Here is a 57,025-nt window from a genome sequence, read left to right as displayed (position 1 = left end):
GCCAAGCACGAGGTCTTCCGCGCCCTCGACAAGATCTGCAAGAGTGGGGCCGTCCTGGGCACCAACACGTCGGCCATCCCGATCACCCAGATCGCCGCGGTCACCGAGCGGCCCGAGTCGGTGGTCGGCATCCACTTCTTCTCCCCGGTGCCGATGATGAAGCTGGTGGAGCTGGTCCGCGGCTACCAGACGTCGGACGAGACGCTGGCCGAGGCCCGCTCCTACGCCGAGGAGGTCGGCAAGACCTGCGTCGAGGTGAAGCGCGACGTGGCCGGTTTCGTGTCCAACCGGCTGTTCTCGGCGCTGCTGGTCGAGGCCATCAAGCTGGTCGAGTGCGGCGTCGTCTCGGCGGCCGACCTCGACACCGTGATGAAGCTGGGCTTCGGCCACACCATGGGCCCGCTGGCCACCGTGGACCTGACCGGCCTGGACGTGATGCTGAACGCGGCCGGCAACATCTACCGGGACACCGCCGACGAGAAGTTCTTCCCGCCCGAGCTGCTGCAGCGCATGGTCTCGGCCGGTGACCTCGGTCGCAAGACCGGAAAAGGCTTCTACACGTACTGACCGGCGGTATTTTTCCCGGTATGACCAGGCTTGAGGGCGCTACCGGGACGCGGGCGGGCCCGACACCGGAAGATTTGCAGTGGGCCATGGGCGAGGCCAGCAAGGAGCTGGTCCCGGTCGCTCCCGGCTGGTTCCGGGCCTGGCCCACGGGAGAGGACAAGTGGTCGGTCATCAACGTCCGGGCCGCCACTCAACTGGTCGTCAACCACAGCCGCGAGGACGACCGCCACCCGACCAGCTGGACCGTCCGGGCCCACTACGGCGGGCACGCGATCGAGTTGCGGGTCGGGCCGTACGAGACCAAGGCCCAGGCCACGCTGGTCGCGCAGGCCATCCTCAAGCTGGCCTACCGGGAGAAGGCTCCGTAGCCGGCGGTCCAGCGGGTGGGGACTCAGCGGCTGGTGGCTCAGCGGCTGGTGGCTCAGCGGCTGGCGGCTCAGCGGTTGGCGGCTCAGTTGCTCGCGGCGAACGCCAGCGACATCAGGGTCGCGGCGATCATGCCGCCGAGCAGCGTCAGGCCGACGCCGCCGATGTCCAGCTTGGCCTCCAGCCGGCGGTGCGCGAACACGGCCGCCACTGGCACACCGGCCGACGGCGCCACCAGGAAGGCCAGCCAGCCCAGGCCCCGGATGACCGAGCCGCCCCACACACCCGTACTGCCGAATGTCACCAGGCCGGAGGCCAGCAGGCCGGTGAGCGCCGCGATCAGCGCGCCCACCAGCGGCAGCAGCGGCAGCGCCCGGCGCGGCAGCGCGCGCCGGGCGGCCGGACGCACCGTCACGTCGATGCGCTCGGCGGCCCGGGCCAGGATCACCCGGGGAGACTCGCGGACCACCGGGATGTCGGCGTCGTCGGCCGCGGCGGCGGCCGGATTGCTGGGGAGGGCGGCCTGCGGCAGCGCGTCCACCGGTGCCGGTTCCGGCATCTCGCCCAGCGAACGGACCCGCAGGCCCCGGGCCCGGCGCAGCTGGTCCCACAGGCGGGCGGCCTCGCGGTCCACGTCCAGCACCTGGGCGGCGGCGCTGCCGGCCCAGCGGTCGGCGGACAGCGCGTCGCCCTCGGCCCGGGCCAGCTCGCCGGCGGCCTGGTCGGCGCTCTCCTGGTAGGCCTGCTCGGCACCGGTCAGGCCGGTGTCGCGGCGGTGGGTGGCGTCGGCCAGGGCACTGACCATCAGCTGATAGTCGCGCCCGATCGGCTGGCGGTCACGTGTGGTCACTGTTCACCTCGTACGGGATGATCACTTCAGGGGTGCGGTGCACCGAGCGGTCGAAGAACAGGGCTCGCCGGGTGCGTGGGTACCAGACCGGGCCGCCGGGCTGGGGATAGAGCGGGGCCAGGTCGGCCCCCTGCACGTCGAGCGCCACCCAGGCGCCGATCGGGTCGAGCCGGGCGCCGGTGCCGCCCAGGCTGTCGCGCAGCCGGGCCACCGAACGCCACCAGCCCAGGACGTGCGTGCGCTGCTCGGGACCGTCCGCCAGCAGGCGGCGCAGGGTGCCCTGGTCGGCGCCGGCGTCCAGGGCGTAGCCGAGCACGTAGTGCGGGATGTCCAGGAACGGGAGTTCGGGCAGGCCGTCGTACCAGTCGGCGGACGGCAGCTCGGCGATCAGGCGGGCGGCGGCCCGGGTGGCGTCCGGGTCGAGGCAGACGATGCTGAAGTGCGCGGGGCCCTGGGCGGCCAGGGACAGCGCGGCGGCGGCCAGCACGTCGCAGGCCTCGTCGGGGCGGGTGCCGAGCACGGCGAGATTGCGGCCGGGCATCCGGCCCAGCCGCAGCCGGGCGGGACGGGCCGCGACGTCGATCCGCTCGCCCAGCACGGCGCCGGGTGACGAACCGACCGGGGCAGCGGCGTCCGGCACCGGGCCGGACGGACGGCACACGGCCGGCAGCCGGGGCACGGCGTCGCCGTCGAACAGGCGGGGTTCCTCGCAGCCGTCGGGGCGGGCGCGCCACAGCCGGTGCTGCAGGCTGCGCCAAACCGCGCGGTCGCCGGCGTCGGGCAGGCGGACGATCCGGTTGGCGCCGGCGGCACCGGCCTCGGCGTTCACCACCGCGTGGTGGCGGGCGATCACGGCGGCGGCCAGGTTGTTGTCGGCCAGGATGCGCCTCGCCTTGGGCAGGGCGATCCGGAGCGTGAACTGTCCGATCAGGCTGGAGCGGCCCCACAGCGCCTCGATGCCGGAGACGTCCTGCGAGGCGAGGATCAGGTGGATGCCCTGCGAGCGGCCGCGGCGGGCCAGGTCCTCGAGCAGGGTCACGGCCTCGTCGGCCACCGCGTCCCGGCCGGTCAGCAGCACCTGGAACTCGTCGATCACGGCGACGATCCGGGGCCACGTGCCGGTCGGGTCCTCGGTGCGCAGCTCGGCCAGCTTGGTGGCGTCGTGGCGCTTGGCCGCCTGGGCCCGGGTGCGTAGTTCCTCGCCCAGGTGACGGAGCATGGCCAGGCCGAACTCGCGGTCGCCGTTCACGTTGATGCCGGCCAGCCGCACCTGGGGCAGCCAGCTGGGGTCACGCGGGCCGGGCACGAACCGGGCGAACGACACGCCCTCCTTGAAGTCCAGCAGGTAGAGGGCCAGCTCGGCGGGGCCGTACCGGGTGCTGAGCGCGGCCAGCCAGGCGTAGATCAGGTTGGTCTTGCCGGAGCCGGACGGGCCGCCGATCAGCGCGTGCGGGGGGTCGTCGCCGAGCAGCACGTCGATCAGGGAGCCGTCGGTGCTGTCGCCGATCGGGGCGATCAGGCCGTGCGCCGACGACTCGGCCCACAGTTCGGCCGGCTCCAGGTCGGCGAGCCGGGCCGGGGGCGGGCCGGCGCGCATCCGCTCGGCGGTGGCCCGGCAGAACGCGGTGACCTGTTCGGTGGGCGGCGGGCCGTCCAGCCGGATCGGCAGGTCGCCGGTCATGTCGCAGGTGGCGGACTCGCCGCCGGCGGCGGTCAGCCGTACCACGGTCGGGTGCTCGGCCAGGGTGAGCCCCCGGACCACCAGATGTACGCCGCAGGTCACGCCGGTGCGGGCGATCCGGTCGAGCTGGGCGCGCTGGCTCGCGGTCATCTCGGCGGCGGTAGCGGCGTCGGCCAGCAGCACCACCACCCGCCACGGCTCGGGGCGCGGCCCGACACCGCCACGGGCGCCGGCCGCGGTCAGGTCGGCGAGCGACACGTACTCGCCGGCCAGCACCGTCTCGTTGACCCGGCAGATGTGCTCGACCAGGCTGTCCAGCAGGGCGCCGAGCCCGCCGGGGCCGACGAACGAGATGCCGAGCGGGGCGAACGGGGCCAGCGTGCCGCCGAGGTGCTCCGGGTCGTACACGGTGAGCTGCACGTCACCCGGCCGGGTGCTGCCGAGCGCGCGCAGCAGGAGGCCCATGATCACCCCGTCCACGGCCTCCGGCGGTCCGCTGAGCTCGAGGTGGGCCGCGTCCAGAAGCGGGACAAGGGCGGGTACGGCGGCGGCGTCCTCCAGGGCTAGCGTGCCGACCCGGAGCATGCCGGGCCGGAAACCGCGCTCGGGTTCGGTGGGCTGCCAGAGCCGCCACGGGGTGCCCGCCGCGCCGACCGCGCTCAGGGCCGCGAGCCGGCGCACGTTGGTCGCCAGCCGGGCGGATTCGTGCTGGTAGCGGCGCTGGATGTCGCGGCGGGCGGCATCCCGGGCCTCGGCCAGCTGGTGGAGACAGGTGGCGTACGCGTCGCGGACGAGCCGTCGCCGGTTCTGCGCCTCGCCGCGCGCCGCCTCGGCCGCCGCCAGGACCGCCCGGGCCGCACCGCGAGCCTCGGCCAGTTCCTGCCGGACGGCAGCGACCAGAGCGTTGCGGTGGCTACCCACGCGGTCCCCGAAATTTCACGATGGGGGATTTTACCGATTTTGCCCCGGGATAGTCGATTATGTGCTGCGTGTCGGTGTGCGCGCCCTGGTCAGCCAACGCGGGTCGGCGCCCATCAGCTCGTCCCACAGCCGGCGGGAGACGATCGCGGCCGCCTCGGACTGCCAGCGGCGCAGCGTCGGCCGCGACACGTTCCGGCGCATCCAGTCGACCGCCAGCCGGGCATCCCGCTCCAGGCCCTCGGTGCGCGGGCGTCGTTCGTACGGGTCAAGGCCGAGAATCACGCAGAAGTAGAGCGCGCTGTAGTGCCGCCACTCGTCGCTGGTGTCGAACTTGCCGGCCGGTCGCAGCCGGTCGACGCTCTCGGCCAGCACCGCCCGCAGTTCCAGCGCCCGGGCCAGCGGCTGCTCGGCGGCCAGCGCGCCGAGCCGCCGGTCGACCGCGGGCAGATCGGTGAGCGGGCTGCGCATCAGCCGGCCGAGGTTGTCGTAATTGTCCAGCGCCTGCCGGGTGAACCGGAGGAAGTCGTCCCGATCGGTGGTGATCAGCCGGTGCCGCTGCCGGTGCCGGGGCAGCGCGTCGGCGAGCAGCAGCAGCGCGGCCCGATCCTGGTGCAGGCGCTCGTCCGACCGGAACGCGACGGTGTCCAGGATCCGCCGCACCCGGCCGGCCAGCGCCAGCCCGGTCATCGCCGTCGCCACCACGCCGAACTGGAGCAGCAGCACGTCCCGGCGGTCCGGCACGGCGACGATGGTGAGCACGGCCGCGGCACCGATCGGCACGGTCACGGCGACCGCGGCGAGCACTGCGCGGATCAGGTGCGGGCGCAGGCGCTCGCCCACCTCGAGCGCGTCCGCGACCGCCACCAGGAAACCGAGCATCAGCAGGTCGACACCCATGGCGGCGAGCACCAGATCGGGCCCGCCGACGTCCACCGGCAGCAGCACCACGGCGAGGGCCACCGCGTACAGGACCGCCACCACGGTGAGCGCGAGCGGCAGCACCGGCGGCTGCACCTGGTCGCGGAACCGCCAGAGCAGCACCAGGCCGCCGAGCAGCGGGGCGAGCGCGACCAGCCGGCCGGCCGACGGCAGCGCGATCACCACGGCCAGGAAGACCACCGAGAGCACCAGCCAGCCGACGTCAATCTGACGGCGCTCCGGCAACGTGCGGGGGAGCAGGGCGACCGCGGTGCCGGCCCAGAACAGGGCCGGCACGCAGAACAGAATCTGGGCGGGTGCCGAGGCGGGTGCGATGGTCCAGGCCACAAGCCCGATCGCGTACGCGGCCAGGGCCGCCGCCGCCCGTGCCGAGCGCGCCCGGCACGGATCCCGGCCGATCAGGTAACAGGCGCCCCACCAAGCGAGGGCGAAAGCGGGAACGGCGATCGCGGGCACCCGAGAAGTCAAACAGACAGATGCCTGCTCCCGGAACCCGAGAGTTGGGCGCGTTCCCGCCGCCGGCGTCGTCGGCGGCGCACCACCTGCACCGTGGCCCACCCCAGCAGAGCCAGCCCCACCAGCACCAACACCGGAACGAGGAGGGCCAGCAGGGACATCGTTACGCTGCCGAGATCTTCCGCGGTACTGGCCACCGGTGCACCCGCGCCGGCCGTGCTGACGTTGACCACCGGCCGGGCGGCGGCCTTGACCCCGTGCACGAACAGCGCGATGACGACGCCGGCCGCGATCGGCACCCACTGGTGCGTGGTGAAGAACGCGCCCGGGTCGCTGACCGTGACGGTCTCGGCCGAGGAGCCGGCCCCGAAAGCGAGGCCGCCCGCGGTCGGCCGGACGAAGGTCTGCACGACGTCGTTGACGTGATCGACCACGGGGACCTTGTCGGCCACCACCTCGACGGCCAGCAGCACGGCGAGGATGGTGAGCACCCAGCCGTTGCTGAGCCACGACCAGCCGGCCGGCAGGTCGACCAGCTCGGTGTACCGGGCCAGGGCGCCCATGGTGAGCAGGGGGATGTAAGCGTTCAGCCCGGCCGATGCGGCCAGACCGGTACCGGTCAATGCTTCGAGCACACTTCCAGCATGGCAGCACCGTTCCACCAGGACGGCGCCCAGCAGGACAGCATGGGGCGAGTGCCGCCGTGGGCCGCGGGCGCCGGCGTCCGCTACTGTCGTGCGGTGCGCCTGGTCATCGCGAAGTGCTCCGTCGACTACGTCGGTCGTCTCTCCGCCCACCTGCCTCCCGCCACCCGGCTGCTGATGGTCAAGGCGGACGGCTCGGTCTCCATCCACGCCGACGACCGCGCCTACAAGCCGCTGAACTGGATGAGCCCGCCCTGCAAGCTCCAGGAGGCGCCGGGCGTCTGGAAGGTGGTGAACAAGGCCGGCGAGGAGCTCCGGATCACCCTCGAGGAGATCTTCCAGGACACCTCGTACGACTTGGGCGTCGACCCCGGCCTGGTGAAGGACGGCGTGGAGGCGCACCTGCAGGAGTTGCTGGCCGCGCACCCCGAGACGTTCGGCGAGGGCTGGACCCTGGTCCGCCGGGAGTACATGACCGCGATCGGCCCGGTCGACCTGCTGTGCCGGGACGCCGCCGGCGGCTCGGTCGCGGTCGAGATCAAGCGGCGCGGCGAGATCGACGGGGTGGAGCAGCTCACCCGGTACCTCGAGCTGATGAACCGGGACCCGCTGCTGGCGCCGGTGCAGGGCGTCTTCGCGGCCCAGGAGATCAAGCCGCAGGCCCGGGTGCTGGCCACCGACCGGGGCATCCGGTGCGTGGTGGTCGACTACGACAAGCTGCGCGGCATGGAGCGCAACGAGCTCACCCTGTTCTGAGATCGTTCCGGGTCATCGGGTCAGGTCGACGCGGTCGGTGGCGGTGCTGCCGGCCAGATAGGCGCGCGCGCCGATCACTCCGACCACGGCCTGCACCAGCACCGTGGTCCAGGTCAGCGGCGTGCCCTGGGCGACCTGCACGAGTGCCGGGAGGCCGAGCAGCAGCGCGTCCGGGCCGACCACGGCGTTCACCAGCGGGCCGGTCGAGATCGTGCCCATCGGGGTGTCCAGCGGCAGCATGTCGTTGCGGACGAAACCGACCCGGGCCCGGCGCACCGCCGCCACCGCGCCGACCGGGCCGAGTGCCAGACCCAGCGCCCACCACGGCCCCGGCGGCATCAGGTCGAGCACGGTCAGCACGGCCAGGGCCAGCGCCGACCAGAGCGCGGCCAGCACACCGGGCACCCACAGATGCTGGAGTACGGCCCGGCGCGAGCTCAGCCCGAGCAGGCGCAGCAGCACCGGGTTGCCGGCGTCGGTCTTGACGGTGCCGGTCGGAATGCCGGCCGCGAGCATCCCGCCGACCAGGACGGCGGCGCCGGTCAGCCAGCGCGGCGCGGCGCCGAGCAGCACCGGGAGGGCGGCGCCGAGGGCCAGCCAGAGCACCCGGCCGCGGCGCCTGGCGGTCAGCAGCAGGTCCTGCCCGACCAGCACCGGCAGGCGCGCGGGCAGCCGCATCGAGCGCAGCCGTCGACGGGACCAGTAGCGGCGCTCGATCATGTCGGTGAGGAACGAGGGCTCCATCCCGAACGCGGTGTCGAACAGGGTGCCGGCGGTTTTGGCGGCCTCCAGGATCCGCTCGTTCGGCGTGCGCGCGAGTCCGCGTACGGCCAGGGCAAACAGGAACCCGACGATCACCGCGACCGCACCCACCAGCGGAAGCAGCATCGCGGCGGTGGGCCACCCACCCGCCGCGATCGGATCGTCCCGGCTCGCGCCGGTCACCAGGCCGGCCAGCCCGAGAGCCAGCAGCAGGCCGGCCACGGCGTCGAGCCGCTCGCCCCACCGGCCGCCGGCCTGCGCGGCCAGCCCCACCAGCAGCAGCCCCACCCCGGCCAGCCCGGCACCGATGATCAGCAACGCGACCACCAGGCCGCCGGCCGTGCGCGGCGCGGTGTGCCCCACGATCCCGAGCCCGGCGGTCGCGCCGGCCGCCGCGGCCGCCAGCGCGGTAATTCGCAGCGACGGGAGCAGCAGTTGGCGTCGGCTCACCGGGGCAGGCAGCAGCCAGGACGCGGCGGGGCGGCTCAGCGCGAGCGGCCCGAACCGGCGTAACGCCAGGTAGAGGAGGCCGAACAGGACCGGGATCAGCGAGCCGCCGAGCAGCGGGGAAGCGTCCGGGGAAGTGGGCCAGAAAGTCGCGGCCAGTTGCCGGTGGACCATGGCGCCGACCACCAGCACCAGCAGGACGGCGAAGTAGATGCTGCCGGCGGTCTCGCCGCGGTCACGGTGCGCGGCCTGGCGGCGGCTGATCCAGCGCCGGACGGGAGCGAGCGGGACGGTCGTCACAGCGGGACCGTGCCGAGTGACTCCATCGAGGTGATCCGGGCACCCGAGGCGGCCGCGAACACGTCGTCGTGGCTGGCCATCAGCAGCGAACCGCCGCCGGCCACGTAGTCGGCGAGCAGCTTGGCGACCGACTCGCGGCCCTCGCGGTCGAGGCGCTGCTCGGGCTCGTCGAGGATGAGCAGCGAACTGGGCCGCAGCAGGGCCACCGCGAGAGTGAGGCGTTGCTTCTGGCCGGAGGAGAGCGACGGCGGGATGGCGTCGAGATGCCCGGCCAGGCCGAACGTCTCCAGCGCCTCGTCGACGCCGGCCTCGTCGGGATCCTGGCCGTGCGCGCGGCAGACCAGTTCGGCGTGCTCGCGGACGGTGAGACCGGGATACCAGGTGGGCGGCTCGACGGTGGTGACCACGGCCCGCCAGAACTCGGGGGAGGCGCCGGGCACCGCACCGAAGACCCGGATCTCGCCCTCGTCCGGCTGCTGGAGGCTGCTCACGCAGCGCAGCAGGGTGGACTTGCCGATGCCGTTCTCGCCGGTGACGCAGACCCCTTCGCCTGCCGCGACGGTGAGCGCGACGTCGACCAGGACCGGGTTCGAGCCGTAGCCGACGTGTAGCCCGGCGACCTCGACGGCGGGGTGATCTACCACCGCCTCAGCTTAAGGTCGGCCCTTGTACAGCAGGCGTACGGCCTTGACGATGGTGGCAATCTGGGCCGGGGTGCGCTCGAAGGTCATCGACGGCAGGACCGACGGGCCGCGGCGGACGGTGATCGCCTTGGGCCGGGCGAACTCGCGCAGGCCGTCCTCGCCGTGGATGCGGCCGAACCCGGAGTCGCCGACGCCGCCGAACGGCAGGTTGCCCATCCCCACGAAGGTGAGCGTGGAGTTGACCGCGACCATCCCGGCGCGCAGCCGGCGGGCGATCCGGATCGCGTTCTTCTTGCCGAAGACGGCGCCGCCCAGGCCGTACGGGGTGTCGTTGGCCAGCCGGATCGCCTCCTCGGCGTCTTTGACCCGGGTGATGGTCAGGGTGGGCCCGAACGTCTCCTCGCGGATCTCGGTCGAGTCGGCCGGCACGTCGACCAGCACGGTCGGTGCCACATAGGGCGGCTGCACCGCGTCGGCGCCGCCGAGCACCGCGGTGCCGCCCCTGGCCAGCGCATCGTCGATGTGCTCGCGGATGGTGTCGATCTGCCGGGGCATGGTGATCGGCCCGATCTCCTCGCCGGTACGCAGCTTGCCGGCCTTCGCGACGATCTCCTTGACCAGGGCGTCGTAGACGGGAGCCACCGCGTACACCCGTTCGATGCCGATGCAGGTTTGCCCCGCGTTGGTCATGCCGCCCCAGACGGCCGCCTCGGCGGCCGCGGGCACGTCGGCGTCCGCGTCGACGATCAGCGCGTCCTTGCCGCCCGCCTCGATCACGACCGGGACCAGGTTCTCCGCGCAGGCGGCCATCACCTTCTTGGCGGTGGCGGTGGAGCCGGTGAACGCCACCTTGCCGACCCCGGACCGGCACAGCGCCGCCCCGACGTCGCCGAAGCCGTGCACCGCCTGCAGCACCGGGTGCTCGGGCACCACCTCGGCGAACGTGTCGACCAGCCACTGGCCGACCACCGGGGTGTACTCGCTCGGCTTGAAGATGACGGCGTTGCCGGCGGCCAGCGCGCCGCTGATCGGGCCCACCGGCGTGACGATCGGGTAGTTCCACGGGCCGATCACGCCGACCACGCCGTACGGCTGATATTCCAGGTGCCCGGAGTGCTCGGCGAGCAGGAGGCGGGTGCGCGTCCGGCGCGGGCCGAGGACCTTGCGGGCGTGCCGGGCGGCCCAGTCCACGTGCTCGACGGCGGCGACGGTCTCCATCACGGCGTCCGCGGTCGGCTTGCCTGTCTCCCGGTGGGTCACCTCGGCCAACTCGTCGATCCGGCCGACGAGCAGCGACCGCCAGCGCAGCAGCCGGGCCTTGCGGCCGTCGTAGCCGAGCCCGAGCCACCAGGCGGCGGCCTCGCGGGCGCGCTCGACGGCCTGCGCGACCGCCTTCTCGTCGGCGACCGGCACCCGGCCGGCCTCCTCGCCGGTGGCCGGGTTGGTGGAGAGGAGCAGACCGTCTTCGATCTCCGGCACGCCGGGAACGCGAGTAGCCGTCATGTACCGGAGTCTAGGACCGAGGTTACCGGTGAGTCACTAAATTGGCTGCGCCGTACCCTGGAGAAGTGAGCCCGCGCCGCAACCGACCCCGCCGTCCCGAGGAGGCCAAAGACCTCACGGACGAGCGCGTGCGCAAGGGCATCGAGGGGGTCCAGCAGTGGCAGGACGGCGACTGGATGGTCCGCTCGATCTTCGGTGGGGCGGCCGCCAAGACGTACCGCTGCCCGGGTTGCATGCAGGACATCCGGCCCGGCGTGGCGCACGTGGTGGCGTGGCCCGCCGACGAACAGGGCGACCTCACCGACCGGCGACACTGGCACACCGGGTGCTGGCGGGCACGTGACCGGCGCGGCCCGGGAGTGGAGCGGTCGCGCAACGCTCCGCGCTATGGGTGAAGATCGTGGGTATGAGCATTACGAGCGGTGCCAATCCGATCCGTGCCAATCCGATCCGTGCCAACTCGATCCTGCCCGCCGCCCGCGAGGACATCGAGTTGCACACCGCCGACGGACTCACCCTGGTCGGTGAGCTGGCCCGGCCGCTCGACCGCGATCCGGTAGCCACGCTGGTCTGCCTGCACCCGCTGCCCACGCACGGCGGCATGATGGACAGTCACGTGTTCCGCAAGGCGGCGTGGCGGCTGCCGGCGCTGGCCGGGATCGCGGTGCTGCGCTTCAACACCCGCGGCACGTCCAGTGTGCGGGGCACCAGCGAGGGCGCGTTCGACGGCGCGGTGGGCGAGCGGTACGACGTGGCCGCGGCCATCGAGTACGCGGAGTTCGCCGACCTGCCGAACGTGTGGCTGCTCGGCTGGTCGTTCGGCACCGACCTGACGCTCATGCACGGCCTCGACCCGGCGATCGAGGGCGCTATCCTGCTGTCCCCGCCGCTGCGGTTCAGCCAGCCGGAACACCTGGCGGCGTGGGCCGGAAGCGGCAAGCCGGTGACCGCGATCATCCCGGAGTTCGACGACTACCTGCGACCGGCCGAGGCGGCCGAGCGGTTCGCAGCCGTCCCGCACGCCGAGGTGCTGCCGGTGGCGGGCGCCAAACATTTGTGGGTGGGCGACGCCGAGACGGTGCTCGACGAGGTGGTGCGGCGGGTGGCGCCGGACGTGCCGGTTCCGCTGCCGCAGACCTGGGACGGTCCGATGGAGAGCGGCGACATGAACGCGTACGCCGACCGGACCGTGGCCGCCTTCTCCGACGTACCCGTCCCCGCTCCTATCGCGTCTCCTGGCTCGGAACCAGAACCTCCCGCATGATCAGCTGTACTGCGGCCACCATGGGGATCGCCACCAGCGCACCGACCACACCGAACAGTGCGACGCCGAGCAGGGCCGCCACCACGGCGGCCACGTCGCTGACCTTCACCGAGCGACGCATCACGCTCGGATAGATCAGGTAGTTCTCAACCTGCTGATAGATGATGAAAAAGACGACGCAGACGATGCCGTTGGTGAGCGAGGACGCGAAGCCGACCAGGCTCACGATCACGGCGCCCAGGGTCGCGCCGATCTGCGGGATCAGGTCGCAGATGGCCACCACCACGGCCAGCGCGAACGGGTAGGCCAAGCCGAGGATGACGGCGAGCACCCAGGTGCTCACCCCGGCCAGCACGGCGATCGCCAGGGCGCCGACCATGTACGCGCCGACCTTGGTGAGGATCTCGTCGGTGAGCAGCCGCACCCGGGTGCGCCGGGAGGCCGGCACCAGCCGGTACGCCGACTCGCGTAGCCGGTCGAACGCCGCCATGAAGTAGATGGTCAGCACCAGCACGGTGAGCGTGTTGAAGATCGTCCCGAAGAGCAGCTTGGCCCCGCCCACCACGCCGCCGACCGCGTTGCCCACGGTGCCGGCGTTCAGCGCGCTGGTCACTTTTTCCATGATCTGGTAGCGCTCGACCAGGTCGTTGACGGTTTTGTTGCGCTGCAGATTCTGGATGTAATCGGGCACGTTCTGGATCAGCTCGTTGGTCTGGGTGACCAGCGGCGGAATCAGCGCCACGATGCCGCCGGCCAGCAGGCCCACCACGGTGAGCGCGACGATCGCGACGGCGGCGCCGCGCGGCACGCCCCAGCGACGCAGCCGGCTGGTCGCCGGGTTGAGGCCGATGGCCAGAAACCCGGCGATGAAGATCAGCACCAATATGGACGCCGCGTTCCGGATGCCCAGGAAGATCGTGTACGCCAGGATGGCGCCGAGCCCGCCGAGCAGACCCACCATGAACGGGTTGCGGCGGTTGAGCGGCGGCCCGGGCCGGCCGAAGCGCGACTCCTCCGTGTCCCCTTTCGTCCCCGCCGCCACCTCGTTTTCAAGTGGCGGCTGGTCGGCGGGTGGCTCGGCCTGCTCAGGCGCCTTCTGGTCGTCTGCGGTCACCGGGTGATTCCTCCCGCCGAGTGTTTCGGCGGGACGCTATCGCCGCCGGCCAGCAAACGCTACCCGGCTAGTCGGCGTCCGCGCCGACCCGGGTAGCGGGTGGCACGGTCACCTTTGCCGAGGCAGTGACCTTGCCGGGAGGCGCGGCGGGGACGCTCGGCTCGGCCGCGGCGTGCGCGCCCACCGGGCCACCGGCCACCGCCTTGTCGTTGGTGTCGGCCAGGTCGTCGTCGCCGGGGGAGGCGGCGGCCGCGAGCACCGCGGCGGCGGCCAGTTCGGCCACCCGCTTCGCTTCCTTTTGCACCTGGCGGCGGACGTCGGTGGCACGCCGCTCGGCGGCCTCGGCCGACCGTTTCGCCTCGGCGGCCCGGTTGAGCTCGGTCTCCAGGTCCTTTCGTGCCTCGGCGAGACGCTGCCGGACCTGGTCGGCCTCCTGCTCGCCGGCACTGGCCCGTTCCTGCGCGGCTGCGACCTGGCGCTCGGCCTTGGCGACCTTGGCCTGGGCGGCCTCGAGGTCGCGGCCGGCCTGGGTGATCTTTTCCTGCTGCGCGGCGATCTCCTTGCGGACCGCGGTGGCCTGGTCGTCGGAGCGGCGCAGCACCTCCTCGGCGTACTTGTCGGCCTCGCTGCGCAGGTCGGCGCATTGCTTCTCGACGCCCTCGCGCATCTGGGCCAGCTCCTGCGCGACGACCTGGCGGCGCTGTGCGAGTTCCTGCTCCACAGTGGCCCTGTGCTCGCCGTACTCGCGCTCGGCGGTCGCGCGCTGGGCGTTGACTTCCTGCTGGGCCTTTTCCCGCAGCGCCTTGATCTCCTGGTCGGCCTGCATGCGAGTGGACTGGACGTAGCCGTCGGCCTCGGCGCGGGCGCGCTGCGTCTCGCGGGCGGTCTTGTCGGCGAGTTGCTGGGCGTCGGCGCGGGCGCGGGCGGCCGCATTTTCCGCCTCGGCGCGCAGCTGCTCGGCGGCCTGCCGGGCGGCGGCGAGCGCCTTTTCGGACGCGGCCCGCTTGGCGGCGTCGGCCCGCTGCTCCTCGGCCCGGCGTGCGGCCAGGGCGATCTCGAAGTCGCGGATGCCGTCGTGGGCGTGTGCCTCGGCCTCGGCCCGGATCCGCTCGGCCTCGGCCAGCCGGGCCGCGATGTCGTCGGTGGCGGACGCCTTGATCGCCTCGGCCTGCTCCTCGGCGAGCGCGAGGATCTGCTCGACCCGCGGGCCCAGGTGCCGGAAGGACACCTCCGGTCCAATTCCGCCCTGCCGGCGTACCTGGGTGATCTCCTGCTGGAGCCGATCGATCTGCGCGCTCATCGCCTGGATCTGGGTGTACGCCTGTTCTCGTTCGGTGGCCAGCGCGGCGATCTCGTTCTCGGCGCGGGCTACGTACCGCTCGACCTGCTTCTTCTCGTAGCCGCGCAGGGCAGTCTCGAAGCTGGGTTCGGTGGCCGCGTCTCCGCCGAGACCGAAGATTTCACCGCCATGCGACATGCTGTCCATCCTCACATACGCATCGTCCCGCGAAGTACGGATACACACCGTCCTGGGCGGAGTATGCGTCTAGTTGTGATTTGTCTGAGCCGGCTGTGCCAACGCTAGGTTACGCGCGCAAAACGAGTCAGGCCGCACCGGAGAAACTCCGGCACGGCCTTCATCGATGTGCAACGACCGCCCGAACTACCGTTGCGCACCCACGAGGAGTACGCAACCGGAGTAGTCCGTGGCGAACGACTCAGGAATTCGTCTTGGCGGGCATCGCCTTGTCGGGGGAGCCGTTCTTCTCGGCCTCGGGGGCCCGCTGAACGGGCGCCTCGGCCTGCTTGGCGGCTGCCTCGGCCACCGCGGCTGCCTTGGCTGCGCCGCCGACGCCCGGCACCAGACCGGACAGGCCGGACAGCATCTGACCCAGCTGGTTGGTGACCGCGTCCTTCTGGCGGGTGAGGTCCTCGACCTGGCGCTTCGCCGCCTGGGTGGTCAGCTCGGCCTCGGTACGGGCCTCGCTGATCAAGCGCTGGGCCTCGGAGCGAGCCTCGGTCACCGTCTTTTCGGCGAGCGCGCGGGACTTTTCCGTGGTCTCAATCGCATTACGTTCGGACTCGACACGCCGCTGCTCGGCGCGGTGCTCGATCTCCTTGGCGCGGTCCTCGGCGGCACGGGCCCGCTCCTCGGCCTCGGCCACCATCTTCTGCGTGGCGCTGACCTGAGCGGCGTGCCGCTGCGACTCCTCGGACTCCGCCTTCTCGCGGCGCTCGGCGATCTCCAGCGCGAGGGCCTGGAGGTCCTTGTCGCGCTTGTCGCGAGCGTCGGTCAGCAGCTTGGTCGCCTCGGCGCGCTTCTCCTCGGCCTCGCGGGAGGACTTGGCCCGCAGCTGGGTGATCTCGCGCTCGGCGGTGGCGCGCAGCGACGCGACCTCGCGCTCGACCGTCGACTTGAGCTCGGCCACCTCGTGCGCGGTGACGGTGCGCAGCTGCTTGGTCTCGCGGTCGGCGTCGGACCGAAGGGTGTCGGCCTCACGGCGGGCCTGGACGCGGGCCTCCGCCGCTTCGCGCTCCGCGTGGGTGCGCACCTGGCCGGCCTCGCGCTCGGCAGTCGCCTTCATGGCGGCGGCCTCGGCACGCGCCTTGTCGGTGATCTCCCGGGCTTCGAGGCGGGCCGCGGAGAGGATGCCCTCGGACTCCCGCTTGGCCTCGCCGCGATGATCGTTCGCCTGTTCCTCGGCCAATCGCAGAATCTGCTCGACCCGGGTGCCCAGCCCGGAGAGCGTTGGCCTGTTGTTCTCCTCCAGCAGCTTGTTGCTGTCCGCGAGCTTCTGCTCCAGGGCATTAAGCCGCTGCTCTGCCTGGCGCAGCCGACGCTGCGCATCGTTCATCCGCTGCTCGGCCTCACCACGGGCCTGTTCGGATTGATTGAGCGCGGCTACCAGCCGGCCCAAGTGCGCGTCCACCTGGCCGCGGTCGTAGCCGCGGAGGACGACGGTGAAGTCGTGCTGTGAATTCGCACCGTCGAAGAATGCCAAGTTTTGATCCTGCTGCTGGGGCATTGGGCCATCCTGGCGAAGACGCCCCTGCCACGCAAGAGCGGAATGGCATCAGAAAAGACTCGTAGATCAGCTTTGAGCTGCCCGGAAGCGGAAGCGTCCGCCGTTCGGGCAGGGGACATCGGACTCCCGTGCGGCGGGCCGTCACCTGCAGTGTCCGGGGTTACGGCGATCGGCGCCGCGCGAGCGCCGTTCGATCCCCTGATCCTGCCAGGCCGAGCGCTCCGAGGACAGGATGATTCACTCGTAAGGCGGAGTAATCAGGCGGGCTCTACTAATTCCACCAGAACCCCGCCAGCGTCCTTGGGGTGCACGAAGTTGATCCGCGAGCCGGCGGTACCGCGTCGCGGGGTGTCGTAGAGCAACCGGAGACCACGGGCGCGCAACGCGGCGGCGGTCGCCTCGACGTCGGCCACGGTGTAGGCCAGTTGCTGAAGACCGGGGCCGCTGCGGTCGAGGAACTTCGCGATGGCCGAGTCGGGACGGGCCGGTGCCAGCAGTTGAAGGCGCGGGCCGGTGCCGTCGCCGACCGCGAGCATGGCCTCGCGTACGCCTTGATCCTCGTTCGTCTCTTCGTGCACAACGTGCATACCGAACATCTCGGCGTAGAACCTCAGCGCGTCGTCCAGGTCCGGGACCGCGACGCCGACATGATCGATACGCAAGAATTCGACCAGCGGGAATGTGACATTCTCGCCGCTGGGGTCCCTAGGTGAGTCCTCGGTCATCCTACTAGTCTTACCTAACCACCGTTAAGGCCGATGGCCGATCCCCACCGTGCCTCCTAGAGCGGTGCCTGCCAGCCCTCGCCCTACCAGCCCTTGCCCGTCCAAACCTCGGCCTCACCAACCTGGCCCACCAAACCCTGGCCCACCACACCCGGGCCCCACCCAACCCTGGCTACACCAACACTGACCGAAAGCGAAGACCGTGACCACCTCGGTAATCGTGAGCGGCGCCCGTACGCCCATGGGCCGCCTCCTCGGCAATCTCAAGAACGTCCCGGCCACCGCCCTGGGCGGGTACGCCATCGCGGCCGCCCTCGAGCGCGGCGGCGTCCGCCCCGATCAGGTCCAGTACGTGGTGATGGGTCAGGTGCTGCAGGCCGGCACCGGGCAGATCACCGCCCGGCAGGCGGCGGTCGCGGCGGGCATCCCGATGACCACGCCGGCCCTCACCGTCAACAAGGTGTGCCTGTCCGGCCTGGACGCGATCGCGCTGGCCGACCAGCTGATCCGGGCCGGCGAGTTCGAGATCGTGGTGGCCGGCGGCATGGAGTCGATGACCAACGCCCCGCACCTGATGATGAACCAGCGTCAGGGCACCAAGTTCGGCGACGTGCTGGTCCGCGACCACACCGCGTTCGACGGTCTGATGGACCCGTGGGACGGCGTCTCAATGGGTGAGTCCACCGAGAGCAGCGGCCGCAACCTGGGCATCAGCCGCGAGGAGCAGGACGAGTTCGCCGCACTCAGCCACCAGCGCGCCGCGGCCGCCCAGAAGTCCGGCGCCTTCGCGGAGGAGATCGTGCCGGTCAAGACGGGTCTGCGCGACGTCGACCCGATCGTCGACATCGACGAGGGTGTCCGGCCCGAGGCCACCGCCCTGTCGCTGGGCAAGCTGCGGCCCGCATTCGTCAAGGACGGCACCATCACCGCGGGCAGCGCCTCGCCGATCTCGGACGGCGCCGCCGCGGTCGTCGTGATGAGCCGGGCCAAGGCCGAGGAGCTGGGTCTGGTCTGGATCGCCGAGATCGTGGCGCACGGCAACGTGGCCGGTCCGGACAGCTCGCTGCAGTCCCAGCCGGCCCGGGCCATCCAGCATGCGCTCGGCAAGGCTGGCCTCACCGTCGCCGACCTCGACCTGATCGAGATGAACGAGGCGTTCGCCCAGGTGGTCATCCAGTCCATGCGCGAGCTGGACGTGCACACCGATCAGGTGAACGTCAACGGCGGGGCGATCGCCCTTGGCCACCCGATCGGCATGTCCGGTGCCCGTCTCGTGCTTACCCTGGCCCTGGAGCTCAAGCGGCGCGGCGGCGGCACCGGCGCGGCCGGGCTGTGCGGCGGCGGCGGACAGGGGGATGCGTTGGTGATCCGGGTACCGAAGGCATGAGCGCAGCGTGAACCACGACGTCCCCACGCTGGTCGGCCGGGCACGTGCGGGTGACCCCCGCTCGGTGGCCCGGCTGATCAGCCTGGTGGAGGACGGCGACCCGCGCCTGCCCGAGGTAGCCGCGGCCCTGGCGCCGTACGCGGGGCACGCCCAGGTGGTCGGGCTGACCGGCGCGCCCGGCGTGGGCAAGTCCACCACCACCAACGAGTTGGTCCGGCACCTGCGCGCGACCGGCAAGCGGGTGGGCGTGCTCGCGGTCGACCCGTCCAGCCCGTTCACCGGTGGCGCCATCCTCGGCGACCGGGTGCGAATGCAGGAGCACACCACCGACCAGGGCGTCTACATCCGGTCCATGTCGAGCCGCGGGCAGTTGGGCGGCCTCTCCGCCGCCACTCCCCAGGCCGTCCGCGTCCTCGAGGGCGCCGGCTGCGACGTGATCCTGGTGGAGACGGTCGGTGTCGGGCAGGCCGAGGTCGAGATCGCCTCGCTCGCCGACACCACGCTGGTGCTGCTCGCCCCCGGCATGGGCGACGCCATCCAGGCGGTCAAGGCGGGCGTCCTCGAGATCGCCGACGTCTTCGTGATCAACAAGGCCGACCGCCCCGGCGCGGACGCCACCTACCGCGACATCCAGGGCATGCTGGGGCTCGGCGAGCGGGCCCCGGGCGACTGGCGGCCGCAGGTGGTGCGGGCCACCGCGGTTCGCGGCGAGGGCATCGACGACGTGGTCGCCGCGATCGAGAAGCACCGCGGCTGGCTCGCCGACACCGGCAACCTCGTCGCCCGCCGCGAGCGCCGGGCCGCGGTCGAGGTCGAGGCGATCGCGCTGGGCGTGCTGCGGGCCCGGATCGGCAACCTGCGCGAGGGCACGGCGTTGCCCACCCTCGCCGCCCAGGTCGCGGCCGGTGAATCGGACCCCTATGCGGCGGCCGACGAGTTGCTCAAGGGACTGTGATCCCGCACTGCCCCGATCCTTACTGGCGCGATCTTCACTTCCGCGGGTGGAAGAGGTTGCGCCGGGGTCGTTGCTCCGGATCGATCCAGGCCGGCGGGATGAACTCGGGCAGCCGATCCGTGCCGAGCCGGGCCTGCCATCCACTCGCCGGGTCGTGCAGCTTGCGGTGGTGATGACCGCAGAGCAGCGCGAGATTGTCGAGGCAGGTCGTGCCGCCGTCGTACCAGGAACGCAGATGGTGGCCGTCGCACCAGCGGGCGGGCCGGTCGCAGTCGGGGAACGCACAGCCCTGGTCGCGCAGCACCAGCGCCCGCCGCAGTGAACCGGTGACCAGGCGGCGGCTGCGACCGGCGTCGAGGATCTGGCCCTGGCCGCCCATCACGAACGGCAGGATCCGGGCGTCACAGGCGTACCGGCGGACGGTCGCGGCCGAGACACGTTCGCCGTCGGCCAGGGTGCCGCCGCCCAACTCGCCGGTCAGCGGATCGAACGCGACCGTCACCGACACCTGGGGCGGTTCGCCGCCGTTCGCCGGCAGGTCGCGGTTGCGCAGGGCGAGCCGGCACACGTCGACCAGGGCGTCCGCCCGGCGCTGTCCGGGCAGCCGGTCGTCGTGCGGCCGGGGCATGCACAGCGGATCCAGCGCGGCATTGACGATCGCGGCGTCCTCGGTGGTGAGGATGCCGGAGACCCGGACCATGCCCGCGGCCGGGCGGGACAGCGAGAAGAACCTTTTCGCGTACGCGCGGGCCTCGCGCCGGCGCAGTGCCGCCTCCTCGACCCGCTCGGCCACCTCGGGAGCCACGTGGGCCAGGATCCGGTCGCCGACCTGGCGCAGCTGGCTTGCGGTCAGCCGCTCGGCCATCTCGGTCATCACGGTTTCGGCCTGCGCGGCGATCTGCTTGGCGTCCGGCGCGGACTCGTCGTCAGCGAGGTCGTCCGGGATGGCGTCGAGCGCCTCCGCGATGGCCACCCCCTGCCGGATGTCGAGGTGCCCGTCGAGGATCGCCTCCTCGAGTCCCGGCCGGCCGAGCAGCGTCTCGGCTCGTTCAGCCAGTTCCCGGGCCGGCGCCGGATCCATCAGCAACAGATCGCGCAGCCACCGCGCCGTGGTCCGGTGCCCCTGCGCCCCCGGTACCCCGTGTCGTTCGGCCTCGTGCACCAGCCGCACCTTGAGCAGTGCGGCCGTCTGTTCCAGACGGTGCACGGCGCGCAGCGAGTCGACCAGCTCGGTGTCGGGCAGCATCCAGAGAGGGACAGCCGCGAGTGTCGCGAGGTCCTCACCGAGCTTCCGCACACCACCAAGCACCCGGCCACATTAGAACACCCGTACGACAAAACCTCAGCCGAACTCCGCGAGGGTCGCGTCGATCATGGCCCGATCCCAGGCGAGCGAGCCGCTGTCCAGATCGGCGACGACGCCACGCAGCCAGGCGATCTCGGCGGCCAGCATGGCGGCGCGGTACTCGTCCTCGATCAGGAACAGCCGCGGCAGGCCGGGAGGTGCGTGGTCGTGGATGGTGGCGAGCCGGGCGGATTGCGCGTCGATCCGGCGACCGAGCAGGTCGCGTACCTCCATCGGGTTTAGGACGGCGAGGAAGGCGAGCGCGGCCGGAAACTCCGGGAACTCCCGGGCCGGCGCCGGCAACATGTCAGTGAGCCAGCGGCGCATCGTGGTGGCGCCCGCCTCGGTGATCTCGTAGACCGTCCGCTCCGGCCGGCCGGCCTCCCGGCTCGTGCTCGCCGGCCGCGCCAGCCCGTCTCGCACCAGACGATCGAGTGCCTGGTAGACGCTGTTGCGCTGGGCCACGTTGACCAACTGGTCCTGGCCCCTTTCCTTGATCATTTGCTGCATCCGGTACGGGTGCGCCGGCGCCTCCACGAGTAGCGCCAGCAGCACCATCGCCAGCGTCGACCGGCGCGGCTCTCCAGAGGTCACGGCCACAGACTACGGGGTTGACGGCTGTTAGTCATGCCATGGATAGTCAAAGTATGACTATAGCGGGAACCAAGATTGTCCTGATCGCCGGTGGTGGCATCGCCGGCACCGTCGCCGCCCTCGCGCTGCACCGCGCCGGCTGGCAGCCGCGCATCTTCGAGGCCCGCCCGGCCTCCGCCGACCTGCGTGGCGCCTTCCTGACCGTGGCCGTCAACGGCCTGGCCGCACTGCGCGCCATCGACCTGGATCCGGCGCGGTTGCTGGCCGCCGGCTACCCGACGCCGACCCTGACCATGAGCAACGGCGCCGGCCGGACGCTCGCCGTGCTCCCGCTGGGCGGCCCCACCGCCGACGGCACCACCACGACCACGATCCGGCGCGCCGACCTCTACCAGGCCCTGCGCGGCGAGGCGGCCTCCCGCGGCATTCCGATCGAGTACGGCCGAGCGCTGCACGACCTGGACGAACGGCCCGACGGCGTGACCGTCACGTTCGCCGACGGCTCCACCGCCGGCGGCGATCTGCTCGTCGGTGCCGACGGCCTGCACTCGCGTACCCGTCATGTCCTGAACCCCGGCGGCCCCGCGCCGACCTACCTGGGCCTGCTCAACGCCGGCGGCTTCACCACCGGCCCGGTCGCGGCGGCCGCCGGCGCGACCCCCGGCATGGTGTACATGGCGTTCGGGCGGCGCGCGTTCTTCGGCTGGTCGACGGCCCCGGACGGCACCGTCTGGTGGTTCGCCAACCCGCCCCGCCGCCGGCCGGTCGTCCCGGGCGAGTTCACCCCCGAGTCCTGGCGCGCCCATCTCCTGGAACTCTTCGCGGCGGACGCCCTGCCGGCCGCCGACATCATCCGCGCCACCCCCGCGGTGCTCGGCCCGTGGAACACCGACGACCTGCCGCGCGTGCCGACCTGGCGCACCGCCCGTACGGTCCTGCTCGGGGACGCGGCGCACGCGATGTCCCCGTCCTCGGGTCAGGGCGCGTCGATGGCCATGGAGGATGCCGCCACGCTGGGCCGCTGCCTGGCCGAGGAGCCGGACCTGGCCACCGCGCTGGGCAGGTACGAGCGTCGCCGGCGCGCCCGGGTGGAGAAGGTGGTAGCCCAGGGGCGCCGCAACGGCAGCGGAAAGACCGCCGGTCCGCTGGGTGCGGCCCTCCGCGACGCGATGTTCCCGCTGATCATGAAGCTGGTCTACGGCAAGGGAAACCCGCAGGCGTGGATCCTCGACCACCGGGTGTAGCAAATTACCCGCGCACCTTATCGATCGTTCAGTATTTGCCTCTAGGATGACGGCATGGATGCTGCCGACATCGCCGCCGGCCGGGAGCGCTGGCAGGCTCGCTACGACGCCGCCCGCAAGCGGGAAGCGGACTTCACCACGCTGTCCGGCGTCACCGTGGACCCGGTCTACGGCCCGCCGGCCGGGGTCGCGTACCCGGGCTTCGAGCGGATCGGCTGGCCCGGCGAGTTCCCGTACACCCGCGGTCTTTATCCGACCGGATATCGGGGACGCACCTGGACCATCCGGCAGTTCGCGGGCTTCGGCAACGCCCAGCAGACCAACGAGCGCTACAAGATGATCCTGGCGGCCGGTGGCGGCGGGCTGAGCGTCGCCTTCGACATGCCCACCCTGATGGGCCGCGACTCCGACGACCCGCAGTCGCTCGGCGAGGTGGGGCACTGCGGGGTGGCGATCGACTCGGCCGCCGACATGGACGTGCTGTTCGCGGGCATCGACCTGGAAAAGACCACCACCAGCATGACGATCTCCGGCCCGGCTGTGCCGATCTTCTGCATGTATCTGGTGGCGGCCGAGCGACAGGGCGCCGACCTGAGCCGGCTGGACGGCACCCTGCAGACCGACATCTTCAAGGAGTACATCGCGCAGAAGGAGTGGCTGTTCGAGCCGGAGCCGCATCTGCGGTTGATCGGCGACCTGATGGCGTACTGCGCAGAAGGGATTCCCAAGTACAAGCCGTTGAGCGTCTCGGGTTACCACATCCGGGAGGCCGGCTCGACCGCGGCGCAGGAACTGGCCTACACGCTGGCCGACGGTTTCGGGTATGTCGAACTGGGGCTGAGCCGCGGCCTCGACGTCGACCAGTTCGCGCCGGGACTGAGCTTCTTCTTCGACGCGCACATCGACTTCTTCGAGGAGATCGCCAAGTTCCGCGCCGCCCGCCGGATCTGGGCCCGTCACCTGCGCGACGACTACGGCGCCACCAGTGAGAAGGCGCTGTGGCTGAAGTTCCACACGCAGACCGCCGGGGTCAGCCTCACCGCCCAGCAGCCGGTCAACAACGTGGTCCGCACGGCCGTCGAGGCGCTGGCCGCGGTGCTCGGCGGCACCAACTCCCTGCACACCAACGCGCTCGACGAGACGCTCGCCCTGCCCACCGACGAGTCCGCCGAGATCGCCCTGCGCACCCAGCAGGTGCTGATGGAGGAGACCGGTGTGGTGAACGTGGCCGACCCGCTCGGCGGTTCCTGGTACCTCGAGCAGCTCACCGACCGGATCGAGGCCGAGGCCGAGGAGATCTTCGCCCGGATCCGCGACCTCGGTCACGACGGCAGCATCACGGCCGGCATCCTGCGCGGGATCGAGGACGGCTGGTTCACCGCCAATATCGCCGAGGCCGCCTTCGCCTACCAGCAGGCTCTGGAAAAGAACGAGAAGCGCATCGTCGGGGTCAACGCGCACACCGGCACGGTCGCCAAGGAACTGGAGATCCTCCGGGTCTCCCACGAGGTCGAGCTGGTGCAGCGGCGCGAGCTGGGTGCCAGGCGGGCTTCCCGTGATGCCGTACGGGTGAAGGCCGCGATCGACCAGCTGGTGGCCGCGGCCCGGACGACCGAGAACATGATCCCCGCGATGCTGGAGGCGGCCCGGGCCGAGGCCACGCTCGGGGAGATCTGTGACGCGCTGCGCGCCGAATGGGGCGTCTACCGGGAGCCGGCCCGCTTCTAGATAGCCGCAGAATCGCAAGCCGGCCGCGGGATGCCTGCAACCCGGTGTCGACCCGATGCTGACCCCGGTGCCGACCCCGGTGCGACTCCGGCGCTGACCCGATGGCGACGTGATACCGGCCGGATCTTGCGCAACCGGCCGGCGGGGTCGAGTATCGGCAGCACGTGCGGTTGTGACGTCCGATATCGGCCGCACCGCGGCACGGCGAACCGCCTTGTCAGCGTGCGAGACTAGGTAACCATGAGCGACCCACGGACCACTCCGTCGATCTTCACCCGCGGCGCGGTCGATCTCAGCGCGCTGCGTGCCCCGGCCGCGTCTCCGCAGACCGCACCGGCCCGCCCGGCCGGCGCCAGCCCGAACGGTGCCGCCCCCGACGGTGCGGCCCCCGGCGGCGCCCTCCCCGGCTCTGGGCAGCCTGGCTCTGGGCAGCCCGGCTCTGGGGGCGGCGAGCCCGAGACGATCATCGACGTCACCGAGGCCAACTTCCAGACGGCGGTGCTGGAACGTTCCCTGACCACGCCGGTCATCCTCGACTTCTGGGCCGACTGGTGCGAGCCGTGCAAGCAGCTCTCCCCGGTGCTCGAGCGGCTCGCGCAGGCCGGCGGCGGCAGCTGGGTGCTCGGCAAGATCGATGTGGACGCCAACCCGCGCCTCGCCCAGGCGCTGCGGGTGCAGGGCATTCCCATGGTGATCGCGGTGGTGGGTGGCCAGCTGGTCGAGGGCTTCACCGGAGTCCTCGCCGAACACCAGGTCAAGCAGTACGTGGACGCGGTGCTCAAGGCCGGCGGTGTGTCGACCGCCCCGGAGGCCGACCCGCGCCTCGACTCCGCCGACGACGCCCTGATGGAGGGCGACCTGGACGCCGCCGAGGTGGCCTACCGCAAGATCCTGGCCGAGTCGCCGAACGACGCCGCGGCCGAATCCGGCCTGGCCCAGGTCGATCTCTACCGTCGCGTCTCCGGCGCCGACCCGTCGACCGCGCTGGCCAAGGCCGACGCGGCCCCCGACGACCTGGACGCCCAGCGGCTGGCGGCCGACGTCGAGGTGCTCAGCGGCGCGGCCGACAAGGCGTACGCCCGCCTGGTGGGTCTGGTCAAGCGCACGTCCGGCGACGATCGTGATGCCGTACGCAAACACCTGCTGTCATTGTTCAGCGTGGCCGGCCCCGACGATCCCGCGGTAGCCGCCGCGCGACGCGCACTGGCCAGCGCTCTCTTCTAGGCGGGAGGCTCCGTGCGCCGTATCGCAGTCCTCGACGCACCGTCCAATCTCGGTCTGCGCCCGCCGACCGCGACCTCGGTGCCGGGCTGCGCCAAGGCGCCCGGAGCCCTCCGCGACCACGGCCTGCTGACCAGGCTCGGCGCCCGCGACGCGGGCTGCCTGACCCCACCGAGGTACGACGCCGGCGACTGGCGCCCCGGCGACGGAGTGGCCCATGCGGCCCAGATCGCCGCCTACTCGAGACGCCTGGCCGACCGCATCGGCGCCATCCTGGACGCTGGCGAGTTCCCGGTGATCCTCGGCGGCGACTGCTCCATCCTGCTCGGCTCCGGCCTGGCCATGCACCGTCTCGGCGAGTCCGTGGGCGGCCGCATCGGCCTGGTCTTCGTCGACGGCCACTCCGACTTCCGCCACCCCGGCAACGCGTCGTACGTGGGCGCGGCCGCCGGCGAGGACCTGGCCCTGGCCACCGGCCGGGGCCAGCCCGACCTGGCCGCCATCGAGGGCCGCCGGCCGTACTTCCGCGACATAGACGTGGTGGTCCTCGGCATCCGTGCCCAGGACGAATACCGCTTGGATCTCCAGGCCGCCGGCATAGTCACCCGCCCGGTCCCCGCCCTGCGCGCCGAGGGCGCCGCCCGCAGCGCCCAGTGGGCCCGGGACCAGCTGGTCGACTGCGCCGGCTATTGGCTGCACGTGGACGTCGACGTCCTGGATCCCGCCGTGATGCCGGCCGTCGACGCACCGTCCCCCGGCGGCATCGCTTTCCCCGAGCTGGAACTGCTGCTGGCCGGTCTGGTCGAGTCCCCACACTGCCTGGGCGTGGAAATCACCGTCTTCGACCCGGACTACGACCCCGAGGGCCTGTACGCCGCCGAAATCACCTCAGCCGTGGCGACCGGACTGGCCGCGGCCCGCTCGGTGGCCCTGCGCCCGGACCTGGTCGCAGCCCGAGCTGACCTGGCCAAGCCGGCTCCCAAGCCGACGCCCGCCCCCAAGCCGACGCCCGCGCCGGCCTCTGAGCCGACTGCCCCTGCGCCGACTGCCCCTGCGCCGACTGCCCCTGCGCCGACTGCCCCTGCGCCGACTGCCCCTGCGCCGACTGCCCCTGCGCCCGCTGCCTATGCGCCCGCGGTCCCCGCGCCCACTGCCCCCGAACCCGCTCCAGCTCAGCCCACTGCCCCTCAGCCGGCGGCCGCTGCGGAGCCCGAGCCCACGGCCCTTCCAACGCCCGCGTTCACCCCGAAGGCTGCCTCGGCACCCGCTCGCGCCCCGCAGCCCGGCGCGACCAAGCCTTCCGACCCGGCGCCCGAGTCGGCAGATCCGACGCTCAGCGACCCGAAGTTCCCCGACCGGAAGTCAAGCGACCCGGAGTCAAACGGCCCGAAGTTCAGCGACCCGAAGTTCAGCGACCCGGAATCAAGCGACCCCGAGCCCGGCGACCAGGACTCAAGCACTGAGGAGTCAAGCGCAGCGGAGGGAAGCGCAGCGGAGGGAAGCACAGCGGAGGGAAGCACAGCGGAGGGAAGCACAGCGGAGGGAAGCACAGCGGAGTCGAGCGAAGTCGAGGCTGGAGAGCCGGCAGCGACAACCCCCGACCCGGCTCCCGAGGCGTCCGAGCCGACGGGCCGCCCTCACTCTGCGGAGCCACCCGCCCCGCTCTGGCCGCGGGAGCCCATCGCGCAGGCCAGCCGGCTCCGACCGACGGAGCCAGGCGAGTCGCCCGGCCGACTCCGGCCGAGGGAACTGGGAGAGTCCCTGACCGGGACCAGGCAGCCGGCAGAGGAAGCGGACCCGATCACGCGCCTGGGCCGCGCCGGAGACCTGCGCTCACCGGGTCAACTACGGCGGCGCCCCGCCGATATCGCGTCGCCGGCCCAGCTGCGCCGCAGCCCCGATACCGCGTCCCCGGGCCAGCTCCGTCGCCCGGCCGATATCGCGTCCCCCGGCCAGCTGCGCCGCACTCCCGATACCGCGTCCCCGGGTCAGCTCCGTCGCCCCGCCGATATCCCGTCGCCGGGCCGGCTCCGCCGATCCGCAGGAGCCGACTCACCGCCGTCACCCGACGGCGCACAGTCCATCCCGGTCGGCGACGAGAGGCCCGAACCGGCCGACCCACCCTCCACCGAGGCGAACAACGAGCCCGCCGCCCCCGCGAGCCGCCCGCTGGGCTCGGCCCCCCTGCTCGACTCCGAGCCGCTGCCGGCCACCCGACCAGGGATGCTCCGCCCGCGCCCGCCACTCAACGGCACCCAGCCCGCCGAGCCCGGCCCCACGCTGCCCGCCCAGCGGCCCGCCGTCGGTTCAGGCGAGCCCGCCGACATCGCCTGAAACCGACCGGCCGCGCGCTACTTGTTCAGGGCGTTCAGGAACGTCTCCACCACCGGCACCGCCGCTTCCGCGCCCGAGCCGCCCTTCTGCACCATCACCGCGAACGCCACATCGCCCTGGAACCCGATGAACCAGGAGTGGGTGTCCTTCGACTCGTTGTCGAATTCGGCCGTGCCGGTCTTGCCGGACACCGGCTTGCCCTCGACATTGCCCAGCGCCGTCCCGGTTCCGGACGTCACCACCTCGCGCATCATCGCGCGCAGCGCCTGCACCGCGCCCGCGTCCAGCTGCGGGCCGTCCGGGACCGCCTTGGTCGGCGCCGGCTCCAGCACCAGTTTCGGCTGCTTGAACTGACCCCGGGCGATGGCCGCCGCCACGCTCGCCATGGCAACCGGGCTGACCGTCGTGGTGCCCTGGCCGAACGTGGCCGCGGCCAGTTCCGTGGGGTTGCCGGCCGGCGAGACCTTGCCGCTGAACGACTCGATGCCCATGTCCCACTGACCGCCCAGGCCCAGCGCCGTGGCCGCCTCGGCCAGCCCGGCCGCGCCCAGCTTCGGGGCCAGCTCGACGAACGCCGTGTTGCACGACTTGGCGAAGTCGGTGTGGAACTGCACGCGGCCCAGCGACGAGTTGTTCGAGTTGCGGAACTCCCGGCCGTTCACCGTCCTGGTCCTCGGGCACGGCACCACCGTGTCGGCCGTGACCAGCTTCTTCTGCAGGAGGCCGTACGTGGACACCGCCTTGAACGTCGAGCCGGGCGCCACCTGACCGGTGAGCGCCGTGTTGACCGCCCCGCCGTCGGGGCCGTTCGCCACCGCCAGCACCGCGCCGTCGCTCACCTTGATGGCGACCAGCGAGCTGGCCTGCTTCTGGGTGGCCAGGGCCGCGTCCGCCGCGTTCTGCACCGCGGCGTCCAGGGTCAGCTTGATCGGCTTACCGTCGACCGGCTTGGTGCTGTAGAGCTGGGTGTCGCTCGCGGTGCCGTCGGCGGCCACCCGGGAGATCACCACGGACACTCCGGCGGTGCCGCGCAGCTGGGTGTCGTACCGCTGCTGCAACCCACCGTGCCCGACGATGTCACCCTGCGCGATGGCCTCGGGGTTGGCGTCGATGTCCTCGCGGGTCGCCTGGTCGGCGGAGCCGAGCAGCGCCCGGGCGAAGGCCCGGGAGGGGGCCAGCTCGCGCTTCTCCTCGCGGAACACGGTGCCGGCCAGCGGGCGTACCTGGCCCCGGATTTTGTCGTAGTCCGTGCGCCGCAGCGTGATCAGCTCGATGAACGCGCCCGCATCGGCATTCTTCACACGATCGGCAAGGTTGGACATGTCGACCGTCGTGCCCGCCTCCTTGAACGCCGTCTGCAGGTCCTTCTGCAGCTGGCCGAGATTCTTGATCTTCTCGGGTGTGACGCCAATCACCACCACGTCACGCGGTGTGACGATCGGCGTGCCCTTCGCATCCTGGATCGGGGCCCGGACCGCGGCCACCCGGCGGACCCCCAGCCGGTCGCCGCCGGCCAGTTCGCTCTGCACGATGGCCGGCTCCCAGATCACCCGCCAGCCGTCGCTGCCCTCCTTGGTGAGCCGGACCGTGCTGTTGTACGACCAGGGCGCGCCGCCGGGCAGCGTCCAGTCCAGCTTGATGGTGCTCGACGCGATGTTGCCGGTGGTCTTGGGCTCACCGGCCGCGGAGAGCACCAGCGGCTGTTTAGCGAGGTCGCCGGAGAGTTCTTGGAGTTGTGTGACCACGCTCTCGGCCGAGATCTTGCCGCCGTCGGCCGCGACGAAGCCCACCGCGTTCAGGTTGCCGCTGCGCCAGCCCGCCAGGAAGTCCTTGAGCGCGCCGTCGGGGCCCTCCTTCGAGCACGCCGTCAGGCCGGACGCGGCCAGTGTCAGCGCGGCCAGGCATGCGGCCGTGCGAGGCCAGGTCCGGTTCGGCATGGGTAACCCCTTTCCCAGGTGCGCGATGAACGACGCTACGGAACGGTAATAAAGATGTGCCCGTGTTGTGGACCCGGGTGAGGTGACAAGTATCAAATTCCTCGCGATCGGCCCGATCCCACCACGGGTGTGAACCGGCGGCTGCCGGGCCGAACTAGGCTTAGGCGCGACACGTTCAACCCACAGTGTGGTGGGTGAGGGGAGCTCCAGGCCATGGCTGTCGCCGATGAGGCAGCGACGGAAACCGATCCGAACACCGATCCTGAGCTGGACTTACCCCAGGGACCAGGGCTGGCCTTGACCGGCCGGCTGGGTGCCTCGGGGGAGGACGGCGAACTCGACGAGCCTCTGCCCAACGGCGAGCGCCTGGTGGCGCAGGCCGTCGAGGTGGCCGGCGACGACCACGCCACCGCGTCGCTGGTGGGCCGCTTCTGGCGGTTCGCCCCCGATGAGGAACTGGTCGGTCTTTCCGCATCGGAGATGCATGACGCAGCGGTCGCCCACCGGGAGCTGGCCGCGGTCCGGCTGCCCGGCGAGCTCAAGCTGGCCATCACGCCGCCGGTCGGCACCCAGTGCCACACCGTGGTGCAGATCGTCACCGATGACATGCCGTTCCTGGTCGACTCCGTGATTGCGCTGCTCACCGCGCATCAGCTCCAGGTGCACCTGCTGGTGCACCCGCTGATCGTGGTACGCCGCGAGCCGCTGGGCGCGATGGCCGAGCTGGCCGCCGACGTCGAGCCGGACGACGCGATCGACGGCGACCTGGTGGAGAGCTGGATCCGGATCGAGATCGACCCGATCCGCCGCGACGACGCCCGCGAGCAGCTGCACAACGAGGTCCGCCGGGTGCTGACCGACGTGCGGGACGCGGTCGAGGACTGGCCGCGGATGCGCCAGCGGGCCCTGGTGATCGCCGACGAACTGGCCGCCGGTCGCGGCTCCAAGACACCGCTGCCGGTGCCCGACAAAGACCTCACCGACTCGATCGAGCTGCTCAAGTGGCTGGCCCACGACCACTTCACGTTCCTGGGCTACCGCGAGTACCGGCTCGACAACGACGTGCTGATGGCCGTCCCCGGCACCGGTCTCGGCATCCTGCGCGGCGACTCCAGGCCCCGCCAGCTCGCCACCATGACCCCCGAGGCCTACCAGCGCGCCCTCGAGAAACGGCTGCTGGTGATCACCAAGGCCAACTCGCGGGCCACCGTGCACCGTTCGGCGTACCTCGACTACATCGGCGTCAAGTCCTTCGACGACGACGGCAACGTGGTCGGCGAGCGCCGCTTCCTCGGCCTGTTCTCCAGCTCGGCCTACCGCACCAGCGTCCGCGAGCTGCCGGTGGTCAAGCGCAAGGTCACCGAGGTGCTGGACCGCTCGGGTCTGTCACCGCGCGGCCACTCCGGCAAGGACCTGCTCCAGATCCTCGAGACCTACCCGCGCGACGAGCTTTTCCAGATCAAGACCGATGACCTGTACGAGGCGGTGATCGGCGTCCTGCGGATGGCCGGGCGCCGGCAACTGCGGCTGTTCCTGCGGCGCGACGGCTACGGCCGGTTCATCAGCTGCCTGATCTACCTGCCGCGCGACCGGTTCACCACCGGCAACCGGCTCCGCATGCAGGAGATCCTGCTCCGCGAGCTGAACGGCATCGGGGTCGACTACACCACCCGGGTGACCGAACGCATGCTGGCCCGGGTGCACTTCATCGTCCGTACCGATCCCGGCGACCCGCCCGGCCCGGTCGAACCCAACCACCTCGCCGAGCTGCTGGCCGACGCGACCCGGATGTGGGACGACGACTTCTCCCTGGTGCTGGAGCGCAAGCTGGGCGAGGAGCCGGCCCGCGACCTCTTCGGCCGGTACGCCAACGCGTACCCGGACAGCTACAAGGACGGCCACACGCCGTACGAGGGCATGCAGGACCTGGCCAAGCTCGAGCTGCTCGAGGAGGAGGGCCAGCTCGAGATGCACCTGTACCGCAAGCGCCACCCGGGCAAGAGCGGCCGGCCGGAGCCCGACGACCACGACGTGCGGTTCAAGGTTTACCGGTACGGCGAGCCGATGATGCTCTCCGCCGTGCTGCCGGTGCTGCACTCGCTCGGTGTCCAGGTCGTCGACGAGCGGCCGTACGAGATCCGCCGCAACGACGGCACGATCTACCTGTACGACTTCGGCCTCCAGCCGCCGGCCGCGCACCGCGAGCTGGCCGAGGTGCGCCCGCAGGTGGAGAACGCCTTCGCGGCGGCCTGGCGCGGCGAGGCCGAGGTGGACGGCTTCAACGAGCTGGTGTTGCGGGCCGGGCTCACCTGGCGCCAGGTGGTCGTGCTCCGGGCGTACGCGAAATATCTGCGCCAAGCCGGCAGTGTCTTCTCCCAGCGTTACCTCGAGTCGACCTTCATCGCCTATCCGGAGATCGCGCGGCTGATGGTGACGCTGTTCGAGACGCGGTTCTCGCCGCGGCTCGAGGCCGGCGAGGGCGAACGCACCCGGCTCGCCGGTGACCTGGTCGACCGGATCACCGGACTGCTGGACGGCGTGGACAGCCTCGACCAGGACCGCATCCTGCGCTCGTACCTCACCCTCGTGCAGGCCACCCTGCGCACCAGCTTCTTCCAGCGCGGCCCGGACGGCCGGCCGAAGTCCTACGTGGCCTTCAAGCTCGACCCGCAGGCCATTCCCGACCTGCCGCAGCCGAGGCCGAAATACGAGATCTTCGTGTACTCGCCCCGGTTCGAGGGCGTGCACCTGCGGTTCGGCGCCGTGGCCCGCGGCGGCCTGCGCTGGTCGGACCGCCGGGAGGACTTCCGCACCGAGGTGCTCGGCCTGGTCAAGGCCCAGATGGTCAAGAACGCCGTGATCGTGCCGGTGGGTGCCAAGGGCGGCTTCGTGCTCAAGCAGAAACCGGGCGACCGGGACGAGGCCGTGGAGTGCTACAAGCGCTTCATCACCGCGCTGCTGGACGTCACCGACAACATCCACAGCGGCAAGATCATCCCGCCCCGGGACGTGGTCCGGCACGATGGCGACGACCCCTACCTGGTGGTCGCCGCCGACAAGGGCACCGCGACGTTCTCCGACATCGCCAACGAGATCTCGGTGGGCAAGGAGTTCTGGCTCGGCGACGCGTTCGCCAGCGGCGGCTCGGCCGGCTACGACCACAAGAAGATGGGCATCACCGCCCGCGGCGCCTGGGAGTCGGTCAAGAAGCACTTCCGCGAGCTTGCGAGCGGAACAGACGAGCGCGGCCGTGATTTCGGGCTGGACACCCAGACCGAGGACTTCACCGTGGTCGGCGTCGGCGACATGAGCGGCGACGTCTTCGGCAACGGCATGCTGCTGTCCGAGCACATCCGGCTGGTCGCCGCGTTCGACCACCGGCACATCTTCCTCGACCCCGACCCGGACGCGGCCGTCTCGTACGCCGAGCGCCGCCGCCTGTTCGACCTGCCCCGCTCGTCCTGGGCCGACTACAACCCCGACCTGATCAGCGCGGGCGGCGGCGTCTTCCCGCGGACGGCCAAGTCGATCCCGGTGACCCCGCAGGTCCGGGCCGCGCTCGACCTGGGCGAGGCCAGCGCGGTCAGCCCGGCCGACCTGATGCGGGCCATCCTGCGCGCGCCGGTCGACCTGCTGTTCAACGGCGGCATCGGCACCTACGTCAAGGCGGTCACCGAGTCGCACGCCGACGTCGGCGACAAGACCAACGACGCGATCCGGATCAACGGGTCGCAGCTGCGGGTCAAGGTGGTCGGCGAGGGCGGCAACCTGGGGCTCACCCAGCGCGGCCGGATCGAGTTCGCCCGCACCGGCGGCCGGATCTACACGGACTTCATCGACAACACGGCCGGCGTGGACTGCTCCGACCACGAGGTCAACATCAAGATCCTGCTGGGCGGCGCGGTCGCCGCCGGCGAGATGACCATTCCCGAACGCGACGAGTTGCTGGCCGCGATGACCGACGAGGTGGCGGCCCTGGTCCTGCGGGACAACTACGAGCAGGCCGCGGCACTGAGCAACGCCCGCTCGCAGGCGCACTCGCTGCTGCCGGTGCACCGCCGCATGCTCACCGCGCTCGAGGAGAGCGGCCAGCTCAACCGCGAGCTGGAGGCCCTGCCCACGGACGCCGAGCTGGCCTCCCGCTATGAGGCCGGGGAGGGGCTCACCGCACCCGAGTTCGCGGTGCTGCTCGCGTACGTGAAAATCAGTCTGGAGCGGGAGGTGCTCGCCGACGAGCTGGTCGACGAGTCCTGGACCACCGGCGTGCTGTCCCGCTACTTCCCGACGCCGCTGCGCGAGCGGTTCGCGGCCGGGATGGCCGGCCACCGCCTGCGTCGCGAGATCATCTCGACCGCCCTGGTCAACGAGGTGGTCAACCGCGGCGGCACGTCGTTCGTCTTCCGCGCCATGGAGGAGAGCGGCGCGTCCGCGGCCGACGTGATCCGGGCCTACGTGGTGATCCGCGACGCGTACGGCCTGCCCGAGATCTGGGCGGCCGCCGAGGCGCTCGACAACCAGGTGCCGACCGCCGCGCAGACGCTGGTCTTCCTCGAGGGGCGGCGCCTGCTCGACCGGGCGGTGCGCTGGCTGGTCAGCACCCGCCGCTCGCCGATCGACGTGTCCGGCGCCGTGGCCGAGCTGGCCCCCGGCGTGCAGGCCCTGCTGCCGCAGCTGCCGTCGGTGCTGGTCGGCATCGAACGCCGGTCGATGGACGAGCACGTGGCCACCCTGGTCGACAAGGGCGTGCCGATGGCCCTGGCCGAGCGGGTGACCTGGGTCAACTACGGCTTCGGCCTGCTCGACGTGCTGACCGCGGGCTCCGCCACCGGCCGTGACCCGGCCGAGGTGGCGCGAGTCTACTTCGTCCTGTCCGCCCGGTTCCGCATCGACCAGCTGCTGTCGCACATCTCGAAGCTGCCGCGCGGCGACCGCTGGCAGACACTGGCCCGGATGGCGCTGCGCTACGACCTGTACGCGGCGCTGGCGGCCCTCACCATCGAGGTGCTCCAGTCGACCCCCGCGGAGCACTCGGCCGAGGACCGCGTGTCCGAATGGGAACACGTGAACGCCGCCTCGATCGCCCGCGCCTCCAACGCGATGGGCAACGTCGACGACACCCCGGCCGACCTGGCGGCTCTGTCCGTCCTGCTCCGCCAGATCCGCACCCTGGTCAAGACGTCCTCGGCACCGTCGCGTCCATAACCGCGCGATCACCTCGGCGACCCGGTCAGGGGCACTGCGCTCGGCGTTGTGCCCCTGACCGCGCAGGATCGCCGTCCGTGCCTCCGGCAGCACCGCCCGCAGCGCGCCCAGCGGTGCCCGCGTCGTGGCCTCGGCCCGGCGCGAGGCCGCGGCGGTGCGGCACTTCGAGGAGGAGTTGCCTTGACCAGAGCGGCTTTGATCGGCGGGTGAACGCTGACGATGTGACCCGCGCCGTGCGGCTCGCCCTCGACCTGCTCGCGCCCGCCGTCGACCGCGACTGGGACGTGCCGGCCGGCAGCCTCGGCTGGAGCTGCCGCGAGACTCTCGAGCACATGGGCGATTCGTACGGCCCCTCGGATCCGAGCGGCTTCGCCGCGATGGGCGTGGTCGAGGTGCTGGTGCACACCCACGACGTGGCCGCCGGTCTGGGGCTCGGGTGGCTTCCGCCGGCCGACCTGTGCGCAAGAGCACTGGGCCGGCTGTTTCCCGACGCTCCGCCCGGCGCCGAGCCCTGGCCGGCCCTGCTCTGGTGCACGGGCCGCGCCGATCTGCCCGGCCGCCCGGCGCCCACCACCTGGACGTGGGACGGCAGCCTGCGGTAGAGGTACCCCCGAGGGGTATATGGTGGAGGCATGGAGCGGGTCATCGAACTGGAGATCGGCGGCATGACGTGCGCGTCGTGTGCCAGCCGCATCGAAAAGAAGCTGAACCGGATCGACGGCGTCCGCGCCACGGTCAACTACGCCACCGAGAAGGCCCGCGCCACCGTCCCGCCGACGCTCAGCGCCGCCGACCTGATCGCGGTGGTGGAAAAGACCGGCTACACCGCCGCCGAGCCGGCCCCCGCACCGGCCGCCGCCCCGGCCGACCGGCGTGACCCGCTGCGCGACCGCCTGCTGATCTCGGCGCTGCTGACCGTTCCGGTGATCGTGCTGGCCATGGTCCCGTCCTGGCAGTTCACCTACTGGCAATGGTTGTCGCTCGTCCTCGCCGCCCCGGTCGTCGTCTACGGCGGCTGGCCGTTCCACCGGGCCACCGCGGTCAACCTGCGGCACGGCGCCGCCACCATGGACACCCTGGTCTCGGTCGGCACGCTGGCCGCGTTCGGCTGGTCGCTGTGGGCGCTGTTCCTCGGCGACGCCGGCGTGCCCGGGATGACCCACCCGTTCTCGTTCACCGGCAGCGCCGGCGACGCCATCTACCTCGAGGCGGCCGCCGGCGTGACCACGTTCCTGCTGGCCGGCCGCTACCTGGAGGCCCGCGCGAAGCGACGCGCCGGCGACGCCCTGCGCTCGTTGCTCGAGCTGGGCGCCAAGTCGGTCACCGTGCTGCGCGGCGACACCGAGCACGAGATCCCCGCGGCGGACCTCCGGGTGGGCGACCTTTTCCTGGTACGCCCCGGCGAGAAGGTGGCCACCGACGGCGTGGTCACCGACGGCGTCTCGGCCCTGGACACGAGCCTGCTGACCGGCGAGCCGGTGCCGGTCGAGGTGCGCACCGGCGACCGGGTGACCGGCGCCACCGTGAACGCCGGCGGCCGCCTCACGGTCCGCGCCACCCGGGTCGGCGCCGACACCCAGCTGGCCCAGATGGCCCGGCTGGTCGAGGAGGCCCAGGCCGGCAAGGCCGCCGTGCAGCGCCTGGCCGACCGCATCTCCGCCGTCTTCGTCCCGGCCGTGATCGCGCTGGCCGTCGGCACCCTGGGCTTCTGGCTGGGCACCGGCGGCGACGGCACGGCCGCCTTCACCGCCGCGGTGGCCGTCCTGATCATCGCCTGCCCGTGCGCGCTGGGCCTGGCCACCCCGACCGCCCTGCTGGTGGGCACCGGCCGCGGCGCGCAGCTGGGCATCCTGATCCGCGGCGTCGAGGCCCTGGAATCCACCCGCCGGGCCGACACCATCGTCCTCGACAAGACCGGCACCGTGACCACCGGCCGGATGACCTTGACCGCGGTGATCCCGGCCGCCGATCCCGACGCCGGCACTGATAGCACCCCAGAACCCCGCGCCGGCGAGCAGGAAGCCGACAGTCTGTTGCGGCTGGCCGGCGCGGTCGAGGCGGCCTCGGAACACCCGCTCGGCCGGGCGATCACCGCGGCGGCCCGCACACACGGCACCCTCCCGCCGGTGACCGGTTTCCACGCCATCGCCGGCGTCGGCGTCGAGGGCCACGTGGACGGCACGCATGTCGAGATCCGCGCCGGCAACCCGCCCGACCCGGCGCCGGCTCCCGCCGCCACCTGGGTGGAGGTGCGGGTGGGTGGCGAGGTGCGTGGCTGGCTCGCGCTTGCTGATGCCGTACGCCCGACCAGCGCCCCCGCCGTCCGCGCCCTGCGCCGCCTGGGCCTGGAACCGATGCTGGTGACCGGCGACGCCTCTGCGGTGGCCGAGGCCGTGGCGGCCGAGGTGGGCATCACCCAGGTGTTCGCGGGGGTGCTCCCGGCCGGCAAGGTCGACGTGGTCAAGGACCTCCAGTCGCGCGGCCGGGCGGTGGCGATGGTCGGCGACGGCGTCAACGACGCGGCCGCCCTGGCCCAGGCCGACCTCGGACTGGCCATGGGCGCCGGCACCGACGTGGCGATCCAGGCGTCCGACCTGACGCTGGTGCGCAACGACCTGACCGCGGCGGTGGACGCCGTACGCCTGTCCCGCCGCACCCTGGCCACCATCCGGGGCAACCTGTTCTGGGCGTTCGCCTACAACGTGGCCGCCCTGCCGCTGGCCGCCGCCGGCCTGCTCAATCCCATGATCGCCGGTGCCGCGATGGCGCTGAGCTCGGTATTCGTGGTCCTCAACAGTCTCCGCCTGCGCCGCTTCCGCCCCGCGATGACCGCGACCCAGGCGTAAGAGCCGACCGGGACACAAGACAAGTGAGCCGATCGCGCGGGATTGCTCCCGAAATCCCTCGCGACCGGCTCACCGTCTGCGCCGCGGGGACTCGGGCTGGTCCCGAAGCCCGAGTCCCCGCGACATCCCCAGACCCACCTGCGGACATAACGCTACGTGCCCGCGAAGGCGCGCCGGAAGCATTCGGTGGGCAAAATGGCCGTTCGGCTAGGCCAACTTAAGCGACAGATCCGGAAATCCGAGGCTAGAACCGGATATAACCCTTTAGAGAGTTACGGAGGGTGATGGAGACAGGTTCCTACCCAGAGTGATCAGTCGTCGCGCCGGACCGACTCGATCAGGGCGAGGATCTGGCGCAGCGCCGGCCGCAGCACCCGCAGCCGGGACAGGCTGACCAGCCGGTCGATCAGCGGCACGGCGCCGTCGATCAGCCGCCGGGTGCGGCGCTGCTCGGGCGAGTGGTCGTAGACCCAGAACAGGATCACGCCCATCCAGCCCAGCCAGAGCAGCTCCGGCAGCGCCGCCCGCAACTCCGGGTCGAGCTTGACCGACGAGTCCTCCACCACGTCCCGGAAGATCCCGATCGCCGCCTCCCGGGCCGGCGACGATTCCCGCGAGAACGGGCTCAGCGGCGACGACGGCTCGGCCGCCGACTTGAAGAACGTGGCCGCGAACGAGTGGTACGGCGCGTTCACGTCGATCCCGGCGTGCAGGACCCCGCGCAGCCGGGCCGCGAACTCCTTCTCCTCGGCCAGGATCGGGGCCGCGGCGTCCCGGTGTGCGGCCTGGTTGCGGTCGTAGAACCCCTGGATCAGGTGTTCCTTGGAGTCGAAGTAGTAGTACGCGTTGCCGACCGCGACCCCGGCCTCCTTGGCGATGGCCCGCATCGTCGTCTCGGCGTATCCCCGCTCCCGGAACAACCGCAGCGCCGTCTCGAGGATCAGCTGCCGGGTCTGTTCACCGCGAGCCCGCCGCGCCGGCGAAGCCGAAGCCGGCGCGACGGGGTCCGGCCCAGGGGTCGGGTCCGGCGGCTCAGCGGCAGCGGTCGTCACAATGGTCACCGTAGTCCGCCGCGGGTGCCGGGTCCGGCCCGGGCGAGCGGGTCGACGCACGCACCGCCGCAGCCGCCGCGATGAAGCGCCGGGCCGCCGGTAGCAGATGCCGCGACGCCAGCCGGTCCGCCGTGGCACGGTGCTCGGCCAGCGCCCACAGGCAGGCCAGCCAGGCCGCGTCGCCGACGTAGTAGGTGCCGTCGTCCGCGATCACCGTGAGGTCGCGCAGCGTCGCCGCGTGATCGAGTCCCGGGAAGAGCCGGCGCGCCTCCACCGATCCGGCCGGAACAAAGATCAAAGGCACGAGGTGGGTACGCGCGGCGAGCCAGCGCCGGGCTGCCCGGCAGATCGGACAGCCCTCGTCGTACAGGACCGTGAACGACCCGACCCGGCCGGCCCCGTGCCCGGCCGGATCGGCGTACTCGGTCATGCGCGGGCCGGCGGCGGAACCGGCGGGTGCATCGGCGGGTGCATCGGCAGGCGGCCGGCCGGCGGTAGCGGCGGCACGCCCTGCTGCTGGCGGTTCCGGCCGCGCCGGTAGCGGCCCAGGAAGTAGACGTTGCAGAAGTGCAGGACGCCGAGCACCAGCAGGACCAGCCCGATCTTGGTGGAGAACGTCTCGAGCGCCTCGCTGGTGTTCGTCACCACCGCCCCGGACCGCATCGCGAACGCCACGTAGCCCAGGTTGAGCAGGTAGAAGCCCATCACCAGGAGCTGGTTGACGGCCCGCGCCAGCTTCTCGTCGGCGAACACCTCGGCCAGGAACACCAGGCCGTTGCGGGACAGCGTGGTCGCCACCCAGACCGTCAGCCCGACGCTGACCGCCAGGTAGAGCAGGTACATCCAGACCTTCGGATCCATCGGGACCACCTTCCTTGAACGTGTTCAACTTACCTCGTCTACACTGTAGGACACCTTGTTGAACGTGTTCAAGAAATGTGACGAGAGCGCCAAGTATTCCGACGGTGACGCAACGCTGGCCGATCCGGGTGGCGAGCTGCCATGATCGCTGCGAGTCGATGACGTGCGCTGCAGTGTGCGACGATGCCTACCGTTACGCTGCGGCTACAAAAACGAGCTTTCAACACTTCTAGGGGAAGTAGTCATGGCCGCCACTCGCCTGCCGGGAACGCCCCGGCTGCTGCGCGCACTCAACGACCGCGCAGCGCTGGAGCTCCTGCTCGCCCGCGGTCCCCTGACTCGGGCACAGCTCGGCGAGATGACCGGCCTGAGCAAGGTCACCGCCTCCCAGCTGGTCGAGCGGCTCGAGCAGCGCGGCCTGGTGCGCCGGGTCGGCGAGCAGGCCGGCGGTCGCGGTCCGAATGCACAGCTGTACGCGGTCACTCCCGGTAGCGCCCACGTGATCGGTGTCGACGTCGGCCCGGAACGCGTGGTGGCCGCCTGCGCCGACATCACCGGTGCCATCGTGGGCCGGGTCGAGCAGTCCACCCGGGACACCGACGATCCGGTCGGCGTGGTGCACAACGCGGTGGTCCAGGCCGCCGCCGAGGCCGGCACCGACATGAGCTCGGTACGCCGCGTCGTGCTCGGCACCCCGGGCCTGGTCGACCCGCAGTCCGGCGAGATCTCGTTCGCGTTCGACCTGCCACGCTGGCACCGCGGCCTGCTCGACGACCTGCGCCGCGACCTGAGTACCCCGGTGTTCTTCGGCAACGACGTCAACCTGGCCGCGATCGCCGAGCAGAGCACCGGCGCGGCCATGGGCGCCACCGACTTCGTGCTGATCTGGATCGGCCGCGGCGTGGGCCTGGCCAGTGTCATCGGCGGCAAGCTGCACCAGGGCGCCACCGGCGCGGCCGGCGAGATCGGCTACCTGCCGGTGGCCGGCGCCGAGGTGCCCCGGCACTCCGCCAAGAAGCCGCAGAAGGGCGGCGTCCGCGGCGCGTTCCAGAGCATCGCCGGCGCCGACGCGGTCAAGGCGATCGGCCGCAAGTACGGCTTCAAGGGCAGCGAGGCGTCCGACGTGATCCGCGCGGCGGCCGGCGCCGGCGAGGCCGGCGAGCAGGTGCTCGACGAGCTGGCCGGCCGGCTGGCCCTGGGCGTGGCCGCCACCTGCGTGGTGCTGGACCCGCCGCTGGTGGTGCTGGCCGGCGAGGTGAGCCTGGCCGGCGGACCGGCGCTGGCCGAGCGGGTGGAACGCGAGGTGGCCGCGATCACCCTCGTCACACCCAAGGTCGTGGTGGCCGGCGTCGATTCCGAGCCGGTCCTGCACGGCGCCCTGCACACCGCCCTGGACGCGGTCCGCGACGAGGTCTTCGGATCGACGACCGGGTGAGCGGCGGCCGGGCCGCGACATGGTTGGATGGACGCGTGCTCGAGCCTGCCGTGACCGTGCCACCGCCGCCGGATGACGACACCGTTCTCGCGTTCGACCGGGTCAGCGTGATCCGCGGTGGCAACTTCCTGGTCCGCAGCCTGTCCTGGCAGGTGGAGCTGGACGAGCGGTGGGTGATCCTCGGCCCCAACGGCGCCGGCAAGACGACCTTGCTCAATCTCGCGACGGCCCGGCTGCACCCGAGCCGGGGCACCGCATGGGTGCTCGGCGAGCGGCTGGGCCGCACCGACGTCAACGAGCTGCGCACCCGCATCGGCCTGTCCACCGGCCAGTTCGGCGAGCGCATCCCGCCGTCCGAGCGGGTGCTAGACGTGGTGGTCACCGCGGCCTGGTCGGTGGTCGGCCGCTGGCGCGAGAGCTACGACCCGCAGGACGAGGCCCGCGCCCGTCAGTTGCTCGGGCAGCTGGGCATGGGCGCGCTGGTCGAGCGCGAGTTCGGCACCCTCTCCGAGGGCGAGCGCAAGCGCACCCTGATCGCCCGCGCGCTGATGACCGACCCCGAGCTGATGCTGCTCGACGAGCCGTCGGCCGGCCTCGACCTGGGCGGCCGTGAGGATCTGATCGCCCGGCTCACCGACCTGGCCCTCGACCCCGACTCGCCGGCCATGGTGCTGGTCACCCACCACGTCGAGGAGATCCCGCCCGGCTTCACCCACGGCCTGCTGCTGCGCGAGGGCTCGATCGTGGCGTCCGGCCTGCTCGGCGAGGTGATGACCGCCGACAACCTGACCAAGACGTTCGGCCTGCCGCTGGTGGTCGATCGCCGGGGCGACCGTTATACGGCCCGGGCGGCATGACCGCCTGCACCGAGCGGCACCCAGCCGCACCTGACGAGTCTTCAGTCCGCTCTTGGGCGGCGGGTGGCGTGGTTGGATGGGGCCTCGCAGGCGAGGGCCAGAAGGGCATGCCTGAGGAGGGCACAGCATGACCACGGCGCCGCGGATCGTGGTGGCCGGCAGCGCCAACATGGACCTGGTCGGTCTCACGCCGCGGCTGCCGCAACCCGGCGAGACGGTGCTCGGCGACGATTTCGTGATGATGGCCGGCGGCAAGGGCGCCAACCAGGCGACCGCGGCGGCCCGGGCCGGCGGCGTGGCGGTGTTCCTGGGCGCCATCGGCTCCGACGCGTTCGGCGTGACGCTCAGCAGCCGGTTGGCCGCGGCCGGCGTGGACACCACCCACGTGCGCACGAGCTACGGTGTGTCCGGTGTCGCGGTGATCATGGTGGACCGCGCCGGCGAGAACGCGATCGTGGTCGCCCCCGGCGCCAACAACTCGTTCACCGGCCTCACCGTGGCCGAGGAGGCCGTCATCGCGGCCGGTGACGTGCTGCTCTGCCAGCAGGAGATCCCGGTGAGCACGGTGACCGCGGCCTGCCGGGCGGCCCGGGCCGGCGGCACCCGCACGATCCTCAACGCGGCTCCGGCCCGCGAGCTGCCGGCCGACCTGCTGGCCAACGTCGACCTGCTGGTGGTCAACCAGAGCGAGGCGGTGGCCATCACCGGCACCCCCGAACCGGACGTGGCCGGGCTGCTCGCCCTGGTGCCGCGGGTGGTGCTCACGCTGGGCGCGGCCGGGGCCCGCTACGCGGAGCGCGGCGGACCGGACGAGCATGTGCCGGCCTTCCGGGTGGACGCGGCCGACACCACCGCGGCCGGCGACGCGTTCACCGGCGCGCTGGCCGTGGCCTGGGGCGAGGGCCGCGACCTGACCGACGCGGTGCGCTGGGCGAACGCGGCCGGCGCCGCCTGCGCCCGCCAGATCGGTGCCTCGAACGCGCTGCCCACCCGTGCCGAGATCGAGCAGCTGTACGGCACTTAGCCCGGCGGCGTGCCCGCGCGAAAGCCGGGGCCGCCAGATCAGCGCGCGACCCGCCGGGCCCACGCGATCAGCGGCAGTTGCAGCGGCAGCCGCCCGTACGCGATCGCCCGCCTGGCCGGCGAGGCGTGCCGCCAGTCCACCGCCATCTTGACGTTCGCCGGGAAGACCGCGACGAACAGCGCCGCGGCGGCCAGGCCACCGAGCCGGCGGGTGCGCGGTACGGCCACCGCGGCGGCCACCGCGAGTTCGGCGGCGCCGCTCAGGTAGGTCCAGGTGCGCGGCGAGCCGGGCAACTGCCGCGGCACGATCATGTCGAACGGTCCGGGCGTGGCGAAGTGCAGCAGGCCCGTGGTGGCCAGCAGTCCGGCCAGACCCAGCGCTTGCTTGTCGATGCGGCCGCCCTTGTCCATGTGGTGCAGCGTACCGGTAGTTACTAGCGGGTAGCCGACGCCGGTTCGAGCGCCCGCTGCAGGGCCCGGTAGATCCGGCCGAACCGGGCCGCGTCCCCGGTGCGCAGCAGCAGCACGTCGCCGGTCCGGGTCCGTCCCCAGATCTCCAGCTGCCGGCTGCCCCGGTCGTAGGACCGGTCCACGTGCTCGAGCAGCAGGTCGGCCAGCGGCGCCGCGGCCAGCCCGACCAGGATGCCGCCGCCGATCAGCCCGAGGGTGACCGAGCGGGACGCGTCGACCAGGAAGGCCACCGCCACGCCGAGCGCGCCCACCATGATCGGCAGCAGGATGGCCAGCCCGAGCGCGCCACGCCCGGCGATCGCGCCCCACGACCGGCGGCCCCGGCTGTGCCACACCTGGCGCAGTTCCGGCAGCGCGAAGTCACGGTCGTTCATCCGGATCCCGGCCGACGTGATCCAGACTTCCCGGTCGCGGTAAAAGGTGGTCATTGCTTACTCCGTACCCGTCGTAGGCTCTGGCTTAACCAACACTCAGGGAGGCGTGTTTCGTGGGCGAGTTCGTGACGCTGGAGATCACCGACGGCATCGGCACCATCAGGCTGGACCGGCCCCCGATGAACCCGCTCAACACCCAGGTACAGGAAGAGCTGCGGCAGGCCGCGTATTCCGCCGCCGGCTCCGATGAGGTCAAGGCCGTCATCGTGTACGGCGGGCAGAAGGTCTTCGCGGCCGGAGCCGATATTACCGAGTTCACCGAGCTGAGCTACCAGGACATGGTCGTCCGGGCGGGCGCGCTGTCCAGCGCGTTCGACGCCGTGGCCCAGATCCCCAAGCCGGTGGTGGCCGCGATCACCGGATATGCCCTGGGTGGCGGCTGCGAGTTGGCGCTCGCCTGCGACTGGCGGGTGGTGGCCGAGGACGCCAAGCTCGGCCAGCCCGAGATCAAGCTGGGCCTCATCCCGGGCGCCGGCGGCACCCAGCGGCTGGCCCGGCTGGTCGGACCGGCCCGGGCCAAGGACCTGATCTTCTCGGGCCGGATGGTGGACGCCACCGAGGCGCTGCGGATCGGCCTGGCCGACCGGGTGGCCCCGGCCGCCGAGGTCTATGCCACCGCGGTCGACCTGGTCACGCCGTACGTGACCGGGCCGTCGCTCGCGCTGCGCGCCGCCAAGCAGGCCATCGACGGCGGCCTGAACCTGGATCTCGCCTCCGGCCTGGCGCTCGAGTCGCAACTGTTCGCCGGCCTGTTCGCCACCGACGACCGGATCGAGGGCACCACCGCGTTCGTCGCGAAGCGTAAGCCGACATTTACCGGGCGGTGATGCTCGCATCCATCGATCAGGTGCCATAAAGTCCGATCCGTGGATTCAGTAACCGCCAGGGGCACGGTGCGTGGCACCGTGCGCGTGGCGGTTGCCCTGCTCGTGGGACAGGCTCTGCTCGGCGCGCTGATCGGCTGGCTCACCCTGGGCCGGTCGCCGGCCGCCGACGGCGGTGCGGCGGTCGACCATCTGGTGGCGCCGCCGTTCGCCGCGCCGCCGGCCACCAGCCCGGCACCGGCCCGGTCGTCGGCGCAGCCGGCCGGCGGCGGGTCCTCCGCGCCCGCCGAGATCCGCACCCCGGCCACCCGGCGCAACCTGCCCGCGGCCCAGCGCACCACCACGCCACCACCGCCCCCGCCGGACCCGCCGGACCCGTCGCCGCCGCTGGTCACGGGCAGCCCCGAGCTGATCACCGAGCCGCCGCCGGCCCCGCTGCCACCGTCGGCGACGCCCGAGGTGCAGGAACCGGTCGTGATCGGCGAGCGGTGCCGGCCGCCGGGCGCGTTCGGGCGGACCGCGGACGGCATCGAGGTGCGCTGCCTGCCCGGCTGGCATCACCGGCCGCGCTGGAAGATCGCTTAGCGGCGCCGACCGCATAGACTCGGCCTCATGCCCATCGACCCCGGTGGGCCGAAGCGTCATGCCCTCGGCGTCGACTTCGGCACCTCCAACACCGTCGCGGTGGCGCGCTGGCCAGACGGCCGCGCCCGCCCGCTCCTGGTGGACGGCTCGCCGCTGCTGCCCTCGGCGGTCTACGCCGAGCCGGACGGCGCCCTGATCGTCGGCCGGGACGCGGTGCACAGCGCCCGGCTCGACCCGGCCCGGTTCGAGCCCAACCCCAAGCGCCGCATCGACGACGACCTGGTGCTGCTCGGCGAGCGCGAGGTGCCGGTGGTCGAGCTCATGTCGGCGGTGCTGGCCCGGGTGGCCGAGGAGTGGCACCGGGCGGCCGGACCGGGGCACACCGGCCCGGGCCACTCCGGATCGGGGTCGTCCGACATCACCCTGACCTGCCCGGCCACCTGGGGCGCCACCCGGCGCACGCTGCTCGCCGACGCCGCGGCCCGGGCCGGGCTGGAGGGCGCCCGGCTGGTCGCCGAGCCGGTGGCCGCCGCCACCTACTTCGCCGAGGTGCTCGGCCGGGACGTGCCGATCGGCTCGGTCGTGGTGGTGCACGACTTCGGCGCCGGTACGTTCGATGCGAGCGTGGTCGCGCGTACCTCCTCCGGTTTTGAAGTGATGGCGGTCGACGGCCGGGACGACATCGGCGGCCTGGACGTGGACGCGGCCATCGTCGAGTACCTGCGCACCGACGGTTGGCAGCGGCTGCTCGAGCCGGGCACGGTCGAGGAGCGCCGGGCGCAACGCCAGCTCTGGGACGACGTGCGGATCGCCAAGGAGCGGCTGTCCCGGGCCCAGTCCGCCGACTTCGTGGTGCCGCTGCTCGACACCGAGGTCCACCTGACCCGCGACGAGCTGGAAAAACTGGCGCGGCCGGTGCTCGACCAGACGGTCCGGGTCACCAAGGGCCTGCTCGACTGGGCCGACCTGCCCGACGGCCGGCTGGCCGGGGTGTTCCTGGTCGGCGGCGCGAGCCGGATCCCGCTGGTGGCCACACTGCTGCACCGCGAGCTGGGCGAGCCGCCGGTGGTGATCGAGCAGCCCGAGATGGTGGTGGCCGAGGGCAGCATCCTGGCCGACGCGGCGCTGCTGACCACCGGCGCGGCCGCCCCCGGGCCGACCGCCGAGCTGCGCCTGGTGTCGACCGGGCGGGCCGAGACCGCCACCGTGCACCTGGCGCCCGTGCAGCCGCGGGTGCCCGGCACCACCGGCCTCCAGCCGGCCGTCGACCCGTGGCCGCACGCCGACCCGGGCCACTGGCAGCCCGACCCGCAGGCCACCCTCCCGACCCCGAAACCGCAGTTCGACGCGGCGGTACGCGCCGCTCTGGGCGGTGCGCCCACCGCGCCCTCGCCGATCCGGCCGGCCCAGATGCAGCCCGCCCAGATGCAGCCGGCCCAGATGCAGCCGGCCAAGACCCGGCCGATCTCGTCGCCGCCGCAGGTGTCCCGGCCGGTGCCGGTCACCCGGCCGCTGCCGGCGGCTCCGGCGCCGCGCCCGGCGGCTCCTCGGCCGGCCCAGCGCAGGCCCCGCCGGCGCGGCGGTTTCCTGCGCTTTCTGCAGATCATGCTGAGCCTGCTGGTGATGATGGCGGTGCCGCTCGCGGCGCTGCTGGTGGCGTACGGGTATGGGAACGGCGTCCCGCTGGCGGCCGACGCCGAGAGCCTGTGGCAGGACCTTCTCGAACTGGCCGGGCTCGCCTGACGGGCCTTTCTACCGACCGGTAACCTCGCTCCGGGGTAACCGGCAAAGGAGCGGGTATGGCAGAGCTGATCGAGGGACACGGCGGCGACCTGGCGCTGGCCGCCCTCCGGGCGTTCGGCGTCGGTGAGATGTTCACGCTTTCCGGAGGGCATGTCTTTCCGCTGTACGACGCCGCGCACAAGTCCGGCTTCCCGATCTACGACGTACGCCACGAGCAGTCCGCGGTCTTCGCCGCCGAGGCGGTCGCCAAGCTCCAGCGCCGCCCCGGCCTCGCGGTGCTCACCGCCGGCCCCGGCGTGACCAACGGCATCTCCGGCCTGACCAGTGCGTTCTTCAACGCCTCGCCGGTGCTCGTGCTGGGCGGCCGGGCCCCGCAGTTCCGCTGGGGCTCGGGCAGCCTGCAGGAGTTCGACCACGTGCCGCTGGTCGCGCCGATCACCAAGTACGCCGGCACGGTCGCCGAGACCGACGCCATCCCCGGCGAGATCACCGCGGCGCTGACTTCGGCGCTCACCGCGCACCGCGGCCCGGCCTTCCTCGACCTGCCGCTCGAGGTGGTCTTCTCCAGCGGCGAGGCGGCCGCTCCCGGCGAGCCGGCCGTGCCGGTGCTCGAACCCGACCTGGACGAGGTGGCCCGGGCCGCGGCGCTGCTGGCCGGCGCGGCCCGCCCGGTGATCATCGCGGGCTCGGACGTCTGGGGCGGCAACGCGATCGATGAGTTGCGGGCCGCGGCCGAGGCGCTCCAGGTGCCGGTCTTCACCAACGGCATGGGCCGCGGCGCGCTGCCGCCGGCGCACCCGCTCGCCTTCGCCAAGGCTCGCCGGCCCGCGCTGAACGAGGCCGACGTGGTCTGCGTGATCGGCACCCCGCTCGACTTCCGGCTGGGCTTCGGCGAGTTCGGCGAGGCGCAGGTGGTGCACATTGTGGACGCGCCGAGCCAGCGGGCCACCCACGTCACCCCGGCCGTCGCGCCGTGCGGCGACCTGCGCAGGATTCTGACGGCTCTGGCCGGGCACGCCGCCGACCACGCCGAGTGGATCGCCGGCCTGCGCACCGCCGAGGACGCCGGCAAGGCCCGCGACGCCGAGGCGATGGCCGCCGACACCGATCCGATCAAACCCGCGCGGGTGTACGGGGAACTGCGCAAGGTCCTGGCCGAGGACGCGGTGACCATCGGCGACGGCGGCGACTTCGTGTCCTACGCGGGCCGGTTCCTCGAGCCCAGCCGCCCCGGCACCTGGCTCGACCCCGGTCCGTACGGCTGCCTCGGCACCGGCATGGGCTACGCGATGGGCGCCCGGGTCACCTATCCGGACCGGCAGATCTGCGTGCTGCTCGGCGACGGCGCGGCCGGCTTCTCGCTGATGGACGTGGAGTCGCTGGTCCGCCAGCAGCTGCCGGTGGTCATGGTGGTCGGCAACAACGGCATCTGGGGCCTGGAGAAGCACCCGATGAACGCCATGTACGGCTACGACGTGGCCGCCGACCTGCAGCCGGGACTGCGCTACGACGACGTGGTGCGGGCGCTCGGCGGCGCCGGCGAGACGGTCGAGAAGGCGGCCGGGATCGGTCCGGCCCTGGCCCGGGCGTTCGAGTCCGGCGTGCCGTACCTGGTCAATGTGCTCACCGACCCAGCCGACGCCTACCCCCGCAGCTCGACCCTCGCCTGACCCCTTTTGGCCTGGGCTAGGGTTTCTCGTTCTTCTCGTTGGTCTCGTCGCCGTGACCGGTGCCGAACTCGCGCTCCCAGTTGTCGAGCGTCTCCCGGTCGCGGCGGGACTGCTCGGTGTCCATCGAGCGCAGGAAGTCCGGGTCGTCGTCCGGTGAGGACGGGCGATGCCGGCGGATCGGCGAGCCCTCGCTCGGTGGCGGCACCGGACGACCCCAGAGGAAGTATGCGAACGGGCCGAGCAGCGGCACCAGAAGGATCACCAGCACCCACACTGTGCGCGGCGCGTTCCGGACGCGATCGGCGGCGAGAACGCTGATCAGCGCCAGCACGAAGAGGACCAGCTGCACGGCAGCCAGAAAAATGAACACCCGGACCATGAGGCAATGATGACTCGGCCGGAGCGCAGCGGCGACGATCAGAGCATGACAACCAGTCCGCCGAGGGCCGCAAAGCCCACGGTGATCAGCGCGTACGCCCCGATCGTGCGCCCGCCCGGCTGATCCGGACCGGCCCGCAGCCGCGCCGCCCGGTGGTAGCCGAGCGCGACCAGCAGCACCCAGGCGGTCATCGCCAGGGCCGCGACCAGCCAGTCCTGGAATCCGGCCCGGGGTGCGACCGCGGGCCGGGCGGCCAGCAGGACCACCACGGTGGCGGACAGCGCGGTCCGGCGCCAGGCGAGCCGGGTCCGCGCGGACGAGGCGCCCGGGTCGGCAATCACCGGTTGGCCTGGATCAGTACCGCGACCACCAGCAGCAGCGCGCCGGCCGCCACGATGATCGCCAGGATCGCCGGGAAGCGGGAGGCCGGCAGTTCCCGGCCGTGGCGCATGGCCCGTTCGATGCGGGCCCAGTGGTCCACCGCGCGCAGGGCCACCACGGCGCCGAGCACCAGCAGCGCGATCGCGATCGTCTCGCGCAGGTGCCGGATCGGCATCGGCGGCAGGAACTGCGCGCTGGCCAGCCCGCCGGCGATCAGCGCGAGGCCGGTGCGGATCCAGGCCAGGAAGGTGCGCTCGTTGGCGAGGGAGAACCGGTAGTCGGGCGTGGAGCCGTCGATCTCTTGCTTCTCCGGGGCGAACCACACCCGCCGATTATTGACCTGACAGGTCGAGAAGAGGCGTCCACAGCGTGCGGACTTCGTCACTGACGCACGATTCCCGCGTACGGCCGCAACGGCACCAGGGCGAATCCGGCCCGGCCCGGCCATGGATCTCTGGCGCCACGGCGTGTAAGCGTGGGGGAGTATGAGGGGCGGGCGGGCGTGGTCCGTCGAGAAGCGATGCGGTTTGGGCAGACATGTCTGACACCTCCTCAACTCATGATGGTGAGGTGTGTCACTCTGAGTGGCTGTCACGCGTAAGCTACCGGCGGGTAACATTGGCAGGCAGTCCGGCCGCGGTGTCACCAACAGGAGGGTCGTAGGAGCGCGATGAACATCGTCGTTTTGGTGAAGCAGGTGCCCGATTCCGGTGCCGAGCGCACCTTGAGCGCTACTGACAACACCGTCGAGCGGGCCTCGGCGAACAACGTCATCAACGAGATGGACGAGTACGCCATCGAGGAGGCGTTGAAGATCAAAGAGGCGCACGGTGGCGAGGTGACCGTGCTGACCATGGGCCCGGCCGGTGCCGCCGACTCGATCCGCAAGGCGTTGTCGATGGGCCCGGACAAGGCGGTCCACGTGACCGACGACGCCCTGCACGGCTCCTGCGCGGTGGCCACCTCCAAGGTGCTCGCGGCCGCGCTCGGCACCCTGAACGCCGACCTGGTGATCTGCGGCGCCGAGTCGACCGACGGCCGGGTCCAGGTGATGCCGCACATGCTGGCCGAGCGGCTGGGCATCGCGGCGCTCACCGGCGCCCGCAAGCTCACCGTGGACGGCAGCCAGCTGACCGCCGAGCGGCAGACCGACGAGGGCTACGAGGTCGTCACCGCGGCCACCCCGGCGATCGTGAGCGTCTGGGACACCATCAACGAGCCGCGCTACCCCTCCTTCAAGGGCATCATGGCCGCCAAGAAGAAGCCGGTGCAGTCGCTGTCGCTGGCCGAGCTGGGTGTCGGCGGCGACGAGGTGGGCGCGGCCGGGGCCACCAGCCAGGTGCTCGAGTTCGCGAAGCGGCCGGCGCGCTCCGGCGGCACCAAGGTCACCGACGAGGGCGACGGCGGCACGCAGCTGGTCGCGTACCTCGCCACCGAGAAGTTCGTCTGAGAGGTTTCGTCATGGCTGAAGTTCTGGTTGTCGTCGAGGCCTCGGAGGCTGCCGGCGTCAAGAAGGTCACGCTCGAGATGCTGACCATCGCCCGGCAGCTGGGCTCGCCGAGCGCGGTGGTGTTCGGCCCTTCCTCGTTCGAGGAGAGGCTGGGCGAGTACGGCGCCGAGAAGATCTACCACGCGTCCGGTGCGGACGTGGAGGACTACCTGGTGGCGCCCAAGGCCACCGCGGTCGCCGACCTGGTACGCCAGGTGCAGCCGGCCGCCGTGCTGCTGGCGTCGACCCAGGAGGGCAAGGAGATCGCCGGCCGGCTCGCCGTGAAGCTGGACAACGGACTGCTCACCGACGCGGTGGCGGTCGAGGCCGACGGCACCGCGACCCAGGTCGTGTTCGCCGGCTCGGCGATCGTCAAGTCCAAGGTGACGCGCGGTCTGCCGATCGTGACGATTCGTCCCAACTCGGTCACCCCCGCGCCGCAGCCCGCGTCGCCGGCGGTCTCGGCGCTGCAGGTGTCGGTCGCCGAAGCCGACAAACTGACCAAGGTCGTCGAGCGGGTGGCCGAGAAGAAGGGCTCGCGCCCCGAGCTGACCGAGGCGTCGATCGTCGTCTCCGGCGGTCGCGGTGTGGGCAGCGCCGACAACTTCAAGCTGGTGGAGGAGCTGGCCGACCTGCTCGGCGGCGCGGTCGGCGCGTCCCGCGCGGCCGTCGACTCGGGCTTCTACCCGCACCAGTTCCAGGTCGGTCAGACCGGCAAGACGGTCTCCCCGCAGCTGTACGTGGCGCTCGGCATCTCGGGCGCGATCCAGCACCGGGCCGGCATGCAGACCTCCAAGACGATCGTCGCGGTGAACAAGGACGGCGAGGCGCCGATCTTCGAGCTGGCCGACTACGGCGTGGTGGGTGACCTGTTCAAGGTCGTACCGCAGGCCGCCGAGGAGATCCGTAAGCGGAAGTAGGTCCCCGCGTCGCGAGACCGGGCCCGGCGGTCGTCGGGTCCGGTCTCGCGCAGGGCATAAGCTTGGGCATTGATGGCCTATCTGGATCACGCAGCGACCACACCGATGCTCGCGGAAGCGCTGGAGACGTACGTCGCCGCCGCCCGTGACGTCGGCAACCCGTCGTCCCTGCACGCGGCCGGCCGCAACGCCCGCCGGCTGGTCGAGGAGTCCCGCGAGCGGATCGCCGCGGCGCTCGGCGCCCGCCCGTCCGAGGTGGTCTTCACCAGCGGCGGCACCGAGAGCGACAACCTCGCCGTCAAGGGCATCTTCTGGGCCCGCCGGTCCGCCTCGCTCAACCGCAACCGGGTGGTGGCCTCCGCGGTCGAGCACCATGCCGTGCTCGACGCGGTCGACTGGCTCGCCGCGCACGAGGGCGCCGCGGTCAGCACGCTGCCGGTCGACGCCGCCGGGCGGGTCGCGCCGGACCGGCTGGCCGAGGTCCTCGACCGCTACCGCGACGAGATCGCCGTGGTCAGCGTCCAGTGGGCCAACAACGAGGTGGGCACCGTCCAGCCGATCGCCGCGCTGGCCCGGATCGCGGCCGACGCCGGCATCCCGTTCCACACCGACGCGGTGCAGGCGGCCGGCCAGATACCGGTCGACTTCGCGGCGAGCGGCGCCGCGGCGCTGACCGTGACCGGGCACAAGCTCGGCGGCCCGGTCGGCGTGGGCGCGCTGCTGCTCGGCCGCGACGTGGCCTGCACCCCGCTGCTGCACGGCGGCGGCCAGGAGCGCGACGTCCGGTCCGGCACCCTCGACACCGCGGGCGTGGCGGCCTTCGCGGTGGCCGTCGAAATCGCCGTCAAATCCCAGCAGGAGTACGCGACCAGGGTCGGCACCCTGCGCGACGACCTGGTGGCCCGGGTCCGCCGCGCGGTGCCCGACGCCATTCTCAACGGCGACCCAGACCTCAACGGTGACCCGGCCGCCCGCCTGCCCGGCAACGCGCACTTCAGCTTCCCCGGCTGCGAGGGCGACGCGCTGCTGCTGCTCCTGGACGCGCAGGGCCTCTCCTGCTCGACCGGCTCGGCCTGCTCGGCCGGGGTGGCCCAGCCCAGCCACGTGCTGCTGGCGATGGGCGCCGACGACGACCGGGCCCGCTCGTCGCTACGGTTCACGCTGGGCCACACCAGCACGGCCGCCGACGTGGACGACCTGATCGCGGCGCTGCCCGGCGCGGTCGAGCGGGCCCGCCGGGCGACCGCCTGGAAAACCCCGCGCTGAGCTGCCGGATAGGGCTGCCGGATAGGCTTGCTCCCATGCGAGTTCTAGCGGCCATGTCGGGCGGGGTCGACTCCGCCGTCGCCGCGGCGCGCGCCCACGACGCCGGGCACGACGTCACCGGCGTGCACCTGGCGCTGGCGCGCAACCCTCAGACCTACCGCACCGGCGCGCGCGGCTGCTGCACGCTGGAGGATTCCCGCGACGCACGCCGGGCGGCCGACGTGATCGGCATCCCGTTCTACGTGTGGGACATGGCCGACCAGTTCCACGACGACGTGGTCGACGACTTCGTGTCCGAGTACGCGGCCGGCCGTACCCCCAATCCCTGCCTGCGCTGCAACGAAAAGATCAAGTTCGCCGCGGTGCTGGACCGCGCGGTGGCCCTCGGCTTCGACGCGGTGGTCACCGGCCACCACGCCCGCCTCGGCCCCGACGGCCTGCTGCGGCGCAGCGTCGACCTGGCCAAGGATCAGTCGTACGTGCTGGCCGTGCTCACCGGCGAGCAGCTCGCGAGGGCGGTGTTCCCGCTCGGCGACTCCACCAAGGCCGAGGTGCGCGCCGAGGCGACCGCGCGGGGCCTGGCCGTGGCCGACAAGCCCGACTCGCACGACATCTGCTTCATCGCCGACGGCGACACCCGCGGCTTTCTGGAGCGCCACCTGGGCAGCGCCCCCGGCGACATCGTGGACGGCCGCACCGGCGAAAAGCTCGGCACCCACAACGGCGCCTACGCCTACACGGTCGGCCAGCGCAAGGGCCTCGACCTGCGGGTGCCGGCCGCCGACGGCCGCCCGCGCTACGTGCTGTCGATCACCCCCAAGACCAACACGGTCACGGTGGGCCCGCGCGAGGCACTGGCCGTCGACACGGTGACCGCGGCCCGCGCGATCTGGCACGGCGCCCCCACCCCGGTCGACTGCGACGTCCAACTGCGTGCGCACGGTGAGGTGGTGCCCGCCGCGGTCACGGTCGAGGGCGGCGGGTTGACCGCCCGCCTGCGCGAGCCGGCCCGCGGCGTGGCGGCCGGCCAGGCCATCGTGGCCTACCGGCCGGACGCGGGTGGCGACATCGTGCTCGGCTCGGCCACCATCACCGCCGGCCACGCCTCCGAGGAGTTAGTCCGTGGCTGACTTTTCCGGGCCGGCTTTCGCGGCGTTTGAGGAGCTGGTCCGTGGCTGACTTTCCGTGGCCGGCCGGGGCGGCCACCGGGATCGGTTCGCTGCCCGGCACCGACGTGGCCGAGGCGCAGCGCATCGTCCTGGGCGAGTTGCCCGAGCTGCCGCACCTGCCGGAACTCCCGGCCCGCGGGCCGGGAGCCGACCTGATCGGGCGCGCCGCCGGCTTCCTGGTGGAGATGCCGGTGCAGCTGTACGCCGGCCGCTGGCAGATGGCCCCGCGGCCCGGCCGTGACCTGCGCCGCACCGCCGACCTGCTGGAACGCGACCTCGATCAGCTCACCGCGCAAGCCGACGGATTCGCCGGCCCGGTCAAGGTGCAGTCGGCCGGCCCGTGGACCCTGGCAGCCTCGCTCGACCTGCAGATCGGCGGCCGCCTGCTGCGCGACCCCGGCGCGGTGCGCGACCTGACCGGCTCGCTCGCCGAGGGCCTGCGCCGGCACGTCGACGAGGTCCGCAGACGCCTGCCGCGCGCGACCGTCCTGTTGCAACTCGACGAGCCGTCGCTGCCGACCGTCCTGGCCGGCCGGGTGCCGACCGAGAGCGGCCTGGGCGCGTACCGCCCGGTCGAGGCCGTCGACGCCGCCGGCGGCCTGCGCACGGTGGTCGAGGCCGCCGGCGTCCCGGTGATCGTGCACAGCTGCGCCCCGTCGGTGCCGCTCCAGGTGGTGCGCGACGCGGCCGCCGCGGCCGTGGCGCTCGACCTGTCCCTGGTCAAAGACCTCGACCCGGTGGGCGAGGCGATCGAGGCTGGCTTGGGCCTGTTCGTCGGCGCCGCACCGGCCACCGGCTCGGCGGTGACCGGCAAACAGGTGGCCGAGCGGGTGCGCACCCTCTGGAACCGGTTGGGCTTCCCCATCGAACGCTTGCCCCGCCAGGTGGTGGTCACCCCGGCCTGCGGCCTGGCCGGCGCCACGGCGCCGTACGTGCGAGCCGTCCTGTCGGCGTGCCGCGAGGCCGGCCGCCGCCTGTCCGAAGACTGACCCTCGCCGTCTTTCCCTTCGCGCCGGACACACGCTTGCTGAAGCGTCCGATTTATCCACTTTAGGCGGGCCTGCCGCGGGCCGAAAATGTCGGGGGTGGCGACTACCGTTCCTCCTAGCAAGTTGAGCGAGACGGAGGTTTCCCGGTGGTCGATGCAGAGCAGACCGAGGTGTCCGAGGCCGCCATAGAGGCCATCGCCGAGGGCCGGCCGACCGCCGAGCAGGAGGCCGCCGCGGGCAAGGACCCGACGCCCGCGGCCAGCACGCGGCATGCCGAGCTGAGCGACGAGGTGAGCGGCCACCAATACCGCTACTACGTGCTCGACTCGCCCACCGTGTCGGATGCCGAGTTCGACAAGATGCTGCGCGAGCTCGAGGCGCTGGAGGAGGAGTTCCCGGCGCTGCGCACCCCCGACTCGCCCACCCAGAATGTCGGCGGCACGTTCTCCACGCTGTTCACCCCGGTCGAGCACGCCGAGCGCATGATGTCGCTCGACAACGTGTTCGACCAGGCCGAGCTGGCGGCCTGGTCCGAGCGCACCCTGCGCGACGCGGGCGGGCCGGTCCAGTTCCTGTGCGAGCTCAAGGTGGACGGTCTCGCGATCAACCTGACCTACGAAAAGGGCCGCCTGGTGCGCGGCGCGACTCGCGGCGACGGGCGCACCGGCGAGGATGTCACGTCCAACGTGCGCACCATCCGCGAGATCCCCGAGCGGCTGGCCGGCGACAACCCGCCCGACCTCCTCGAGGTGCGCGGCGAGATCTACTTCCCGGTGGCGGCGTTCGCCGACCTCAACGCGTCGCTGGTCGAGCAGGGCAAGGCCCCGTTCGCCAACCCGCGCAACGCGGCCGCCGGCAGCCTCCGGCAGAAAGACCCGCGGATCACCGCGTCCCGCGGCCTGCGCATGGTGGTGCACGGCATCGGTGCCCGCGCCGGCTTCACCCCGGCCTCGCAGTCACACGCGTACGAGGCCTTGAAAGGCTGGGGCCTGCCGACCAGCGACCGCTGGAAGCTGGTCGACGACATGGCCGGCGTGCGCGGGTTCATCGAGTACTACGGCGAGCACCGGCACGACGTCGAGCACGAGATCGACGGCGTGGTGGTCAAGGTCGACTCGGTGGCGATCCAGGGCCGGCTCGGCTCGACCAGCCGGGCCCCGCGCTGGGCCATCGCCTACAAATATCCGCCCGAGGAGGTCACCACCAAGCTCCTCGACATCGCGGTCAACGTGGGCCGCACCGGGCGGGTCACGCCGTACGCCGTGCTCGAACCGGTCAAGGTGGCCGGCTCCACGGTCGCCCAGGCCACCCTGCACAACGCCCGCGAGGTGGAGCGCAAGGGTGTGCTGATCGGTGACACCATCGTGCTGCGCAAGGCGGGCGACGTGATCCCCGAGGTGCTCGGCCCGGTGATCGACCTGCGGCCCGACGACGCCCGCGCGTTTGTGATGCCGGCCGACTGCCCGTCCTGCGGCACCACACTGGCCCCGGCCAAGGAGAGCGACGTCGACATCCGCTGTCCCAACACCCGGTCCTGCCCGGCGCAGTTGCGTGAGCGGGTGTTCCACCTGGCCGGGCGCGGGGCGTTCGACATCGAGGTCCTGGGCTACAAGGCCGGTCAGGCCCTGCTCGACGCCGGCGTGATCACCGACGAGGGCGAGTTGTTCGCCCTCACCGAGGAAAAGCTCCGGCTGTCGCCGTTCTTCGTCAACCAGGACG

Annotated in this window: 48 protein-coding genes and 1 pseudogene (2 of these 49 only partly in view); 27 read left to right on the top strand and 22 right to left on the bottom strand. The window is 72.2% G+C overall.

The window, feature by feature from the left end:
* Both Ari01nite_RS06435 and Ari01nite_RS06430 read left to right on the top strand, forming a co-directional pair.
* Positions 1 to 567, top strand: the 3' portion of a protein-coding gene (locus tag Ari01nite_RS06435) for a 3-hydroxyacyl-CoA dehydrogenase family protein (protein WP_203780108.1). It extends 282 nt beyond the left edge of the window; only the last 567 of its 849 coding nucleotides appear in the window; the start codon falls outside the window, past its left edge; the stop codon is at positions 565 to 567.
* 20 nt (positions 568 to 587) lie between these two features.
* The gene (locus Ari01nite_RS06430) at positions 588 to 935 is read left to right on the top strand and encodes a hypothetical protein (RefSeq protein ID WP_203780107.1); all 348 of its coding nucleotides are present in this window, start codon (positions 588 to 590) and stop codon (positions 933 to 935) included.
* 83 nt (positions 936 to 1,018) lie between these two features.
* Here Ari01nite_RS06430 and Ari01nite_RS06425 read toward each other — a convergent pair whose 3' ends face one another.
* The 4 genes from Ari01nite_RS06425 to Ari01nite_RS06410 are packed head-to-tail and all read right to left on the bottom strand — an operon-like array spanning position 1,019 to position 6,415.
* Entirely contained in the window at positions 1,019 to 1,783 is a 765-nt protein-coding gene (locus Ari01nite_RS06425; RefSeq protein WP_203780106.1) for a hypothetical protein, read from the bottom strand.
* On the bottom strand, positions 1,770 to 4,385 hold the full coding sequence (locus Ari01nite_RS06420) for an FtsK/SpoIIIE domain-containing protein (RefSeq protein ID WP_203780105.1): 2,616 nt from the start codon (positions 4,383 to 4,385) through the stop codon (positions 1,770 to 1,772). The genes Ari01nite_RS06425 and Ari01nite_RS06420 overlap by 14 nt, the downstream gene beginning before the upstream one ends.
* A gap of 57 nt (positions 4,386 to 4,442) precedes the next feature.
* On the bottom strand, positions 4,443 to 5,780 hold the full coding sequence (locus Ari01nite_RS06415) for a hypothetical protein (protein ID WP_203780104.1): 1,338 nt from the start codon (positions 5,778 to 5,780) through the stop codon (positions 4,443 to 4,445).
* Between the two features lie 8 nt (positions 5,781 to 5,788).
* A complete protein-coding gene (locus Ari01nite_RS06410; RefSeq protein WP_203780103.1) occupies positions 5,789 to 6,415 on the bottom strand; it encodes a DUF4126 domain-containing protein in 627 nt (208 codons plus the stop codon).
* Between the two features lie 105 nt (positions 6,416 to 6,520).
* Between Ari01nite_RS06410 and nucS the strand changes: the two genes are divergently transcribed.
* Positions 6,521 to 7,180: an endonuclease NucS gene (gene nucS / locus Ari01nite_RS06405; protein WP_203780338.1), complete on the top strand. Its 660-nt coding sequence runs from the start codon at positions 6,521 to 6,523 to the stop codon at positions 7,178 to 7,180.
* A gap of 12 nt (positions 7,181 to 7,192) precedes the next feature.
* Here the strand turns inward: nucS and Ari01nite_RS06400 are convergent, their stop codons facing one another.
* Genes Ari01nite_RS06400 through Ari01nite_RS06390 form a run of 3 tightly spaced genes read right to left on the bottom strand, consistent with a single transcriptional unit; the run spans position 7,193 to position 10,836 of the window.
* Complete coding sequence (locus Ari01nite_RS06400) at positions 7,193 to 8,689, bottom strand: DUF6297 family protein (RefSeq protein WP_203780102.1); 1,497 nt, start codon at positions 8,687 to 8,689, stop codon at positions 7,193 to 7,195.
* The gene (locus tag Ari01nite_RS06395) at positions 8,686 to 9,333 is read right to left on the bottom strand and encodes an ABC transporter ATP-binding protein (protein WP_203780101.1); all 648 of its coding nucleotides are present in this window, start codon (positions 9,331 to 9,333) and stop codon (positions 8,686 to 8,688) included. The genes Ari01nite_RS06400 and Ari01nite_RS06395 overlap by 4 nt, the downstream gene beginning before the upstream one ends.
* A 9-nt stretch (positions 9,334 to 9,342) precedes the next feature.
* Complete coding sequence (locus Ari01nite_RS06390) at positions 9,343 to 10,836, bottom strand: aldehyde dehydrogenase family protein (protein ID WP_203780100.1); 1,494 nt, start codon at positions 10,834 to 10,836, stop codon at positions 9,343 to 9,345.
* Positions 10,837 to 10,901: 65 nt separating this feature from the next.
* Here Ari01nite_RS06390 and Ari01nite_RS06385 point away from each other — a divergent pair, with 65 nt between their 5' ends.
* Positions 10,902 to 11,231, top strand: coding sequence for an Rv1322 family protein (locus tag Ari01nite_RS06385; RefSeq protein ID WP_203780099.1), 330 nt, complete (start codon positions 10,902 to 10,904; stop codon positions 11,229 to 11,231).
* An 11-nt stretch (positions 11,232 to 11,242) separates the two neighbouring features.
* On the top strand, positions 11,243 to 12,100 hold the full coding sequence (locus Ari01nite_RS06380) for an alpha/beta hydrolase (RefSeq protein ID WP_203780098.1): 858 nt from the start codon (positions 11,243 to 11,245) through the stop codon (positions 12,098 to 12,100).
* Here the strand turns inward: Ari01nite_RS06380 and Ari01nite_RS06375 are convergent.
* The 4 genes from Ari01nite_RS06375 to mce all read right to left on the bottom strand — a co-directional run bounded on the left by Ari01nite_RS06375 (position 12,060) and on the right by mce (position 16,965).
* Positions 12,060 to 13,214 (bottom strand): AI-2E family transporter, encoded by a 1,155-nt coding sequence (locus Ari01nite_RS06375; protein ID WP_203780097.1) that lies wholly within the window; start codon positions 13,212 to 13,214, stop codon positions 12,060 to 12,062. The two genes, Ari01nite_RS06380 and Ari01nite_RS06375, sit on opposite strands and share 41 nt — an antisense overlap.
* 67 nt (positions 13,215 to 13,281) lie before the next feature.
* Positions 13,282 to 14,691, bottom strand: a complete 1,410-nt coding sequence (locus tag Ari01nite_RS06370; RefSeq protein ID WP_203780096.1) for a Laminin subunit beta-1 — start codon at positions 14,689 to 14,691, stop codon at positions 13,282 to 13,284.
* 241 nt (positions 14,692 to 14,932) lie between these two features.
* Complete coding sequence (locus tag Ari01nite_RS06365; protein ID WP_203780095.1) at positions 14,933 to 16,240, bottom strand: DivIVA domain-containing protein; 1,308 nt, start codon at positions 16,238 to 16,240, stop codon at positions 14,933 to 14,935.
* Positions 16,241 to 16,497: 257 nt separating this feature from the next.
* Complete coding sequence (gene mce, locus Ari01nite_RS06360; protein WP_203780094.1) at positions 16,498 to 16,965, bottom strand: methylmalonyl-CoA epimerase; 468 nt, start codon at positions 16,963 to 16,965, stop codon at positions 16,498 to 16,500.
* Positions 16,966 to 17,167: 202 nt separating this feature from the next.
* Here mce and Ari01nite_RS06355 point away from each other — a divergent pair, with 202 nt between their 5' ends.
* Together Ari01nite_RS06355 and meaB are read left to right on the top strand one after the other, a co-directional pair.
* Positions 17,168 to 18,352 (top strand): acetyl-CoA C-acetyltransferase, encoded by a 1,185-nt coding sequence (locus Ari01nite_RS06355; protein WP_203780093.1) that lies wholly within the window; start codon positions 17,168 to 17,170, stop codon positions 18,350 to 18,352.
* A gap of 7 nt (positions 18,353 to 18,359) precedes the next feature.
* Complete coding sequence (gene meaB / locus Ari01nite_RS06350) at positions 18,360 to 19,307, top strand: methylmalonyl Co-A mutase-associated GTPase MeaB (RefSeq protein ID WP_203780092.1); 948 nt, start codon at positions 18,360 to 18,362, stop codon at positions 19,305 to 19,307.
* A gap of 34 nt (positions 19,308 to 19,341) precedes the next feature.
* Here meaB and Ari01nite_RS06345 read toward each other — a convergent pair whose 3' ends face one another.
* Positions 19,342 to 20,553 carry an HNH endonuclease signature motif containing protein gene (locus Ari01nite_RS06345; protein ID WP_203780091.1) on the bottom strand — a complete coding sequence of 404 codons (1,212 nt, stop codon included), beginning with the start codon at positions 20,551 to 20,553 and terminating at the stop codon, positions 19,342 to 19,344.
* Between the two features lie 96 nt (positions 20,554 to 20,649).
* Positions 20,650 to 21,246 (bottom strand): PadR family transcriptional regulator, encoded by a 597-nt coding sequence (locus Ari01nite_RS06340; protein ID WP_239162507.1) that lies wholly within the window; start codon positions 21,244 to 21,246, stop codon positions 20,650 to 20,652.
* A gap of 53 nt (positions 21,247 to 21,299) precedes the next feature.
* On the opposite strand from Ari01nite_RS06340, the gene Ari01nite_RS06335 reads away from it, so the two are divergent.
* The 4 genes and pseudogenes from Ari01nite_RS06335 to Ari01nite_RS06320 form a co-directional block, all read left to right on the top strand.
* Complete coding sequence (locus tag Ari01nite_RS06335) at positions 21,300 to 22,490, top strand: FAD-dependent oxidoreductase (protein ID WP_239162506.1); 1,191 nt, start codon at positions 21,300 to 21,302, stop codon at positions 22,488 to 22,490.
* Positions 22,491 to 22,544: 54 nt separating this feature from the next.
* The gene (gene icmA, locus Ari01nite_RS06330; protein WP_203780089.1) at positions 22,545 to 24,218 is read left to right on the top strand and encodes a coenzyme B12-dependent isobutyryl-CoA mutase large subunit; all 1,674 of its coding nucleotides are present in this window, start codon (positions 22,545 to 22,547) and stop codon (positions 24,216 to 24,218) included.
* 240 nt (positions 24,219 to 24,458) lie between these two features.
* Positions 24,459 to 25,442 carry a tetratricopeptide repeat protein gene (locus Ari01nite_RS06325; RefSeq protein ID WP_203780088.1) on the top strand — a complete coding sequence of 328 codons (984 nt, stop codon included), beginning with the start codon at positions 24,459 to 24,461 and terminating at the stop codon, positions 25,440 to 25,442.
* Positions 25,443 to 25,454: 12 nt separating this feature from the next.
* Positions 25,455 to 26,439: pseudogene (locus Ari01nite_RS06320) on the top strand (arginase family protein); the annotation flags it as partial.
* 1,351 nt (positions 26,440 to 27,790) lie between these two features.
* Here Ari01nite_RS06320 and Ari01nite_RS06315 read toward each other — a convergent pair.
* Positions 27,791 to 29,710 carry a penicillin-binding transpeptidase domain-containing protein gene (locus Ari01nite_RS06315; protein ID WP_203780087.1) on the bottom strand — a complete coding sequence of 640 codons (1,920 nt, stop codon included), beginning with the start codon at positions 29,708 to 29,710 and terminating at the stop codon, positions 27,791 to 27,793.
* Between the two features lie 213 nt (positions 29,711 to 29,923).
* On the opposite strand from Ari01nite_RS06315, the gene Ari01nite_RS06310 reads away from it, so the two are divergent.
* From Ari01nite_RS06310 to Ari01nite_RS06300, 3 genes are all read left to right on the top strand, one after another.
* On the top strand, positions 29,924 to 34,912 hold the full coding sequence (locus Ari01nite_RS06310) for an NAD-glutamate dehydrogenase (protein WP_203780086.1): 4,989 nt from the start codon (positions 29,924 to 29,926) through the stop codon (positions 34,910 to 34,912).
* A gap of 206 nt (positions 34,913 to 35,118) precedes the next feature.
* Positions 35,119 to 35,514, top strand: coding sequence for a hypothetical protein (locus Ari01nite_RS06305; RefSeq protein WP_203780085.1), 396 nt, complete (start codon positions 35,119 to 35,121; stop codon positions 35,512 to 35,514).
* 30 nt (positions 35,515 to 35,544) lie between these two features.
* Positions 35,545 to 37,758 carry a heavy metal translocating P-type ATPase gene (locus tag Ari01nite_RS06300; RefSeq protein WP_203780084.1) on the top strand — a complete coding sequence of 738 codons (2,214 nt, stop codon included), beginning with the start codon at positions 35,545 to 35,547 and terminating at the stop codon, positions 37,756 to 37,758.
* Between the two features lie 311 nt (positions 37,759 to 38,069).
* On the opposite strand, the gene Ari01nite_RS06295 is transcribed toward Ari01nite_RS06300, so the two are convergent.
* The 3 genes from Ari01nite_RS06295 to Ari01nite_RS06285 are packed head-to-tail and all read right to left on the bottom strand — an operon-like array spanning position 38,070 to position 39,671.
* Positions 38,070 to 38,810, bottom strand: a complete 741-nt coding sequence (locus Ari01nite_RS06295) for a TetR/AcrR family transcriptional regulator (RefSeq protein ID WP_203780083.1) — start codon at positions 38,808 to 38,810, stop codon at positions 38,070 to 38,072.
* Entirely contained in the window at positions 38,791 to 39,240 is a 450-nt protein-coding gene (locus Ari01nite_RS06290; protein WP_203780082.1) for a DCC1-like thiol-disulfide oxidoreductase family protein, read from the bottom strand. Before Ari01nite_RS06290 ends, Ari01nite_RS06295 begins: the two co-directional genes overlap by 20 nt.
* Complete coding sequence (locus Ari01nite_RS06285; protein WP_203780081.1) at positions 39,237 to 39,671, bottom strand: hypothetical protein; 435 nt, start codon at positions 39,669 to 39,671, stop codon at positions 39,237 to 39,239. The genes Ari01nite_RS06290 and Ari01nite_RS06285 overlap by 4 nt, the downstream gene beginning before the upstream one ends.
* Before the next feature lie 244 nt (positions 39,672 to 39,915).
* Here Ari01nite_RS06285 and Ari01nite_RS06280 point away from each other — a divergent pair, with 244 nt between their 5' ends.
* The 3 genes from Ari01nite_RS06280 (at position 39,916) to Ari01nite_RS06270 (ending at position 42,987) form a co-directional block, all read left to right on the top strand.
* Positions 39,916 to 41,106: an ROK family transcriptional regulator gene (locus Ari01nite_RS06280; protein WP_203780080.1), complete on the top strand. Its 1,191-nt coding sequence runs from the start codon at positions 39,916 to 39,918 to the stop codon at positions 41,104 to 41,106.
* Between the two features lie 35 nt (positions 41,107 to 41,141).
* Complete coding sequence (locus tag Ari01nite_RS06275; RefSeq protein WP_239162505.1) at positions 41,142 to 41,963, top strand: ABC transporter ATP-binding protein; 822 nt, start codon at positions 41,142 to 41,144, stop codon at positions 41,961 to 41,963.
* Positions 41,964 to 42,090: 127 nt separating this feature from the next.
* Positions 42,091 to 42,987, top strand: a complete 897-nt coding sequence (locus Ari01nite_RS06270) for a ribokinase (RefSeq protein WP_203780079.1) — start codon at positions 42,091 to 42,093, stop codon at positions 42,985 to 42,987.
* 38 nt (positions 42,988 to 43,025) lie between these two features.
* On the opposite strand, the gene Ari01nite_RS06265 is transcribed toward Ari01nite_RS06270, so the two are convergent.
* Both Ari01nite_RS06265 and Ari01nite_RS06260 read right to left on the bottom strand, forming a co-directional pair.
* The gene (locus Ari01nite_RS06265) at positions 43,026 to 43,397 is read right to left on the bottom strand and encodes a DoxX family protein (protein ID WP_239162504.1); all 372 of its coding nucleotides are present in this window, start codon (positions 43,395 to 43,397) and stop codon (positions 43,026 to 43,028) included.
* Positions 43,398 to 43,420: 23 nt separating this feature from the next.
* Positions 43,421 to 43,885: a DUF6232 family protein gene (locus tag Ari01nite_RS06260; RefSeq protein ID WP_203780078.1), complete on the bottom strand. Its 465-nt coding sequence runs from the start codon at positions 43,883 to 43,885 to the stop codon at positions 43,421 to 43,423.
* 59 nt (positions 43,886 to 43,944) lie between these two features.
* Here Ari01nite_RS06260 and Ari01nite_RS06255 point away from each other — a divergent pair, with 59 nt between their 5' ends.
* From Ari01nite_RS06255 to Ari01nite_RS06240, 4 genes are read left to right on the top strand one after another with little or no spacing between them, the layout of a single operon-like run.
* Positions 43,945 to 44,718 (top strand): enoyl-CoA hydratase/isomerase family protein, encoded by a 774-nt coding sequence (locus Ari01nite_RS06255; RefSeq protein WP_203780077.1) that lies wholly within the window; start codon positions 43,945 to 43,947, stop codon positions 44,716 to 44,718.
* Between the two features lie 39 nt (positions 44,719 to 44,757).
* A complete protein-coding gene (locus Ari01nite_RS06250; protein ID WP_203780076.1) occupies positions 44,758 to 45,300 on the top strand; it encodes a hypothetical protein in 543 nt (180 codons plus the stop codon).
* A 27-nt stretch (positions 45,301 to 45,327) separates the two neighbouring features.
* Positions 45,328 to 47,043, top strand: coding sequence for an Hsp70 family protein (locus Ari01nite_RS06245; protein WP_203780075.1), 1,716 nt, complete (start codon positions 45,328 to 45,330; stop codon positions 47,041 to 47,043).
* Positions 47,044 to 47,099: 56 nt separating this feature from the next.
* On the top strand, positions 47,100 to 48,713 hold the full coding sequence (locus Ari01nite_RS06240) for an acetolactate synthase (protein WP_203780074.1): 1,614 nt from the start codon (positions 47,100 to 47,102) through the stop codon (positions 48,711 to 48,713).
* Between the two features lie 16 nt (positions 48,714 to 48,729).
* On the opposite strand, the gene Ari01nite_RS06235 is transcribed toward Ari01nite_RS06240, so the two are convergent.
* Genes Ari01nite_RS06235 through Ari01nite_RS06225 form a run of 3 tightly spaced genes read right to left on the bottom strand, consistent with a single transcriptional unit; the run spans position 48,730 to position 49,798 of the window.
* On the bottom strand, positions 48,730 to 49,092 hold the full coding sequence (locus Ari01nite_RS06235; protein WP_203780073.1) for a PLDc N-terminal domain-containing protein: 363 nt from the start codon (positions 49,090 to 49,092) through the stop codon (positions 48,730 to 48,732).
* A 38-nt stretch (positions 49,093 to 49,130) separates the two neighbouring features.
* Positions 49,131 to 49,433, bottom strand: a complete 303-nt coding sequence (locus Ari01nite_RS06230) for a DUF202 domain-containing protein (RefSeq protein WP_239162503.1) — start codon at positions 49,431 to 49,433, stop codon at positions 49,131 to 49,133.
* Positions 49,430 to 49,798, bottom strand: a complete 369-nt coding sequence (locus Ari01nite_RS06225) for a YidH family protein (RefSeq protein ID WP_239162502.1) — start codon at positions 49,796 to 49,798, stop codon at positions 49,430 to 49,432. Before Ari01nite_RS06225 ends, Ari01nite_RS06230 begins: the two co-directional genes overlap by 4 nt.
* Before the next feature lie 345 nt (positions 49,799 to 50,143).
* On the opposite strand from Ari01nite_RS06225, the gene Ari01nite_RS06220 reads away from it, so the two are divergent.
* The 6 genes from Ari01nite_RS06220 to ligA form a co-directional block, all read left to right on the top strand.
* On the top strand, positions 50,144 to 50,923 hold the full coding sequence (locus tag Ari01nite_RS06220; RefSeq protein ID WP_203780071.1) for an electron transfer flavoprotein subunit beta/FixA family protein: 780 nt from the start codon (positions 50,144 to 50,146) through the stop codon (positions 50,921 to 50,923).
* Positions 50,924 to 50,934: 11 nt separating this feature from the next.
* The gene (locus Ari01nite_RS06215) at positions 50,935 to 51,882 is read left to right on the top strand and encodes an electron transfer flavoprotein subunit alpha/FixB family protein (RefSeq protein WP_203780070.1); all 948 of its coding nucleotides are present in this window, start codon (positions 50,935 to 50,937) and stop codon (positions 51,880 to 51,882) included.
* Between the two features lie 72 nt (positions 51,883 to 51,954).
* Positions 51,955 to 53,148: a cysteine desulfurase family protein gene (locus Ari01nite_RS06210; protein ID WP_203780069.1), complete on the top strand. Its 1,194-nt coding sequence runs from the start codon at positions 51,955 to 51,957 to the stop codon at positions 53,146 to 53,148.
* A gap of 35 nt (positions 53,149 to 53,183) precedes the next feature.
* Positions 53,184 to 54,278 (top strand): tRNA 2-thiouridine(34) synthase MnmA, encoded by a 1,095-nt coding sequence (mnmA, locus tag Ari01nite_RS06205; RefSeq protein ID WP_203780068.1) that lies wholly within the window; start codon positions 53,184 to 53,186, stop codon positions 54,276 to 54,278.
* A 41-nt stretch (positions 54,279 to 54,319) separates the two neighbouring features.
* Complete coding sequence (locus Ari01nite_RS06200; RefSeq protein WP_203780067.1) at positions 54,320 to 55,306, top strand: uroporphyrinogen decarboxylase/cobalamine-independent methonine synthase family protein; 987 nt, start codon at positions 54,320 to 54,322, stop codon at positions 55,304 to 55,306.
* Between the two features lie 185 nt (positions 55,307 to 55,491).
* On the top strand, positions 55,492 to 57,025 hold the 5' portion of the coding sequence (gene ligA, locus Ari01nite_RS06195; protein WP_239162543.1) for an NAD-dependent DNA ligase LigA. It continues 692 nt past the right edge of the window; the window shows 1,534 of its 2,226 coding nt (coding positions 1-1,534); its start codon is at positions 55,492 to 55,494; its stop codon lies off the right edge, out of view.

It is taken from the genome of Paractinoplanes rishiriensis (assembly GCF_016862375.1).
GTDB classification, from domain to species: Bacteria; Actinomycetota; Actinomycetes; order Mycobacteriales; family Micromonosporaceae; genus Actinoplanes; species Actinoplanes rishiriensis.
The sequence above is the reverse complement of the archived record's forward strand: the minus strand, read 5'-3'. Positions and strand labels throughout refer to the sequence as shown.

What these genes read in the sequence shown, in the direction of transcription:
- Ari01nite_RS06240 (WP_203780074.1), top strand. Translation starts at nt 47,100, where the DNA reads ATGGCAGAGCTGATCGAGGGACACGGCGGCGACCTGGCGCTGGCCGCC.
- Ari01nite_RS06310 (WP_203780086.1), top strand. Translation starts at nt 29,924, where the DNA reads ATGGCTGTCGCCGATGAGGCAGCGACGGAAACCGATCCGAACACCGAT.
- Ari01nite_RS06325 (WP_203780088.1), top strand. Translation starts at nt 24,459, where the DNA reads ATGAGCGACCCACGGACCACTCCGTCGATCTTCACCCGCGGCGCGGTC.
- Ari01nite_RS06215 (WP_203780070.1), top strand. Translation starts at nt 50,935, where the DNA reads ATGGCTGAAGTTCTGGTTGTCGTCGAGGCCTCGGAGGCTGCCGGCGTC.
- Ari01nite_RS06280 (WP_203780080.1), top strand. Translation starts at nt 39,916, where the DNA reads ATGGCCGCCACTCGCCTGCCGGGAACGCCCCGGCTGCTGCGCGCACTC.
- Ari01nite_RS06315 (WP_203780087.1), bottom strand. Translation starts at nt 29,710, where the DNA reads ATGCCGAACCGGACCTGGCCTCGCACGGCCGCATGCCTGGCCGCGCTG.
- Ari01nite_RS06345 (WP_203780091.1), bottom strand. Translation starts at nt 20,553, where the DNA reads ATGCTGCCCGACACCGAGCTGGTCGACTCGCTGCGCGCCGTGCACCGT.
- Ari01nite_RS06290 (WP_203780082.1), bottom strand. Translation starts at nt 39,240, where the DNA reads ATGACCGAGTACGCCGATCCGGCCGGGCACGGGGCCGGCCGGGTCGGG.
- Ari01nite_RS06270 (WP_203780079.1), top strand. Translation starts at nt 42,091, where the DNA reads ATGACCACGGCGCCGCGGATCGTGGTGGCCGGCAGCGCCAACATGGAC.
- Ari01nite_RS06210 (WP_203780069.1), top strand. Translation starts at nt 51,955, where the DNA reads ATGGCCTATCTGGATCACGCAGCGACCACACCGATGCTCGCGGAAGCG.
- Ari01nite_RS06390 (WP_203780100.1), bottom strand. Translation starts at nt 10,836, where the DNA reads ATGACGGCTACTCGCGTTCCCGGCGTGCCGGAGATCGAAGACGGTCTG.
- Ari01nite_RS06380 (WP_203780098.1), top strand. Translation starts at nt 11,243, where the DNA reads ATGAGCATTACGAGCGGTGCCAATCCGATCCGTGCCAATCCGATCCGT.
- Ari01nite_RS06245 (WP_203780075.1), top strand. Translation starts at nt 45,328, where the DNA reads ATGCCCATCGACCCCGGTGGGCCGAAGCGTCATGCCCTCGGCGTCGAC.
- Ari01nite_RS06365 (WP_203780095.1), bottom strand. Translation starts at nt 16,240, where the DNA reads ATGCCCCAGCAGCAGGATCAAAACTTGGCATTCTTCGACGGTGCGAAT.
- Ari01nite_RS06370 (WP_203780096.1), bottom strand. Translation starts at nt 14,691, where the DNA reads ATGTCGCATGGCGGTGAAATCTTCGGTCTCGGCGGAGACGCGGCCACC.
- Ari01nite_RS06265 (WP_239162504.1), bottom strand. Translation starts at nt 43,397, where the DNA reads ATGGACAAGGGCGGCCGCATCGACAAGCAAGCGCTGGGTCTGGCCGGA.
- Ari01nite_RS06220 (WP_203780071.1), top strand. Translation starts at nt 50,144, where the DNA reads ATGAACATCGTCGTTTTGGTGAAGCAGGTGCCCGATTCCGGTGCCGAG.
- mnmA (WP_203780068.1), top strand. Translation starts at nt 53,184, where the DNA reads ATGCGAGTTCTAGCGGCCATGTCGGGCGGGGTCGACTCCGCCGTCGCC.
- Ari01nite_RS06235 (WP_203780073.1), bottom strand. Translation starts at nt 49,092, where the DNA reads ATGGTCCGGGTGTTCATTTTTCTGGCTGCCGTGCAGCTGGTCCTCTTC.
- icmA (WP_203780089.1), top strand. Translation starts at nt 22,545, where the DNA reads ATGGATGCTGCCGACATCGCCGCCGGCCGGGAGCGCTGGCAGGCTCGC.
- Ari01nite_RS06335 (WP_239162506.1), top strand. Translation starts at nt 21,300, where the DNA reads ATGACTATAGCGGGAACCAAGATTGTCCTGATCGCCGGTGGTGGCATC.
- Ari01nite_RS06285 (WP_203780081.1), bottom strand. Translation starts at nt 39,671, where the DNA reads ATGGATCCGAAGGTCTGGATGTACCTGCTCTACCTGGCGGTCAGCGTC.
- Ari01nite_RS06430 (WP_203780107.1), top strand. Translation starts at nt 588, where the DNA reads ATGACCAGGCTTGAGGGCGCTACCGGGACGCGGGCGGGCCCGACACCG.
- Ari01nite_RS06260 (WP_203780078.1), bottom strand. Translation starts at nt 43,885, where the DNA reads ATGACCACCTTTTACCGCGACCGGGAAGTCTGGATCACGTCGGCCGGG.
- Ari01nite_RS06300 (WP_203780084.1), top strand. Translation starts at nt 35,545, where the DNA reads ATGGAGCGGGTCATCGAACTGGAGATCGGCGGCATGACGTGCGCGTCG.
- mce (WP_203780094.1), bottom strand. Translation starts at nt 16,965, where the DNA reads ATGACCGAGGACTCACCTAGGGACCCCAGCGGCGAGAATGTCACATTC.